This is a genomic window from Bdellovibrio sp. BIS2 (assembly GCF_055398295.1).
In genome coordinates this window covers 2,467,513-2,525,183 of the sequence record NZ_AP035879.1, presented here as the reverse complement: position 1 = coordinate 2,525,183, position 57,671 = coordinate 2,467,513, and the positions used below count along the sequence as shown (strand labels likewise).

Sequence of the window (57,671 nt, the reverse complement as noted above, 5' to 3'; positions counted from 1 at the left end):
CAGGATCTAAGCGGAACTTTGCCAAATCCGAAAGTTGTAAAAATCAACGAGATCCCTGTGGCGAAAGCTCTGGCGATCGATGATCAAAAATTCCTGAAGTATGTGAATGGAACGGGTTGGGTTCCCCACTATGTGAAGCTGTCAGAACTGAAAGACAGCTTGGGAACCGGCTCCGCGTTTAATGTTGCAAGTTGTACTGCCAGCCAAACAATGGGTTGGTCGTCGATCACAGACAAGTTTGAGTGTCAGGACATTCAGCTCAGTCTTGCTGGTACGGGTGTCACGGGAACTCTGCCTGTGGCCAAAGGTGGTACAGGCTTGAGCGCGGCAGGTACGGCTAATCAATTGCTGGGAATGAATGCGGCGGGAAGCGCCCTGGAGTATAAAACCATTCCGACCTGCGGTGCAAATCAGTATGTCACGTTCAATGGAACAAGCTTTTCTTGCGTGAACGATGCTTCATCTGGATCTGCGGGGGGAGATTTGACCGGCACTTATCCGAATCCAACACTGAAGGCGACGGGTACAGCCGGGACTTATACGAAAGTCACAACGGATGCTCAAGGCCGCGTGACCAGTGGATCTGCTTTGGTCATTGGGGATGTTACTACGGCCTTGGGTTACACTCCGGTGAATAAGGCCGGTGACACGGTCACCGGAAATTTGACATTCGATAATACAAAAGGAACTTCTTACAAGGGGACCACTGCGAACACGGCCACTTTGACGGGGCCGAATACCGTGATCGGAACGAGTTATGTTCTGCGTCTGCCCGCAGCTCAAGGCGCAGCCAATCAGGTGATGTCCGTGGATGGTTCCGGCAATTTGGGGTGGATGACTTTGAGTTCTCTTGCAACTTCTGGAACGGTGAACAACAGCAATTGGTCGGGCACTGCCTTGTCTATTGCAAATGGCGGAACTGGTGCGACCACACAAGCGGGTGCTCAAACCGCTTTGGGAATCGGGACGGCGGGAACGAAAAACACCGGCACGGGTTCAGGTGCCGTTCCTTTAATTGGTGTCGCGGGTATCACAGCCAACAGCATGTGTACTTCTGATGGGACCAGCTCATTGGTTTGTAACTCGCCGATACCAGCAGGGTCTCAATGGACGACTTCGGGAAGTAATATCTACTACACCACGGGGAGCGTGGGGGTGGGATTAACAAGTCCACAAAGAAAACTTCACGTCAGTGGTGGAGGAGTTCAACTGACCAATGCCACTGTTGGCGACGGTGTGAACGACGGGTTTTTGCTGGATTATGTCTCAAATGATGTGGTCTTCAGTAATCGAGAGATCGGTGGAAGCTTACGGTTTGGGACTAATGGTTTTTCGAACCAATTTGCGATCAATTCTGCGGGCAATGTCGGCATTGGCACGACGACGCCTCAATCTAAGTTGGATGTGAACGGCATCATTCGCGCGACAGAGATTTGTGATGAGGCCGGGGCAAACTGTAAGGACATCTCCTCGGGTTGGGGTGCTACAGTTCCCAACTTGACTCTTGCTGCGGATAACACATCTGTGGGTTTGTATGCAGATGGCGCTACCAACGGGGTCGCTGTCGGTCATGCTTCTTATGCCCCGACGTCAGGGGTCGCCGTCGGGGATTCTGCGGACGGCAACTTCCAAGGGACCGCAGTGGGTTATTTTGCCAACGGAGCGGCGAGTGGTGTTTCCATCGGATGGAATTCTAACTCTACGTCAGAAGCTGTTGGGGTTGGTGCTCAAGCTCACGCGTCTCGCTATGGGGTGTCGCTGGGTTTCCAGGCCGGTTACAATGCAAATACGGGAGGTTTGACGGCGGGGAATGGGAATGTCTTCCTTGGCTACAAGGCCGGCGTTGATGGAGGCCAGAGATCGAATACGTTTATTATTGCCAATAATTCCATGACAGCCAAAACCCCTTTGATGTTCGGGAAATTTGACACTGGAAACGTTGGTATCGGGACAATCACCCCAAGTGCAAAGCTTGAAGTTGCAGGAGGTTTACGCGTGGCCGACGGAAGCCTGGCTGTTCCTTCAATCTCGTTTTCTGCCAACTCTGATACAGGATTGTATCACTATGGTGGTGAAGGAGTCGGGGTGATTACAGATGGCACTCTTGCTGTCGGCTTCACGCCGTGGAGTGCTTACTATTCTACTCCAATTACTCTACCCAATGGTACGGCTTTGGAGCATGCCATTGGATCAAGCTCTGCTGCGGGACTCTTTTTTCCAAATACAGCGACTCTTGGGGTCACTACGAATGGTGCAGAGCGCCTAAGGGTCGACTCGGTCGGAAATGTTGGTATTGGTGTTACAGGTCCAACTTCGAAGCTGCAAGTTGCTGGTAACATCACTCCAGATATAACGGCATCAAAGAACATCGGATCCAGCACGCTAAGATGGAACAATATCTATCTCTCAAATGCCCCTGATGTGAGTTCCGACGCTCGTTTGAAAAAGAATGTAAAAGACTCTGATCTTGGACTGGATTTTGTTAACTCTCTACGTCCTGTTTCATGGACCTGGATAGATGAAAAACAAGGAGCTACAGAGCATTACGGAGTCATTGCTCAGGAAGCAGAGCTGGCTATTGCCAAAGCTAAGGGTGAGTCCAGTGATGTGATTGTGACCCACAACGAAGACAGCGACAGTTACAGTGTCAGGTACACGGAGCTGATCGCTCCACTTATTAAAGCTGTTCAGGAACTTTATCGCGATCTTATAGACGTTAAGGCTGCCAATGAGATTCAAGCCCGTCAAATTGCCTCGAAAGCGGATATAGAAACGGTAGAGTTTTTGAAAGCTGAGAATGCCGCCAAAGACCTTAAGATCAGAAAGCTGGAACGCATGAACGAGGAAATGAACAAACGCCTTGAAAAGATTGAAATGGCGATTGCGAAGTAGATCCCCTATGAGGAGATCTACTTCAACCCAAACAACTTTTTGGATTTGATCAAATCGCGAGCGCTTGGCGGGACCAGTTGCTCCCACTTGGAATCGCCCGATTCAATCATCTTCATCACATCTGCAGAGTGCAAATAGTCGCCAGTTTCATCGCAGCCGGAAATGTCCACGATCTGCTTGTTTTCAATGAAATGAGCATAGATATGGCGCAGGTGCGGGGACGGGAAGAAGCTTTTCGCCGTCAGACACAGGTTTGGTGTCTTGTGCGGATAAATGTACAGTTTGGTTTTTTGCTCCAACAGTTTACCCAGGCCCTCTAGCAGGCCGCCCTGCAGGTTGCTGTAGTGCTCTTCAGTAAATAGTTTGTTCAGGTGGCTTGCCCCTACAACCAGCGCCATAAAGTGCGGGTTGTAACGACGGATAAAGCGCTTTAGTCCATAGAACAGGAAGAAATTGGAAATCATAACATGCACACCCTGACTGGTCAGGGTTTCTACGCGTTCCAGGAAATCCTTTTCATTGACGTTTCCGTCCGTGATCAGATTGTGCATGGTCAGTTCCATGATCGGCAGAACTTCCAGGGCTTTACCCTCGCTTTTCAGGACGTCGTCCTTCATCTGCTCAAGACCTTTTTTCAGCACATCCATGTGAGTCACGGTCACCGGACGATAGGTTCCACGTTGAATCAATAGCGACTTGCCATAGATGGCGTCAGACACATTCAGGATCTCATTTTTCGGCGAGAACAAGATGGCTTCCGCCAGACCCCGGCGCACGAGTTCCAGATTCATCAGACGCACATCGAAGTGCTTCACGGCAGAACCCGAGAACTTGATAACATCAATGATGATCTGACCGTCTTTCAAGCCTTCCGCCAGCAGGGGAATGAAGTCCTCAGACTTGTCCAGATGATAGAACGCGCAGTTCAGAAGGTTCACCCCCAGGATACCCAGGGCTTCCTGCTGCTGCAGACGATGGCGATCCAGCATGCGCACATGCAGAATGATTTCGTTGGCCGGCCCGCCGGGTTCCGATTGAAAACGCACACCCATCCAGCCATGAGATTGTTTGTTGCTGCCGGAAGAGGCCGTCGCCACGGTGTTAGCCAAAGCAAAGAATCGGGAGGTGGCGCCACGCGGGCCAGTCAGGCGGTCGATCAAAAGACTGTATTCATGATCCAGCATCTTGTACAGACGCGGTTCGCACACGTAGCGGCCGTTGGCCTCTTTGCCATAGATGTCATCGCTGACAACCATGTCATAAGCGGAAATGGTTTTCGCAATAGTCTGGGACGCTTTACCGGCCTGGAAAAAGTGACGGGCCACCTCTTGTCCGGCGCCGATTTCCGCAAACACACCATAACGACTGGTGTCCTGATTGATACGACGGGCTTTGCTCAGGGTGTTTTCAGAAGAATCAGACATTACTTTTTCTCGCCTTCGTTTTTGTCCGCCTTCACCCAGCCGGTGATGGCAAGACTCATGGCTTTTTCAATCGGCATGTCCAGCGGAGTGATGCGATTTCTTGGGATCATCAGGGTGAATCCACCCAAACCATAGCTCATTGGAATATAAACAGCGACGCGGTCCCCGGCATTTTGTTCAATGGCAGGAACATCTTTGAAGCTTTCACGGGTCACAAGGCCCATGGCACGAATCGGGTTTTCACCTTCGCCAATATCGACCAAGACAACTTTTTGCAATCCGCCCGGACCGCCACCTTTTGAAAACAGATTCATCAGGTCGCGCAGGGGGCTGTAGATGGCTTTGATGAAGGGAACTTTGGTCAGCTTTTGTTCGAGTTTCTGAAAGATACCGCCCGCCAGCAGGTTGTTCAGCATCAGACCCAGCAGAAGAATCAGAACAATCGTGATCAGGAAGCCCAATCCTGGGATATAGATGGGCAGAATTTGGCGAAGAGCATCCCCTAGGAAACTGTCTACAATCGCGACGCCAGCGTAAATGATATAGATTGTCAGTGCGATCGGCAAAAATGTAACGAGGCCCTGCAAGAAGATCTTCTGAAGTTGTTTCATAGCTAGATGTCCTGTTCTCTGATGACCTATCGGCATTAAATAGATATCAGCTAAGCCCGCTGTCTTCAAGTTCTGACGCTGTCTCACTGTGAGGCACAGAATAAAAATAATTTGTCTAAATCCTCCTCGACTTCCGGCCGAATAGTAACTGAGTGGAAAAGGAGAACCGGTGACGCCGATTCTAAGAGGTCTTTTTATTTCATTGATTCTGATTGGGTGGAATGCGGGGGCGCAGTCAGCTCCTGAAGTGGTTCCTGGCGAGTATCTGATCAAGTTCAAGGCCTCTTCCGGAGGACCTGGATTGGCGCAGAACAAGCTGCAGGGGAAAGCCAACTTTAAGGCCGCCTTCCCGGGCCTGGGTGTTTTCCAGGTTTCCATGAAGTCTGACATGGACGAAAAGGCCCTGTTTGAGGCTTTAAAAAACGATCCGGACGTTGAGTATATTGAGCCCAACTTTGTTTTGAAGAAGAACGAAATCGAACCCAACGGTCCTGTAGAGCGTCTGTCCTATGAAGACGTCGTGGCCTCAGGCTATGTTTCTTCCAATCCTTCGGTTTATTCCCAGTCCACAGCCGATACTCGGGTTGCGGATTCCTGGGCTCAGCAGTCGCCTTTGGACTCCTCGCACGGCAAGGTGATCGTGGCGGTGGTGGATACGGGGCTGGACAAGGCCCATGACGTATTTAAGCCTTACAGCTCCGGCGGTACCGGAGCCCTGTGGATCAATCAGATTGAAGCCAACGGAACTCCGGGCGTGGATGATGACCAGAACGGTTATGTCGATGACATCAACGGCTGGAACTTTATTTCCAACACCGGAAATTTCTATGACGATGATGACCACGGAACCCACGTGGCGGGGATTGTCGTTGGAGCCGGGCAGAACATCTTTGCCCGTCCTCTGGCTGAATCCAAAATCCAGATCATGCCTTTGAAATTCCTGGGGGCAGGGGGCTCGGGCTCCACGGCCAATGCCATCAAAGCGATCTATTATGCAGTAAACAACGGCGCGCGTGTAATCAACAACTCCTGGGGTGGTTCAAGTTACAGCCGCTCTTTGCACGATGCGATCACTTATGCGTATGACCATCATGTGCTGGTGGTCTCTGCCGCCGGGAACTATGGCAGCAACAATGACTCAGCTCCGATGTATCCGGCCAACTACGATGTTCCAAGCAACATCGCGGTGGCTTCGACGTCCAAGTGGGATGACCGCTCGGGCTTCTCGAACTATGGCAGCTACACGGTTCATATTGGCAGTCCGGGTGAATACATTGAAAGTACCGTTCCAGGGAACGATACGATGAAAATGTCCGGAACCAGTATGGCTGCTCCGTTTGTGGCCGGCATGGCGGCTTTGGCTTTGCGTGAAGCTACAAGTCTTTCCGGTTATCAGATCAAACAACTGGTATTGCAGTCCGCAGATCAGGTGTATTCCCTGAACGGAGTTGTTTCTTCCAGTGCGCGTATTGATGCTTTAAGTCTGCTAAACGGGGCGCAAAGCATGGCATCGACAATGGCCTCCCAGCCTTCGTACAAACCGTCTTATCTGTCAGAACGAAGTGTCGCTTCTGATGGAGCTGCTGGCGGCGGCGGTTGTGGTCTGGTTCGCTCTGTGGTCAGCCAGGGCCCGGGCTCTGGTCAGGGCGGCGCCGGCGGCGGTGCTGCGGGTGTGGTGTTTGGATTGTTGATGGTGCCTTTGATCTTGTGGCAGGTTCTGCGTGCCCGTGATCCGAAAGCGCGCCGCAAACACGAGCGCTTCAAGATGAGTTCTGAAATCCGCGTTCAGGTCGGTGACCGTGAACTGGTGGGTTCTGTGAACACGATTTCCCAGGGTGGTCTGTCCTTCAATACGGATCAGGCTCTGGAAAAAGGCGGTATCGTCACTATGCGTATCCAAAGCCCGGATGGCCACGAAGTCATCGAGGTGCAGGGGCAAGTCGTGTGGTGCGAAGAAAACAAAGCCTACGGGGTGGCATTCGAAAATGCCCGAACCGGAACTCTGGCTATGATTCGAGATTGGACCAGCGGTTTAATCAAGACTTAGTGAGTGGTGAAAAATAAGAAATAAAAAGGGAGTCGAAAGGCTCCCTTTTTTTTTGCTGCGCTGTGGGCCTGAAAAAGAACCAGGAACCTTTTAGAGCAGGATGCCTGACAGGAAGAAGGAGGCGGCGGTGAAGTAAATCACCAAACCTGTGACGTCGACCAGCGTGGCAACGGCCGGGGCGGATGCGGAAGCGGGGTCAAAGCCGACTTTTTTCAGGATGAAGGGAAGCATAGAGCCTGAAATAGTTCCCCACAACACGACGCCCACGACGCTGGCTGCAACCGTCAGACCCACTTGCATGTAGTGGGCGGTGTACAGGGTTTCACGATTCGGCCACAGCATGATTCGAATGAAACCAATTGCCCCCAGCACCAGACCCAGGCAGGCCCCGGTCATGATCTCCCGACCCAGAACACGCCACCAGTCACGCAAACGCACTTCGCGCAGGGCAATCGCACGAATAATCAAAGTGGAAGCCTGAGAACCCGAGTTACCACCCGAGCTGATAATCAAAGGAATGAACATGGAAAGCACCACAGCTTTGGACAGTTCGTCCTCGAAGAACGCCATGGCGGTCGCCGTGAACATTTCCCCCAGGAAGAGGATCATCAGCCAGCCACCGCGCTTTTTTAACATCTCCAGCATCGAGATCTTCAGGTACGGAGCATCCAGGGATTCAACACCCCCGATTTTATGGATATCTTCCGTCGCTTCTTCCTGAATGGCCGTGGCCACGTCATCGAACGTAACGATACCTTTCATGATACCGTTTTCATCGACAACCGGGACGGCCATCAGATCCTGTTGCGAGAAAATGCGACCGATTTGTTCCTGGTCCATTTCAACGGGAACTTTCAGAACATCCGTGTGCATGATCTCGGCAATTTTCTTTTCCGGAGAAGACTGGAACAACTCACGGAAAGAAACCACACCCAGAAGCTTCTGGTCCGAGTCCAAAACGTAAGCGTAATAAATCGTTTCAACGTGGGTTTTCGCCTGAATGCGGATGTAGCTGATGGCTTCATCCACGCTCATGTCAGGGCGCAGACGCACGAAACGGGAACTCATCAAGCCCCCGGCGGCGTCTTCTGCGTAAGCCAGCAGAGCCGTGACTTCACGTTTGGTCTGAGGGTCCAGCAAAGACAGAATGTCCTCGCGGTGATCGCCACCCATTTCCTGGATCAAATCGGCCACGTCATCGGGGGCCAGCAGGCGGATCCAGGATCTTTTTTCAAGATGAGTCGCTTCTTCGATCAGTTCGGCCTGATCGTGGGTCTTAAGACTGAGGAAAAGCTCTTCGGCTTCGGTGCGGGGCAGGTCTTTGAATTTTTCACGGCGTTCAGCCGGACTAAGGGCAGACCAGCTCTCAGACAGACTGAGAACTGTGTCTTGATCCTGGACTTCGATGTTGTTCTGGTTGTTGTTGCTGTCCATGTCGCCCCACCAGTTTAAGAATTATGCTTTGCCCGATGAAATACCCCTTATCATCGGCAGGGGCAACCCTAATTGTTAGACCAGTTCTGTATTTTTAAAGCGAGGCAGCACTTCGGATGTCGGTCCCAAAGCTTTGATCTCGCCATTCTGTAACCATAAGATTCGATCACACTTTGCCAGTGTCGACAGACGGTGGGCAATGATGATCTGGGTGCGATCCGAGAAGAACTCTTCTGTCGCGCGGACCATGATTTCTTCAGACTGCGGATCCACCGAGCTGGTGGCCTCATCCATGATAACAATCGGGGCCTGTTGCAGCAGGCAGCGCGCCATGCACAGAAGCTGACGTTCCCCCAGTGACAGGTTCTTGCCTCGTTCTTCAATGCGCATGTCCAAGCCGCCGGGCTGAGCCAGCACCCAGTCACGCAAGCCCACCTGTGCCAAAACAGAAAGAAGTTTTTCTTCGGTCAGGGTGCCTTCGATGTCCAGGTTAAAGCGCAAAGTTCCCTGGAACAGAATGGGTTCCTGGGAAATAAAGGCCATGGATTTACGATACAGATTCAGGTCGACGCCGTTGGCAGCCGCAGTCAGTTTAGGCTGATGCGTGTTGATGGCGATCTGTCCTTTGTCGATCGGGTACAGATAGAACAGGGCTTGGATCAGACTGGATTTGCCGGACCCGGTGCGTCCCACGATGCCCAGGCGTTCGCCGGCTTTTACGTCAAAATTGACACCTTTCAGGACCCAGGGAAGGTCTTCGCGATAGCGGAACCACACATCCTGCACTTGCACTGAGGCATTGCGTTCTTCGGTCAGGCGGCGGGTGGAAAGATATTTTTCCACGCTCGGGGAATAAGTCGGATGGCCCGTCGCAAAAGTGGCACTGGAAGGCAGCAAGCTGCCTTGTTCGATGTTCATGCGCATGTACTGATCCAGACGCTCAACGCCGATCATGGCTTCTTCAAACTGGGTCAACCATTCAAAGAACATCTGCACGGTGTTTCCGGAAAGCGCGATAAAGGCAAAGGCCACACCCACGGAACCCACCGTCGCCCAGCCTTTTTCGATCATAAAGTAAGCCGACACACCCGTCACCAAAAGCAGCAGGGCGGTCAGGCTGTTCATCTGCAGGGAAAAGCTCAGCAGGCTTTTTGTGGTGTCCATTTTTTGCGTCAGGAAGTGGCTGTCCAGGCGTTCAAACCGTTCACTGAAGGACTGCTGACGGCGGAATGAGCGAATGGTGCTGGCCCCTTGAGTGGTTTCTGCAAAGTGCGCGATGCTGGGCGAGCGGCTGGCCGACAGTTCGCGACGGGCCGTGCGCAGTTTTTCCTGATTCAGTTTGTAAATCAGATAGTTCATCAAGGCGATAAAGACCACGAAGATCAGATACACCGGATTGGCCACGGTGATCAGAATGATCATCATGGTCAGATCAAAGATGATCGAAATAAATTCGGCCAAAGGTCCCCCGAACAGACGGAAGACGTTGCCATAGTCACTGGAGAAACGCGTGATGATTCGTCCGGCCGGAGTGTTGTCAAAGAAACTCATCGGCAGGCGGGATGTGCGCAAAGTCACTTCATCATAGAATGAGGAAATCGCCTGAGCCGACAAGCGCGAAAAACTGACCCGGAAGGTCATCGTTAATATAAAACCTGTCACGGCCATCACACCCAGCAGGGCGATCAACTGGGCAGAGCTGAGGCCCGACAAGATATTCTCTTTGCCAACGATGGAATCGACCCAATAGCCGATCACGTTGGTGTTTGCCAGCAGCAATCCACGTCCAGTGATTCCCAGAATCAGACACAGGACAATGCGCGTGAAGAACGGGCTGTAGGCAAATTTCAGGGTTTCATAAATGCTCTTGTTGTATCCGCCGTCTTTTTTCGTGTCACCGTCGCTCAGGTATTTGGCTTTGATAGGGGCACTAGACATGAGGCACCTCCGCTTTCTTTGCGGATTCTTTTTCAGTGGCTTCTTTGGCGACACTGGTGGTGTATTCGCGGAATTTTTCGTTGCGCGCCAGCAGTTCTTCGTAACTACCGGAATCAATAATCTGACCGTCTTCCATGAACAAAATACGGTCCACGCGGTGAAGCGCACTGAGACGGTGAGTCACCAGCAAACGGGTGCGGTCCGCCCAGGCACCCAGCAAGAGTTGTTCAAATAATTTATGTTCCGTATCGACATCCACCGCGCTCAGGCAGTCATCCAGCAGCATGATCGGGGCTTCGTGATAGTGTACTCGCGCAAGTCCCACACGCTGTTTCTGACCCCCGGAAAGATTCACACCGCGTTCACCGATCTCAGTGTTCAGACCTTTTTCCACGCGCTCGGTGTCCAGATCAAACTGCGCCAGACGCAGGGATTCCTCCACCATCGGATCCCGCTCGGCTTCGATGTCGTACAAGAAGGCCACGTTTTCGCGCAAGGTGGCGTTCATGATAAAGCCTTCCTGTGGGACATAGGCAAAGTGCGAACGAACATCATCAACAGAAATCTTCAGGGCGTTTTTGCCACCCAGATGATAGAAGTCAAAATGAGCCCCGGTTTCTTTTAGCAGCGACAACAGCAGCATGGATTTACCAGCACCCACTTCGCCAACAACGGCGACAAACTCCCCGTGGGCGATATCCAGATCCACATTGCGCAGGATCTTTCTTTGGGCCACAGTCAGATTCAAGCCGCGCACCTGCAGGGCGTACTTGTCGGCCAGCTCTGCCTGACGGCGCTCTTGGGAGTTTTCCGCGGTTTCATTGTTTTGTGTCGAGAAGAATTCTTCCAGACGGCGCAGGGACGTCCAGGAATCAAAGGCAAAAGTAAAGAACCACGGCATTTGACGGAAAGGGCGGGTCAGGAACACCGCCACAATCCAAAGCAGTGCCAAAAGTTCGCCACTGGTCAGGGTGTGCTTTGAATAGAACACCAAAGTTGCCAGGGCCACCACATTCAGGAAGAACGTGATGGAGGTGGAAATGGAGTTCATCATCTGACCGTTGGTGACCATGGAAACACGGTTGCTGGTTTCGATTTCACGTTTGGCGAAGATGTTGCTTTCAAAGTGATGGGTCCAGCTAAGAATGCGGATGGTGCGGATGTTCTGGATCCACTCATTCACCAGGCCAATGCGTTCCGCCGCCAGTTGTTTGAAATTAAAAAAGAACTTGGACTGACGAAATGCCATGAACGTGTTTAAGCAGGAAATCCCCAGCATCATCAGCACCGTGGGCCACAGAGGAATATCAAACAGCAGTGAAATTGCAAATGGCGCCAGAATCAGCGGGAATATCGTGGAAGCACCCGCGGGCAGGGTCTGATCCAAAAACACCGTGGCCCCTTGCACGTCCGTGGCGTACAGGGAAACAATTTCCCCCACCGGGCGGCCGCTCATGGTGTCGACACGCAAGTGCAGGGTTTTGTTGTAAAGACGTTTGGCAAAGACCTTTTGCATGTGCAGGGCCTCGCGAACACTCAGGAAGTTTGTCAGTTGCGAGAAAGCCTGGGCCAGCAAAACACAGAAGAAAGCGCCAATGATGTAAGACAGGGTGTGATCAAACTGGATGAAGTGCAGCTTGCTTTCGACTCCGGTCAACTGGTCGATGAATTCCTTCTGAAAGAAAGGACCCATCAAGCCCAGAACCGCCGCCACCAAAGAACAAATCAGAACCGTGATGCGGGCGTGAATGCGAGTGAAAACTACTTCTGCGAACAATGACTTCATGATGCGTCGTTCCTAAACCAGCCAGTCAGACTGAGCCGGGGTGAATGACTCTTTTCCACCTGATGGGGAAAGAGATCGCTGCGGAAAAGGACCAATGTTCCAAGGCGGGGTTGCACTTGCGCCAGCAGAAGGTTTTCATCTTCGGGGCTGTACAAACTCAGTTCTCCTCCGTCGCCTTTTTGCCAGTGGGCATTGAGGTAGAGGATGAAAGTGATCCGTCTTGCGCCGGAACCGCGGTGGTTGTCGATATGCTTATCATATCCTGCGCCGGGAGGATACAGGGCAAAGTGAGATTCAAATCTTTGGAGACCCAAATAAAAATTCTCATTCAGTTTTTGGCGCAGAACTTCAAGCTGAGCCAGGAACTGCTTTTGCAAATCCGAGCCCGTGTCCTGCTCCAGCCACAGAGTGAAATCACCGCGAATTTCCGCGTTCACCGCCTTGGTGGCAGAGTGACCGATGGAGGCTTTGTTCAAAGCGCCGGCAGCGTGCAGATTTTGACACTCGTGGGCGAGCGCCTGACAAAAATCCTGTGAGAAAACCTCGGTGGCAACGGCCCAGTGATGGTCCGCGAGGTCATCAAACATTCTATCGAGATTTGTGAGATTGATTTGATTCTGCTTCAAAGTGTTGCCATTCTATGCAGGTGAGGGATTGATGGCAAAAAGTTCTTTTACTCGTCGCGAGTTTTTAAAAATCTCGGCCCTGGGGTCTTCGGCTTTGGCATGGGGCGGCTGCGCCAGTGCCGAGCGATTCTTCATGGGGGATTCCCGCGACCTGCGCAGTGAAGTTGTCATTCTGGGGGCCGGAGCGGCCGGCCTGGCTGCAGCTTTTGAACTGAAAAAGAAGAAAATCCCTTTCCGTATCTTTGAGGCCTCCTCACGTGTGGGGGGCCGCGTGCAAAGTGTTCCCGTGTTCGGTGAAGCAGGCCCCGTGGGCGAACTGGGGGCCGAGTTTTTTGACAACTCCCATGTGCAGTTGCTGAGTCTTGCCAAAGAACTGAATCTGCCCGTGCGCGAAATCAAAACTCCGACAGATGTGGAAGCACACCTGTTTTCTTTTGATGGCAAACAGTACCGTGTGAAGGATCTGCTGCCACGACTCAAAACCCTGCAGGCGCCCTTACGCCGCGTGCGCCTGGATCTGTATCGCGACCAGGATGTGGTGCTCAGTTATAAAAACGCCTTTCAGTTTGAGCGCGCCGCTTACTATGACACTTTGTCTTTGAAAGACCTTCTGGAGTCATGGTCCTCGGAAGTGGACCCGGTGCTTCGTCAGTTGATCGAAGTGCAGGCGGTCAGTCGTTTTGGCGTGGATGCGGCAGACCAGTCTTCTTTGCATTTCCTTTCCACCGTGGACGCCGAAGGCAGCTCGCTGCTGGGTGCGCGCACGACCTATCGCATGGAAGGCGGGCTTTCCAATCTGATGCAGACTTTGGCCTCCCGAGTGGCCGGTGTGATTCCGGACTATTCCGTGAAGATGAACATGGCCCTGGTGGAAATGTCCTTTGAGAATGAAACCTTCGAGCTGACTTTCCAGGGACCGCAGGGCAAAGAAACCTTCCGCACGCGCAGTGTGATCTGCACGATTCCGTTCTCAAAACTGCGTGAAGTGAAGGGCTTTATGGATCTGGAAATTTCCAATCTTAAAAAAGAGGCCGTGCGCACCCAAGAGTACGCGACGCATTCCAAAGGACTGATCCCGTTTGCCAGCCCCTTCTGGAAAAATCGCAGTGGCTCAACGCCGGCGAATCTTGGGAACTTCACCGGTGACTTCCTGACCGAGAAAATCTGGGACTCCGGGCGTTCTCAGGCTGGCACGCAAGGTCTTCTGACCTGGCAACGCGGAGGCAGTGCCGGCTTGAAGGCCGGGGCCGCTGCCACCGAAGAAACATTGAAGGACCTGGGTTTGTTCTATGGCGAAGTGCCGACAAAATTCAACGGCCGCGATCAGATGGTGAACTGGAAGCAGCGCAAGTGGTCTTTGGGGTCCATGGCGGTGTTTAAACCAGGTCAGTACATGAAGTATCGCGGGGCTGCCGCCGATCCGGAATTGAACGGACAATTGCTGTTTGCGGGCGAACACACCAGCCTGCGTTTTGCCGGAACCCTGCAAGGGGCGATTGAAACCGGGCAGAGGGCCGCGGCGTCTGTGTCCTTGGGATAAAATAAAAAAAGGCCCTGAGTCAGGGCCTTTTTCTTTTTCTGATTTTACAGTTCAGAACTACTTCACCAGATTGATTTGCAAAGTGCCGGCTTCGCCTTGAGCCGAGATGAAACCATCAACATCGGTTTTGTTGATCGCGTTGATCAAAGAGCTCAGACGGTTGCCGGTGGCGGTCATGCCCTGAGGCACGGAACCATCGGCATTCACCCAGCTGTAGTTGGCTTGCGGGGACACGACAAACACCACGATGTTGTAAGAAGGACGGAAGCCCTCTTTTTCAACCTGCACTGATGGCAAGCTCATGGAATCAGCAGAAATGTAAACGGTGCGCGCCTCTTTCACCTGAGAAATAGAGATTGAGGAATTCTCGGTGGAGATGAACGGGCGGGAGCCGACAGCATAAAGAACCGTCAGGTACTGACCGCGATAGTTGCCCAGTTTGTTGACCTGAAGGGACGGGATCGTTTCAAAGCGTGCAGCTTCTGCACTTCTTTGTGATACCGAACCACTCATAAGGCCCAGACCGATGATCAGAGTCAAAGCATTGATGATAATAAGTTTGAGGGATCTCATTTAGTTTGCTCCTGTTTTCGCGTAATCCAGATACATGATCAGGTGACCATTTGGATCCATCATCACACGATTGATATCCAGTTTAATTCCCAAAATCTGCGGTGGCAGTGGCAGGCCGCCTGGAAGGGCTTCTTCCGTCTTGGCCCAGTTGGCACTGCGTTTTTTCAGCTCGTCCTTCACACCTTCACGGACTTTGCCTTTGAACAGCTTGCCGGCTGTCGATATGTACTTGTCATCCAGGTACATGCTGTCAGTGTCGATGGAGTACATCAGCAACTGCATGCCGGTCTTATCACTCAATTGGCGCAATTTTGCAATGATATCGAAGTCCACCACGATGGTGTTTTTCAAGAACATGCTTCCGGGCTTGATTTCGACGGAAACTCTCAATTTAACGAAGGTTTCCGTAGGCTTAACCGCCACACCGGCTGGAGTTTTTACATAGTCAATCAGTGGCGTCGCGACCAGTTTCAAAACGGAACCATCACTTTGTTTGATCTGTTCGAAGTTTTTGCGCTCGAAAGCCAGTTGCAGAACGCGGTTGATCAGGGCGCGGTCCACGCTCAGACCAATGTCATAGTTTTCCTGGGTCACGGCCGTGAAAGACGGAGCCCCACGGGAAGCGTGCGATTTCACCGGAGCACTCTGAGCGTTGATCGGATCTTCCACATAGGTGGTCAGATCCACATTCAGGGATTTCTTAAGATTCAGGCTTTGCAACTGCAAGCCCCACTTGAAAGCGGGACGGGTGTCGGTCGGTTCCTGACCTGGGGCTGCCATGTCCTGAACCTGTTCTAAAGAACCACCCAGGAATTCTTTGGCTTTCTGATTCAGCATGGCCGGCAATTGCGTGCGGGCAAAGTCACCGATGCTGCCGCGGACTTTTTCAAGAATCATCGGAGCCTGGGACTGGAACAGTCTTTCCAGCTCCTCGTTGTTCACGTAGAATTTCTTGCCGTTCACTTCCACGGCGAACTGCGGAACGATCAGACGGCCGTATTTCAAACCCAGGGGGATGGAATCAAAGTTGTTGGAAATCTCCAAAGCTTCAAATTCAAGTCCGCCCAGGTTGTTCATGCGCAGATAGAATGGCAGACGGATTTTCAGAGGCATTTCCTCATCCGCGGCCTGCAAAGTCACGTCTTCAAAACCGGCTTTACCCAGGAATTCGTTTTGAGTGTCCCACGCCACCACGGATTTGGTAGAGATCGTCAGTTTTTTGACTTCAAGTTCAATCGCCAGGATGGCGCCATCACGCTTACCCAGAGCTTCCATCAGAATTTCATCAGTCACCAGACCAAAACGCGAGAATTTGGCCACGTAACCGGATTCACCGATTTCAATAGTCGGTTGGTGATCATTCATCGAGAAGCCCACCAGCCAGCGGGTCAATAGACCGCGCACCTGCTGGTACATTTTGACCATTTCAGGATTCGCATCCATGAAGTCGTCCATATTGATGGGCTTTTCAGCGGTGTAGCTCATCGCCGGGAAGTAGCCCTCATCCAGTTTCACGCCGACGTTACCCAGGATTTCGCTCAAGCGGTTGTCGAAGTATTTCATCCCGCGTGGGGTGATTTGCACGCGCACAGCATTGGGCATCAGATGCTTGTTTGCAATCTGCGGATTGGCGTCCGTGATAGCATGGGCATTCAGACTCTGCAAAGTCAGCAGAAGTGGGATCAGCATCTTGGATGTATGAAACCGACGTACCATTTTTTCGTCCTCATGGTTAGGGGCCTTTCGGCCTCAGCCAATAGTTGCAAAGCAGATTCCAATTTGAGACGGCCTCAGAAGCAATTAATAGGGGACAGAAGCTTCTGCCGGTGTCCAAAATTGATACAGGCGCCTTTTAGCGGCGCCTTAAGCTTATTTAAGCAGACCCGCGCTTAACGCCAGGGCTTTTTCCATTTTCTGGTCCGCTTCTGCGCGGATTCTTTCTGACAAGCGGGCCTCCAAAAGATCGGCGTTGCCATCGGCCCCAGCCAGTGTTTCCAAAGAAGTCTTCATCGTGCTGTCAGCGGCAAATTCAAAAGAGCCTTCCAGAATGGAAGTCGTTTCACCAGAAGCCATGAAGAGCGCCAGAGAAGGGTGGCGGTCCGCTTGGAAAGTGCTTTCTGCCTGAGTGTAAGAGGCTTCTTTCAATGCCTTTCTGGCTTCGGCATCCCAAAGCTTCAGTTCTTCCATATCCGATTTTTTGCTGTCGACCAGGGCTTGCAGCATCGGCAGCGCCGCCAGGTCTTTGGCTTTGGCGAAACTCAAAGCACGCGTGCGGGCCTCAGCGCAAGAGTCGGAGGTTTTAAGGATCTCTTGCACGGCGGGGATGTGCTCTTGGTGTGACGCTGTCGTCAGGATAAGATCGCGAACCGAGCCTTCCACTTCCTGCAGCAGGTACTGAGCTTTCAGGGGATGCTGGGAGCTGTAAAGGGACTGTTCCTGATGCAGACAGTTTTGGATCTGGGAAACATCAAGGCCCGCCGCCTGGGACAGGGAAGAGCCGAACATCAGACAAAGCACCGCAATCTTAGTCATTTTCATTTTCTTATCCTTTGGAGGGTAAATCTTTGAACGGATTGAAATACTTCAAAGTGGGGACCACCGCGCTTGGCGAGCCATTGCGATCTGGGCTGTTGTGGTTGTGGCGGTGGGCCCAAAATTGTCAAAAATCAGGACGGTAGGGTAAAAACATCTGGGAACACTTTTAATAGGAGGCGCGGCGGGACTTTTTTTGATAGAAGGGGAGCGCTTTTAAAGGAGTGCTCAAATGCTCAAAAAGATTTCTTTGATGATGGTTTCGGCTGCGATGTTGGCTGCCTGTGCGGATCAAAATTCTGGTCAAATTCAGGCGCAAGGTCAGGATGTTATTGGTGGCGACAAAGTTTCTGCCAACGATATCATCGCTCGCTCTACCGTGGGTCTTTACGATGAAAAAGCCGGTGCTTTGTGCTCGGGGACTTTGATTGCTCCCCAGTTGGTTCTGACGGCAGCTCACTGCGTGGATCCAAATTCTGACAAGCTGATTGTTTTCTTCGGTCAGGAAATGAAGGGTCTTGATCCTGCGAAGGTTCGTAAGACTGTAAAAGCTCTTCAGCATAAGGACTACAATCCTGAGCGCGTGGAAGACACGGCCGACGTGGCTTTGGTCAGATTTGAAGGTGCATTGCCTGCGGGTTATGCTCCAGCTCCATTGTATACAGAATTCAACCAGTTGCAGAAAGGTTCCAACGTTGTGGTGGCGGGCTTTGGTTTGAACTGGGCTTGGGGTGTTAAAAAAGGTGCAGGGACTCTGCGCACAACGGAATTGAAAGTGAAACGTTCCCTGTATGGAACAACTGAAATCATGCTGGATCAGTCCATTCGCAAAGGTATTTGCAGTGGTGATTCCGGTGGTCCTGCGTATGTTCAGAAAGACGGCCGTCTGTATTTGATGGGTGTTGCCAGCCGTGGGGACTCTTTGCCAATTCCTTTGACTCCGGACTGCTTCATGATGTCCATCTTCACTCGCGTGGATGCTTACACTCCATGGATCGCGGAAACATCTGCATTGTTGATGTCCATTAAGTAATTCAGATTTGAATAGTTAGAAAAAGAAAAAGCTCCCGAAGGGGAGCTTTTTTTATTTGAAATCCTTGTCATTGACCAGGAACCAGTTTTTGCCCTGGTCCTCTGATTTCAACAACGCCGAGTTCAGCATCGGGGAGGTGTTGATGGCCTCACCACTGGGTGATTTAAAGTAATAAGGCGCATAGGGGCGCATCTGGCTGTATTCCAGATACAGGTTGCCTTTGCGGTCCATTGTCAGCACCTGATAGTAATGGGTGTATTCCTGAGCATTCGGGTATACCAGAATTTTAGGCTCGGACCATTTCCATTTTTTGCCGCTGTTGTCAGGCTCTGCACTCTGATAAGCCAAAGCACCGAAGTACTCAAAATCAAATACGGATTTGTCATGGGCCCACAGGCGGTAAGCCAAGTGCAGGCGGTTCTGGGAATCAATCACCAAAGATGCATAAGTTTGGCTGCCACCCTTAACGCCCGGGATATTGAAATTCGCAGAGTAACCACTGTCCGTGGTGTTCACATATTCTGACGGGCTCCAACTGTCGATAGAATCCGGTTTCAAACTTCTTGTATACGTGAAGTGAGCGCCATGCGCGCCCCCAATGACGTGCAAAGTGCCATCCTGACTGCGCACGATGGCCGGCTGATTGTGACTGTCATTCAGTGGCCAGGTTTTCAGGATCTCGGTTTTTTTGAAGTTGCGCGTTTTCACGTCCACTTCCGCAATCCAGATGGCAGAGTAGGGATTACCGGCTTTGTCAGGCTTGGAGTTCGTCACTCGGCCACGCTCGTTCTTTTCCATTTTGTGATCCAGCGTTGCTTCAAGCCAAGTGATAAAGTACTTGTCTTTGGAACGCAGGATTTTAACGCCACTGCCACTGCGATAGCCGATGGGCTGGGCATTTTCAGACAGCACCACAGGCAGATCCTTGACCAGTTCGCCTTGTTTGAAATGGGTCATCTGGAAAGTCAGTTTGCCGACGGTGCCTTGCCAGTATTCAAAACCGCGTTCATAGCCCGGCGCTTTTCCCGTGGCTTGATAATACAAAAATGCCGGAGGACCGGGCAGGGCTTCCACCGAAGTGGGTCTTTCCAGGTCATACCATTCAGGCAAAGCGCTTTCAGTCAGAAGATTCAAAGCCTTCCAACTGCGACCATAGTCTTTGGAGTAGGCCACGACATAACTTTTCTCAACGCCATCTTTGATTCTTAGGGGCGTGTACATGATGTCGTCCCGGTCAAACACCGCCATCTTGGGGTCCCACAACAGATCCTGGCGGTTGGCTCGGGCCAGTTCATCGACATTGGATTTCGGGTAAAGGTCCTTCAGAAAATCTGATCCCAAACCAAGTTCAGTCCAGCCCCCCCCGTCATAGCGGACAAAACCCGTGGTCAAGGCCGTGGTCTGACTGCGTTCATGCTGACGCAAGTAAGCGCGGTTCTGACTGTCAAAAGCAGGAATGTAAACTGGAAAACCCGGTGTCCAGTGAAAGACGTTTCGTTCGTGCTGGGATTCCTGAAAGTTATAGGCTTCTGCAGCGGTGTTGAAGCTGTTCAAACCGCTTTTAGGCAAAGCTGGAAGTTTAATGGGAGTGAATGTGCGGCTGGTGGAGGCAAAGTCGGCCTGGCCTTCTTTGTCGTTATAGTACGCCGAAACCGCGATAAAGGCGATCAAGAGGAAGAAGACGACCTTCTTCATTAGAACTGCCAGCCCCATCCTGCGCGGATGATGATCTGATTCGCAGATGAGGTGTTGTTATCCGGGAACATGGCATAATCCAGTTGTACCGGAATAAAGCTTTTGCGATCCAGATGATAGTCCAGACCCAAAGAGCCCACGATGGTTTGATTCGTGCTGATTTTGCTGGTGTCCAAAACGTTACTGGATTTGCCAATGGCGAACAGGAAGCCCAGACCGCCGCCAACCCAGGCGTCCATCTTGGTGTTGCGAAGGTAAGAATAGCGCACCAAAGCCTCGACCCCCAGATAGCTGATGTCGACGGTACAATCAGAACCTGAGCAACTGACTGTGGAAGAGCTGCCTTTGGCGCTCAGGGTTTCATAGCCCCCCAGAATGCGCGCGCTGATGTTTCCATCCAGTGGCATCTGATAGAATGCAGAAGCATTGATGCTGCTGCCGCTCAAAGCCACCGAAGAGCTGGAGCTGGGTTTCACCGTCATGTTATTCATGGCGTAACCTGCAGTCACACCCCAGGATGATTTGCTTTTGCCGGGTTTTTCCGGAGCGGCGCTTTTGGCCGTGGAAGCCGCTTTGGTCCCGCCGATCTTGGCAACAGTCAGGTCCGCCGTCATTTGTCCTTTGAGGACTGCCGCAACAGCTTTGCCATTTTTGATTTGTTTTACTTCAAGCAGGGCGCGGGCCTTGCCTTCAGCATTGCGGGCCCCGAGTTTGTCGCCAACCTGAAGGTCTTCGCCTTCCATGTCGATCAGGGCGCGATCACCTTTAACGACGACAGTTTTAAGTGCCCAAGCTGGTGAAACCAAAGATGATATCAATAGTGTTGCAATCAAAAATCTCATAATGACTTTATCGACAAATTGAAACGGAACTAAAGGAAAAGATGTTCCCCAAGGCGGCGGGGACGGGCGGCTAAATGGCGAAAAAGCTTCTGAAAAACATGGGTCCACAGCCTAGGTGTATCGCAATGATGCATTCGCGGAAGCAGGAATCAGCTTTTTCGTTCTTGGGGAACATTTAGTTTTCATCCTTCCGGAGCATAAAAGTGTCTCATGCAGGGATTCATGGATCCTGTCTTCAGATACTTACGCCCTTTCAGAGGGCAAAAGTGTTTCACTGTGAATCATCGTCAATGTCTTCTACAGGGAAATCCGGACAAGTTTTTCTGTCCGGAGCATCACAATTTTTCCCAAATTAGACGATAATGTAATCACTCAAGGGGGAATTGAGTATGAGGGGCTACAAATATCTTGTTGTCGTGGCGTCAGCGTTTTCTATTATAAACGCTCATGCTGCAGAGTCAGACATGCTTAAGGCCAAGAAACTCTACGAGAGAATGACCGGCGTTAAGGTGTCTTCCACCAAGCCCGAACTGAAGAAAGTGGCGGAGTTCATTGCGAACGGGGATACTCGTGGTGCAGCGAACTATATTACCGGCACTTCAGACTTTCTGAATGTTCAGATCAAAAATCTGTCTTTGAAGCTTTCAAATAAAGATGAATCCGTGAAAGTGCCTTTCAACGACTTCTCGGCGTTGATCGTTGGTGTGGTTCGTGATGGCAAGGATTTCCGTGAAATTCTGACGGCTGATTATTATTATGACGTGAAGGGCGTAGCCAACGAGACTGATCAAAGAACCCGCATGTTCAATCAGGCCAACTATACACCGATTGAAACGTCTTATATGAATCTGCAGACATCCCTGGTTCAGCAACCGCGCCAAAAGATGGTGAAGTCCGCGTGGAGCACGCCTTATCTGCAGTCTGAGAAAAACTATGAGATGGTCAGTCTGGATAACAATCCTGAACCAGCCGGTGTGTTTACGACCCGCACCTTTGCGGAAAGAAACCTGAGCGGTGGTACCAACCGTCGTGCCGTTGAGTTTTCTTTGAAACAGTTCCTGTGTGTGTCCATGGCGGAAGCGGCGGATTCTTCGGCTTCTGACCAATACGTGGGCCGCGATGTGGAGCGCTTCCCGGCAGGGGATCACAACAAATATCTGACCAGCTGTAAAAGCTGCCATTCCGTGATGGATGGTATGCGTGGTGCCTTTGCAAAGCTGGATTACACCAATTTCACCACGGGTGGTGCGACCGGCACATATTCCCAGATGAACGGGGACTTCTTCAATCAGCATGGTATCCAGCAGGAATACAACACCTACAGTACGAACTTTATTACCCCGGCAACAAAGGATATTTTGCCTGATCTGGAGATCAGACAGGAGAATTCCACTTGGTACAAGACACGTCTGGCTTATTTGATGAAACGCGGGGACACCGAGGCCGTAGCGCGTGGCAAGTTGGATCCGACGTTGAGCACGATTCGCGATCCGGCGATTGCAAATGCAATGGCGGCAGATTTCAGTGCAAAAAAAGCCGCCTTCCTGGAGGACTTGAAGGCGAACCGTGCGGTTGATGCCTATAAAACTCAATATGTTGCGGGCTGTCTGAACAATTTGGTGAAAGCTAATACCGATGTGGCCGAACAGCGCCGTCTGTTCCTGATCTGCAATCTCGACAACAAAAAAGAAATGTCTGTATTGTACGAACACTATGATGCGTATTTGACTGCGGCGAAGACCGCCGATACGGAAAAAACCCGTCTGTTGGGCAAGCTGGTCAACAGAGGCAAGCCGGCTCCGATCAACCTGGTGACACCTTACCTTGAAGCCCGTGAAGAACTGCGTTTGTTCCCGCGCAACGCTTTTGATTCCAGCACGGGTGTTGCGGCAAAAATGAACAAAGGCAGCTATCCTTATGGTTTTGTTGTCAGCAGCGATAACTTCGTGAACAACGCTGTTTTGGGCAGCAAATCCACGTTCTTTGGCTGGAGAGGCAGCAATGCCGGTGGCGGCCAGGGAGTGAAGGATTTCGGCAAAATGCTTTCTCAAAGCCGTCGTTTCAGTCAGTGTATGGCCAAACGCGTTTACGAGAGCGTGTGCCTGAAAAAACTTGAATCCACCCAGTACACGACGCTGGTTCGCCTGGGGGATCGTTTCGAAGCGGTCAATTATAATCTAAAAAGTCTTTATACTGAAGTCGCCCTGGACCCTGTCTGTGGCGTGGTGAAAGAGGAGTAGGCCATGAATGCGAAAAGAAAAATTGGCGCAGTGATCGGTGTGAGCTTCTCTTTCCTGTTTGTGACGATGGGCTTTCAAAACTGTGCTCAACAGACTGATTTTGCAAGTCTTGAGGAAGTCACTTTGAATGGTGGCAGTGTTGATGGCAGCAATAACAGTGTCAACAACAAGCCCCAGTCGGATATCGATGGGGCGCCGGTGGATGCAAAGCAAACGCTGGAATCCATGATGTCACTTCTGAATCTGAAAAGTTCGGATATCAACATGACGCTCGTGAATTCCGAGATCAATTATCGTCGCAATCTGCTGGTTCCGGCCAATGATCTGACGCTGGTAAATTCACCTAGCATTATTGCCACGACGTCTTTGGCGGGCGTGGTCTGTCAGCAAGCGGTGACCAAAGAGAAAAAAGGCCCTCGCGATATCTTTAAGTACCTGGATTTTGCCAAAGGGCCGGGTACTTACGGTAAAATGGGTGCCATCAACACTTATATTCTGATGATCGACCGCTTCTGGATGCGTAAGCCTTCCAGCGATGAGCTGGTTTACATCACGCAGGCTGTGGATGAGTACTACAGCACGTTGAATTCCACGGCACTGGGGAGTGCTGCGGAAACCGACAAGCTGGCTATCTTTATCTGTTCAGGCATGTTGTCCGTGCCAGAATCTTATTTGCTGTAACGGACGACGGGGATTTGGGGGGAAAATGAAAAACGATAAACTGAAAAAAGTTCTTGATGAAAAGACCGACATTTCCAGCCTGAAACTGTCTCGCCGCGAGTTGCTTGAGACAGGCGTTCTGTCTTTCGCCGCGCGAGTGGCCGTGCCTGGCGCCGTGACTTCCATCCTGACGATGGGCAGTCAGGCGGAGGCTGCTGACAATGCTTCGATGATTCCGTTTGTGACCCTGGGATTGAGCGGTGGCGCTGCTCTTCATGGGAACTTTGTCGTAAAAGACAAAGGCGGCAGTCTGCTGAGTTCTTACAACAAACTGGGCCTGGGTAAGGCCGGCTTCGGCACTGAAAAAGTCATGGGGGCGGATTTTGCCACCAGCTCCCAGTTGCATAAAGGCATCAAGTCCGTCGCTTCTGCAGCAACGCTGGGCAAAGCCCGCCTTGTCGCTCTGTGCACGGACACCGCTAACGACACCAATGGTCAGGCGGCTCTTCGTCCTTTTTATGATCTGTCTGGTCCTTTGGAGCGCGCCGGTCTGATTGGTAAAGTTTTACCGGGTGTGCATCAGGGCGCCAGTGCGGAAAATATTCGCCCGGTGTTTTCCTCTCCGAATTCCACTTTGGAGTTGGCGAGCCTGGATAACATGTTTGGTGCCTTGAACTATTCAAATACTTTGGCGGATTCGAAATTGTTCAATGCAAATCAAAGACGCAGTCTGGCTTCATTTGTTGCCAAGATGACCAAGTCCCAGGTGGCAAAACTGAACTCGAAAAATGACGGCTTGAAAGTGGCTTTGCAGGAAGCCGGTATCAAGTCCGGAGATATCATTGCGGCGGGCGGCGCTTCGGGTGTCGATCCACGCAAAGATGCGATCGTTCAGAATGTTTATAAAATCAATACCTCCACGGCAAGCAACAATGCCACTGCAATTACGGCAGGTGTTGTTTACAATGCCCTGAACGGAAATATCGCGCACGGGCGCATTACTTTGGGCGGTTACGACTATCATGCTCCGGGAGTGCGTACGGCGGCGGATGCGAAAGACTTCGCTGCAGGTGTGCAGATCGGCAATATGCTGGAACTTGCCAGTCAGATGAAAAAGCCTTTGTTTATCATGGTCACAACTGATGGTGCTTGTTCCTCCGAAGTGTCGGACTCGCCAACCAGCATCTGGTCCAGTGACTATTCGTCGTCACTGCAGTTCATTATTGCCTTTGATCCAAGTGGCAAAGTGACTTCCAGTGGTACCCAGATCGGTCATTACCTGAGCGATCAAAGTGTGGATACGTCCACGCTGGTAGGATCCCGTCCGGACTATGTGGCGGCGGCGATTCTGGCGAACTATTTGAATTTGAATTACAAGATGGGGATGTTCAAACAACTGGCGCCGGCCACCTTGCAGGCGGACGACGTAGAAAAAGTTGTTAAACTTCACGTAGCTTAAGGGGAAGCGAATGAAGAAACTTCAATCTTTGAAGGTTCTGGGGGCTGTATCCGGGGGACTGATCCTGGTTGTGGCATTCCAAAACTGTGCTCAGAGTCTGGGCGAAGGTTTTCAGATCGACACGCAGACGGTGAAGCTGGTCAATCAGGGCAGCTCGGGTTTGACGGGTGGATCCACGGAAGAAGAAGGGGATGAAGGTGAGCAGAGCACAGGTGATATCTGTGAAGATCAGCTTTATGCCAAGTTCGGTTCCGGTTATTATACATTCCTGAAAAACAACTGCGCGGGCTGCCACAATGGTGAGCACGAAGCACCGGCCTTTGCCTCCAAGAACTCTTTGATGTCCTATCAGGTGTTCAAGGATAAAGGTTACGTGGCGATTTCAGACAATGCGATCAATCCGGCGCACAATCCCCCTTACACAGGTGCGCACCACAACGGTGCGATTTCAAGCTTGAAGGCGGAATGGCAGGCGGCTCAGACGTCTTATCTTTCCTGTAAAGGTGATGACGGCGTCGATAAATCCGTCATCACGGCCAATAAATCCAATGCAGCCATCGTTAACAGCAAAGGCACCCCTGCCACCTGGACGAAGCTGGAATGGAATTACAGCACGGCAGCAGACCTGCCCGCCAAAGCCACGACGTTCCCATTGAAGATTTCGGTGGAGTTGCAGGTTGCAAAAGTCGGTGGAGTTGAAGTCGGATATGCGGCTCGCAATCCCACGATGTCCATCACAACCGGCACTGCGAAGTATCGTGTGAAGGGTCTGTTCTTCTATGTAAATGACAAGATGCTGGATTCGGCGACTGTATACCGCAGCATTAATGCCGTGGTTTGTCCGGGAACACCGCTGGCGCTGGCGCCAGTAGGGAATGCCCAGCTTCTGGTGCAGAATACAACCAAAACAACAGATAAGTTTGCCCTGCAGTTCACTTCCATTGAAAAAGCCGAGTCCAACGCGACATGTGGAACCGGAAGCAGTGTGGTGGTGCCGGTTGATGAAGCTCCGGCAAACGTGACTTATGCGATGCTCGTGGGTTCGGATACAAAAGTAAATGTGTTTAAAACTCAGTGTCTGAGCTGTCACTCGGGCGCGGGCGCAGACGGCGGGCTGGATCTTAGCAATTATGCGGCTTCCAAGGCGAAGTCCGGTGTGATTATCAAGCGTATTAATGACGCGAACTCACCGATGCCACGTTCGGGTCTGATGTCTTCGCAGATGAAGGCCATCGTGCAGAAATGGGTGGATCTGGGGATGCCAAACTAGTCTCATATTGAGACAGGAAACCAAACACGGAAGCCTTGGGTTCTTCGTGTTTGGTGCCGATAAGAGTTTTGTATGTTTTTGGGGGAGTTCGAATGAAGCTAGGGGTTTTAAAGACCGTTGCGGTCGGCAGTGCGGGGTTGGCGATGATTCTGGCGTTCCAGAATTGCAGCGACTTTGCTTTGCAGGATCAGGTTCTTTATGAACAGGGGATCTTTGATTCCCGCGAAGCCCTGGATCAAAAATCCCTGCCAAAACTTTTGTCTTCCACAGAGCTTTCTTTCTGGTCCAAGCCCGGCAATCCTTCCTATGTCAACAAAGCCCTTTTTATGGCGGATCAACTGTCCTTCGTTGTGGCACTGGATACCAGCATGACGGGGAAAGTTTTTTCAGTGTCTGCGGGAGCCAATCAAGAGGATGCTTATATCAACATCGCTGCGGGTAAGATCCGCGTGGTGCGTGCGGCTCCGGATGCCAGCAATATCGCTTATATGGAAGTAAACCTTCCCAGCAGCGGCAGCAAGATGGTGCTGGCGGCAGGTTTTGGTGTGAAGCCCACCGAGATGACCTTGCAGGTGAACGGCGTGGTGCAGACGGCTGAAATTAAAAAAACCGGAACTCCCGGAGACTTCGCCTTCACCGTGAAAAGTGTGGCGACCGGTGGCACGAACGGTCAGATCTACGAGTATGTTGTGTATGGCGGCTCAGCCACTGACGGTCTGGCGCTGAGCAAGGGCGAACTGAATGTGATGTCCCGCTATGTGGCGACCAATAATCTGATTGAAAATGTGATCTTTGATCCGGCGTTGATCAACGACGGCAAGGAAGTGGTGGAAGAAAATCCAAAATTCCTGGCGGCCAAGGCAGTTATCGATTCCAAATGTCTAAACTGTCACAATAGTTCTTCTTACGGAGACTTCCGCAACCTGACGGAAACCAAAGCGCTTTCGCGCGGCCTGGTGAAAGCCAAGGATCTGGCGGGATCAAAACTTTACTATCGCCTGTCAGGGGCCACAGTGGGGCCGGGAACTCGCAATATGCCGACGTCGGGTTCTATGTCAGCGGCAGAGGTTCAAGCCGTGGCTGACTGGATCAACAGCATTGAATAAGTCATTTAATATGTTTTTAAAACAATCACCAAAAGTAAAAGGGGTAGGGCAAATGAAATTTGTTGCAGCATTGATTGTCACAATGGGTATTTCCACAGCAGCGATGGCGCAAAGTGTGGTTCTGGATGTGGTTTTGAATCCGATGGGGGATTTCAAAGGCAAAACTTCTGACGTCAAAGGTCAGGCCGTGGTGAACGGTGACGAAGTTTCCGCTGAAAACATTGTTGTGAATCTGAAAACCTTGAAAACCGGCGTAGAGCTTCGTGACAAGCACACGCAAAAGCATCTGGAGACAGAAAAGTTCCCAGAGGCGGTTTTACTTTCCGCAAAAGGTAAGGGCGGCAAGGGCACGGGTAAGATCAAAATCCGTGGTATTGAAAAGGACATTTCCGGGGTTTACAAAGTGGAAGGCAAGACTTTGAAAGCGAAATTCAAGTTGAAGCTGAGCGACTTTGGCATCGAGGACATCAACTATATGGGTGTTGGTGTTGAAGACGAAGTGACTCTGGCCGTGACTGTTCCAGTAAAATAAATAAAAAAAGGCCCCTGAAAAGGGGCCTTTGTCTTTCTAGAATCGGTAGTTCACGCCGATTTTCCAAAGGGTGGATCCTTCCGTCAAAGGACCAATCCCGGTATAGAAATCCCACTTCTGAAACATGCGAATGTTCAAGTCGGCAATACCCGTGACGTTCAGGCTGCGGCCCGAGTCAATGGTCTGCGTGCTGGTTTCTTTCGGCCAGTCGATGTTTTTATAAAACAACATTCCGGTCACACCGGCATTGATTCGTCCGGACAGACGGTAAAACACGCGCGGGGAGATCCCGTAAGTGGTGAAGGCCACTTTGTCTGCAAGATAAGGATCCGCATCAGATCCACCGTTGGAACGGCCCGCCCCGATGAAGGCACCAGCGCTCCAGCCCCAGCGATAGTAGGTGATTTCTTTCATGATGGTCACGGTGATGGCATTATAGTTGGCAGGCACCTTGGTGTTGGTGATGCCGTCTTGAACGCGCAGGGTTTCATCCCACTGCAAAGTGGAAAGGCTCAAGCCCCAGTTTTCACGTGCGCGAACCGCTGGTTTTTTGGCGGTGGTTGTTGCCGGCGCAGCTTCCGCCGCCGGAGTTTCTTCGGTCTCGGCCTCTTCCTGGGCCAGAACACTCTGAGTCAGTAAAGAGGCGATTAATACAAGCATCCATTTTTTCATATGCGTCCCTTAGTAGGAAATATGGATCTGCCCCTGCAGAGCCCAGGCATCATCGACACCACCGGTGTCCGAATAGGTTTTTCCATTGGTGGCCATGGCACGGAACTCTGTGCGTGGCAGCGGGAACATCAAAGCCCCCAGACTCCATTTCATCGCCTCCGCCGAGGATTTGTTAATGTCGCCTTTGGTGTGTTCCAGAATCGACAGGAAATTATAACCACGATTGATTTCCACCATGGTTTGCACGATCGCATAGGTTCCCAGCTCGGCTTCAGAATCCGCAATCTTGTCCTTTTTCTGGCGCAGACCAAATTCACCCATGATCGCAGAGCCTTTGGAAAGCCCCATACGCGTGGTCAGGGCCGCCAGATTCCACTGTTGCAGGTCACTTTGGGAAGTCAGCACAGAGGCGCCGACTTTGAACTTTTCATAGACCTGGTATTCACCGGCCACCGAGAATCCTTTTTGTTTTTGCGGATCTTCCTGGGCAGCGTTGCCAAAGAACGCATTCACAGCCACGTCCCAGTCCGGGTAGGTGAAGTGACCAATCACTCCTTGAGACTGGTCAAACTGCCCCAGAGTGATGGCTTTACGGCTGACCGCCGAGTGATCGACGTTGCGGATGCCGTAAGCTTTATCCATCTGACCCACATACAGCCAGAAGTTGTTGCTTTGTTTCCAGCGCAGATAGTATTCACGCATGAACCAGGTGTTGGTTTTCCCGTAATAAGGCTCCACGCCGGTGTAGGAAACGGTTGTGATCAGCGCATAGTTCTGTTTCTTGTCCAGGAAGAAATTCAGATTCACATCATTCTGCATGTTGATGTAGCGCTCGGTGGAAGCCTTGGCACCAGGATCCATCTGCAACCACAGACCACGGTATTTCAGACCCGGGCGCACCCACCATGGCAGCTTCTTTTTGCCCAGAAAGCCGGACATCTCGGCGATTTCCTCTTCTTCCATGGATTTCGGAAAGACCTGGCGGGACGTGATCTCGGTGGCAAACAGGGCACGACCGTAGTCATTCAAAGCGCCGCCTCCCAGACCGTTATAGTGGCAGGTGATGCAGGAGGAATAGCTGTACCCGATAAAATCAGGATAGGCCTTTGCCTGACTGGTCAAAACAAGGGACGCAAGGATGAAAATGACGTGCTGAAAATTTATGTGTCTCACAATGAGAAATTCTAAGGATTGAAGCGAGATAATCAATAAAAATCTATACCCTGACTCGGCTCTAGCCGATAAGTTTACCATGGAAACAAAATCACCAGCTCTAGAACGTCCTCGTGCAGTGGAAATGGCTGCCGCTGTGCTTATGTTCACGCCTGTGCTTGACCTCATCATGATGCAAAGAACCGGAGTTGCGGTGCTGAACTGGGTGGGTTGGGTGTCTGTATTTGGCGCCGGATTGACGCTCATGATCCGTCACAAGCTGTCCTGGGTCCTGGGGATGATCCTTTGTGGAATCTTTGTGATCAGCACGCTGGTCAGCCTGTTTAAGGGGTTTGGCGTGGTGGACCCGGCGATCAGCACCGCACGGGTGCTGGATTGCCTTTTGGTGCTCTTTATCGTGGGCACGGTGTTTTCATTCTTCCGTTATCCTTACCTGGATCGTCGTCAGAACTGGTTTGCCCCGACGGGAGATCGTTTCGTCGTGGTGACCCCGGTTGTTTTGAACGGCAAAGTAAATGGCGAAACCGTGGATCTGTCCTATACCGGAGCTCGCATTTCCGTGCCGGAAGGCGTGGAGTCTTTCAAAAAAGACCAAGTGCTGACCCTGGTGCTGTCAGAGATCAACGATATTCAGTGCAAAGCCAAGGTCATCGATGTGAAGGACAAAGTCCTCAGAATCCATTTTGACGGTCTGTCTTCGTCAGAGAAAGACCTGCTGCGCCAATGGCTGGGCAGTCAAAATCTACAAAAAACATAATTTAAGACCTTTGAGCTTTGCGAACCTGCCGATTTTAGGGCATAAGTGGGCTTTTCGAGCAGGGAATAACGATGGCAAAAACAACAAAGAAAACCACCAAGAAAACCAGCAAAAAAAGTGTAAAGGCAAAACCAGAATCTCAGTTTGCGGATGTCTCTGCATCCGTGAAGCAGATTTTGGAAAATGTCCGCCCAACTCCGATGATCCACAACGGTCTGACCAACGAAGAAAAGATCGAACGTATCACCGAAAAATTCACCGACATCATGAACACCCTGGGCTTGGATCTGGATGACGATTCTTTGCGTGAAACTCCAAAACGCGTTGCCAAAATGTACGTGAACGAAGTTTTCGGAGGATTGGATCCCAAGAAGTTCCCAAAAATGACCGTCATCGAAAACAAGATGAACTACGATCAAATGATCGTGGTGCAAAACATCGGTTGCCTGTCTTTCTGCGAACACCACTTCCTGCCAATCGACGGCTTCGCAACAGTGGCTTACATCCCAAATAAAAAAGTCATCGGTCTGTCCAAGATCAACCGCATTGTGCAGTACTTCTCCCGCCGCCCACAGGTGCAGGAACGTCTGACAAAACAAATCGCCGACTGCCTTCAATACATCTTGGGCACCGAACACATCGCGGTCCACATCAACGCAAAACACTACTGCGTAATGATGAGAGGCATTGAAGACACCTCCAGCACAACCAGCACGAGCGACCTAAGAGGCCACTTCAAGAGCCGCATGGAAACTCGCGAAGAGTTCCTTGAACACTGCCGAACCAAATACTAGCGGCTGGTGAAAAGGGCCCATCTGACTGCGTTGTCGGCGGGCCTTTTCGCTCCGACGTGCAGGGAGCACGCCTGCGCTGCGAGGGACCGCCTCCGCCTGGGCTACGCCTCAAAATGCCCCTGGCATTTTGTGCATCTGAACCCTTTTGACCAGCCTTGGTCTTGGGTGGGGATGGGGAAATAAAAACACGAAAAAAGCAAAAGGGAGTCTTTCGACTCCCTTTTTTTTATGCGCAATTTTGTATTGGCTTGATCAAGTGTGGATTAAGGGACCGGGAGAGCCTCTGGGAGGCCGCCCGGAAGAGGGCCTTCGGTGGCGCAGGATGCGCGAACCGGGGCAGCGCCCCGGCACCGACTGAGCACGGATGCGTGCCCTCTGAAGCGGCGGGCTCCCAGAGGTTCGCCCGGGCCCGTGCGTTTACCCTAGGTCAAAGCCGATTGCAAAAGTTCGCGAGAGTTCTTGGACAAAGACTCCACCGCAACCATGCGTTTGATTTGAGCCAGGGCCTTTTCCTTCATGGCTGGTTCCAGCTTGGAAACGAAGTTGAAGGCCGCGCACAAACGGGCAGCGACTTGCGGGTTCTTTGGATCGATCTCCAGGATCTTGTCGGCATAGAACTCGTAAGCGTTGGTGTTCGGGTCGTTGAAGCGAACAAGGTTCGCACCAAATGCACGAAGCAGGGAATAAACATTGTTCGGGTTCGTGATGTTGAATGCCGGATGTTTCGTCAATGCTTTGACGTCTTCCAAAGTCTGCGGACGGTGAGCGGTGGCCTGAGCCGTGAACCATTTGTTGATCACCACTGAATCGTTCTTCCATACCTCATAGAAGTTCTGCAGAACTTTTTCACGGTGGACAGAATCTGAATCCGCCAGCAAAGACATCGCCGTCATACGGTCGGTCATGTTCTGAGCTTCCCAGTACTGCTTGTTCACGATGTCCATGATTTCCGGTTCGTGCAGTTCTGCCAGATAAGCCAGGGCCTGATTTTTCAAAGAGCGGTGACCAAAGACTTTCGGGTCACGGCTTTTTGGCTCAACGCCATGGAATTTTTTGTAGATATTCAGCAACTGAGTGCGGTTTACGGTTGCAATCTCTTTGCGCAAAGCTGTGCGGGCTTTATAGAAGGCTTCCGCATCCAATACCGCTTCTTCCTGCGCCAGAACAGCGTAACTTGGCAGTTGCAGCATCTTTGCCTTGAAAGCCGGGTCCATCGCCTGATCTTCCAGAATGGAAGTCATGGTGCTGATGAAACGAGGATCCAAAGTCATCGGTTCTTTGGCGCGCGCCTGCTGGATCATCTTTTTGAACAGACGAAGCCCCAGTTTCTGAGCCATTTCACGACGGTTGAAGGAATCCGTGTCTTTTTCCATCAGGAAATAAAGATCGTTTTCGGAAGCTTCCCAGCGAAGGTTCACCGGAGCCGAGAATTCACGCAAAATCGAAAGCACCGGACGCTCTTTCAAGCCTGTGAACACGTAAGTCTCTTTTCGCTCTTTCAGTTCCATCAGGTTTTTGCCGTCAGAGTTCACTGTGATTTTATCGCAGTTCAATGGCAACTCTTTGCCGGATTTGTCCAGAAGGCCCATCATCAATGGAATGTGGAATGGTTCTTTCGTCGGCTGGCCCGGAGTCGGCGGGCAGCTTTGTTCCAAAGTCACATGGAACTCGCCCTTTTCAGCGTCGAATTTTTCCTGAACAGCAACCACCGGAGTGCCGGCCTGGTTGTACCAGCGGCGGAACTGAGTGAAGTCCTTGTTGTTCGGAGTCGCGATCGCAGACGCAAAGTCTTCTGTCGTCACGGCTTGTCCATCGTGGCGTTTAAAGTATTCATCCATACCTTTGCGGAAGCCCTTGCGGCCCACAATCGTTTGCATCATGCGGATCACTTCAGATCCTTTTTCATAGATCGTCATGGTGAAGAAGTTATCAACCGCCATGCAGGACTCGGGACGAACCGGGTGGGCGTTCGGACCCGCGTCTTCTGCGAACTGGCCAGCTCGCAAAGCATCGACGTCCTCGATACGCTGAACTCCACGGTCGGTCATGTCAGCAGAGAATTCCTGATCGCGGAACACGGTCAGACCTTCTTTCAGGGACAACTGGAACCAATCACGCAAAGTCACGCGGTTGCCGGTGTAGTTGTGGAAGTATTCGTGTGCGACAACGGATTCAATGTTGTGGAAGTCCACATCGGTTGCCGAATCAGAATCCGCCAGCACCAGACGGGAGTTGAAAATGTTCAGCCCTTTGTTTTCCATCGCGCCGGCGTTGAAGTCATCAATCGCCACGATCATGTAGTCGTTCAGGTCGTATTCAAGGCCGAAGACCTCTTCGTCCCATTTCATGGATTTGTGCAGGGATTCCATGGCATGCAGACAGCGGTCCTGCTTGCCGTGGGCCGCGTATACTTCCAGATTCACTTTGCGACCGTTCACAGTTGTGAAAGTGTCGCGGATCACGCCCAAGTCACCCGCAACCAATGCAAACAAGTAGCACGGCTTTTTGTGCGGATCCTGCCAGTAAGCTTTGTGACGGCCGTTACCCAGGTCTTCCACTTTGATGCGATCTCCGTTGGACAGCAAAACCGGGTATTTCTTTTTGTCAGCTTCGATCGTCACGGAATAAGAAGTCATCACATCCGGACGGTCAAAGAAGTAAGTGATCTTTCTGAATCCTTGAGCTTCGCACTGGGTGCAGAAGATGCCGTTGGATTTGTAAAGGCCTTCCAGAGAGGTGTTGTTCTGCGGTTGCAGTTCGGTTTCGATTTCCAATGTGAAGCTGTCGGGAACTGACGGAACAATCAGTTCTTCTGCCGTGATCTGGTATTGGTCGGCATTCAATTGCTGGCCGTTGATTTTGATGGAAACCAGTTTCAATTCCTCGCCATTCAGACGCATCTCACCGGGGTGGGTGCGACGAACCTGGGATTTTGCCACGACTCGACAAAAGTCTTCGTTCAGATTGAAGTCGAGGTTAATGGAATCCACCGTGAAGGCAGGGGATTTATAGTCTTTCAGATAAATTTTTTCTTGTTTCATGCGGCCTCGCTTCAGATAATAGACGGATGAGTTTGCTATTCACTTCTATCACAATAAACACCACGCAGCTACAGGGCATGCTGGGTTTTTATCGAATTATCGGCTTTCAATTTACAGCGTCAAAAGTTGATAAAGGGAGTGAAGTTCACAGAGCCGTTCATAATGGCGTCGAATTTTCCCTGTACAATATCCAAAATCCGCAAAGATCTCAAATTCCAAGCCTGCAACTGGGTTTCAAAATTACGGATTTAGAGAAAACCGTGCAGGAACTTGTTAAAGTTCCCGGTGCCATGTGCATTTTAGACCCCACGGACATGCCTGATGGCAAAAAGGCCATTGTGTTGGATCCTGACGGGCATTCCATCGAACTTTGCGAATTATAAAATAGAAAAAAGCCCCGGGAAACCGGGGCTTTTGCTTTCAGGCCTTTGAAAAGGCTTACTGAGGTGTGGTGATGAACTGCGCCGAAGAGGCTTTCACCTGAGCCTCAATCGGCTCCAGGCGTCCTTTCAGGTACTTTTGCAGGAACTCCTCGGTGATGGCGTTAGCCCCCATGTTATTGGCAGCCTTGGCAAAACCATGGCCCTCGTCAGGGAACAGTACATATTCCACCGGGATCTTTTTCGCCACCATGGCGTTATAGATCTGATCCGCTTCCGCTTTTTTCACGCGCGGATCATTGGCCCCCTGAAGGATCAAAAGTGGTTTTTTGATTTTATCCACATGAGTCAGCGGAGAACGCTCTTTCAAAAGCTTTTTGCCAGCCGCTGTCGTCGGATCGCCCACGCGCTTGTAAAGATTCGCGCGGAAGCTTTCCCAGTACGGTGGAACCGTGTTTAGCAAAGTTTCCAGATTGGAAGGGCCCACGATATCTACCGCAGCCGCAAACGTGTCCGGAGTGAAGGTCACACCCGCCAAAGCGGCATAACCACCATAGGAACCACCCATGATGACAATCTGTTTTGGATCGGCATAGTCGTTTTTAACGGCCCAGTTGACGGCGTCAATCAGGTCGTCGTGCATTTTGCGGCCCCATTGTTTGTCGCCCGCGTTCAGGAACTTTTTCCCGAATCCTGTCGAGGCGCGGAAGTTCACACTCAGAACGTTGTAACCACGATCTGCCAGCCATTGATGGTATGGATTGTAGCCATAGTCATCGCGGCCCCAAGGACCACCATGCACCAGTAAAACCATGGATTTGCCAGCAGGCTTGCGGGCCAAGGTCAGGTAAGAAACCAGTTGATAACCATCACGAGACGGGATTTCAACGGCTTCCATGGCGCTCAGGCGGTCGCCGTAAGGGATCATGGATTTGGTGTGATACAGGGGCTGACTTAAAGTTTCAGTTTTGACGTCATAGAAATAAAACGCCACGGGTTTGTCGGTGGAATCTGCAAACAGCACCCACTGATTTCCATCAAGGCTCATGGAAGTCACGTTGACTTCGGTGTTAAGCTTTTTCTCTATGCTTTCAAAGTGCTTCTGGAAGTCCTTGTCGAAGAACTGAATGTCACGTTTTAGGTAGTAAGAGGATGCCCATAATAGCTTTCCGGTCTGGGGATGCATTTGCAAACCCTGAATATCCGAGCGTTCGTCCGAGGCAATCACTTTGCTTTTATCAGACTTGATATCCCATTCGATCAAAGCGGCTTTGTCACGTTTGCGGCTGTCCAGCAGATAAACTTTGCTGCCGTCGTGAGAAACGTCCACCGCGGAAGAAGTCATGCTATCCTCGAAAGGTACGACGGTCTTTTTAACAAACTTTTTGCTGCCGGCATTCCACAGGAAGATGGTTGATGAGCCATCTTTGTTGGACTGGCTGGCGATGATCGGGTGGAAGTTCTTGTCGAACATGATCCCGGCATAGTTGTCAGTGTTGGTGAAAAGATCCGTGGTGGCTTTGGTTGCGAGATTCAGGATCTTGTAATCGAAGTACTTCGGATCGCGTTCGTTGGTCATGATCACGACTTCCTGAGGGCGCAGGTGACTGGTCTCCGCGATTTGGGAAGTCACTTTGCCAGGCTTGGTGATTTCAGTGATTTCGCCGGTAGTGACGTTCAGGGTGTACAGACCGAAATTTTCATCCCCGGCAACATCCTGACTGAAGGTCAGGACTCCCGGTGTGTAAGTCCAATTGTATCGAAAAATGCCACGCTTGGTGTCGTGAGTGACAGGTTTTGCCGTTTCCGGCTTGCCGAATTCCTGAGCCCAGATGTTCAGAACACCTTTGTGGGCGGAAAGATAAGTCACGTATTTTCCGTCAGGGCTGATTTTAATGCCGGTGATGTCCGGATTTCCAAAGAGAACTTCGCGCGGAATGTATTCTGCGTTCACGGCTTCCTTCTTGTTCAGGGTTTGGCAGGCACTCATGGAAAAAACCAGAGCTGCGAATAGTGGCACCTTCAATGCTATTTTCATTAAATGGACTCCTGTTTTGCAGACCTATCGTAGGTCAGGCCAGAAGGGAGTCAAGAGAGATGCTTTGCGCAGAGAAGGAAAATGGGCCCCAAGAGGGAGGGGCCCATGGATTAAGAATGATACATGCGGTCTTCAAAGGCTGCCAGGGCGGCTTTCGCGCCTTCACCCATGGCGATCACGATTTGCTTGTAAGGCGTCGTGGTGACGTCACCGGCAGCGTAAATGCCTTTCGTCGAAGTACGGCCTTTTTCATCGACGATGATTTCGCCGAACTTGGTCAGCTCCACCGTGTCTTTGAGGAACTGGCTGTTCGGTACCAGGCCGATTTGCACAAAGATGCCATCCAGGTCCATCTTCTCTTCTTTATTAAGAGAACGATCCAGATACTGGATCTGCTGAACCTTGGAGCCATCACCGATGACTTTTTCAGTCTTCGCGCTGGTCACGATGGAAACATTCGGCAGGGATTTCAGCTTGTCGACCAGAATCTTGTCGGCTTTCAGCTGATCGTTGTATTCAAACACCACGACTTCGCGAACAATGCCGGCCAGGTCAATCGCGGCTTCCACGCCTGAGTTTCCTCCGCCGATGACGGCAACTTTCTTGCCTTTATAGAAGGGGCCATCACAGTGTGGGCAGTAAGCCACGCCACGGCCCAGATATTCTTTTTCACCTTCAACACCCAGTTCACGCCATTTCGCCCCTGTAGTGACGATGATCGCGTCGGCTGTCAGGTGTTCGCCACTTTCCAGTTCGATGGCTTTGACTTTGCTTTCCGTGTGGATCTTTTTCACGCGGCGGTTTTCAAGAACTTTGACCGGATAGCTGGCAATGTGCTGATTCAACTGGGCTGCCAGTTGAGGGCCTTCGGTGTAAGTCACACCAATCAGGTTTTCAATGCCTTTGGTTTCCTGCACCTGGCCGCCGATTTTTTCCGTGATCATCGCGGTGGAAAGACCTTTACGAACGGTGTAGATCGCCGCAGACGCCCCCGCAGGGCCGCCGCCGATCACCAGCACATCAAAGTGCCCCAGATTCTTGTTCACAGGTTCAGAGGGGGCGGCATTGGCGTCAACGCCGAAAGTGGATTCCAGTTTTGCCACCAGATCCAAAAGCTGGATACGGCCGGAGTGGAACATTTTTGCGTTCGCCACCAGGCTTGGCACACCTTGGATGCCCAGGGACTTGATGTCGTCCTGAACGTAACCGCCGTCAATGATTTCATGACGAAGACTTCCGTGAATCAAAGCAATCTGATTCAGGGCCTGCACCACCTCAGGACAGTTTTCACAGGTCAAAGAGATGTAAGACTGGATTGTGATGTTTTTGTTCAGACGACGAACGCGGTCCGCGATCACGCTGTCCAAAAGCTTGCCTTTGCCATCGGTGTTCAGGATGGCCAGGATCAACGAAGTGAATTCGTGACCGCCGGGAATACCTTTGAACACGATGCCCGTGGGCTTGCCTTTATAGTCAATGCGGAACTGAGGCATCGGAGAAGTGCCAGACGCATTCTGCGTCAGCGTGATTTTATCAGAGGTGCTGGCAACACTTTGAAGCATGTCCAAAAGATCTTTTTGATCTTCGTGAGAGCTGTTCTCATAGACAAGCTCAACCGTATTCTCCAAGGCACCAAAGACTGATCTTAGTTGTTCAAGAAGAGAAGAGTCTAACATTGTGACCTCCGTTCGGGGGAAATTACCTGAAAATTGCAACTGCTGCGTTGGTCGGCGTCGCCGTACAGGAGTACGGCTTCCTTCTCCCGCCTTGCATTTGCAACTTTCAGCTAATTTCTGTTTCGCGGTTGTTGGCTTGTCCCCGCCGGGGCGGGGACTCGCGTTTGGAAAATCTAAAATTTAGATTTTACCAACCAGATCAAGACCTGGTTTCAGAGTGGATTTGCCTGGAGTCCATTTCGCAGGGCAAACTTCGCCTGGGTTTGCAGCGATGTATTGAGCTGCCTGAGTTTTACGGAACAATTCATCAGCGTTACGGCCGATACCGTTGTCCTGAACTTCAGCCAATACGATTTTACCTTCTGGGTTCACCAGGAAAGTACCACGGTAAGCCAAACCTTCTTCTTCAATGTGCACGCCGAATGCGCGAGTCAATTGGAAGGTAGGGTCTGCCAACATTGGGTATTTGATCTTTTTGATTGTCTCAGAAGCATCATGCCATGCTTTGTGAGTGAAGTGAGTGTCAGTGGAAACACCGTAAACTTCCACGCCGATTTTTTGGAATTCAGCGTATTTGTCAGCCATATCACCCAATTCAGTAGGGCATACGAATGTGAAATCCGCAGGGTAGAAGAAGAAGATGGACCATTTGCCTTTAAGGTCGTTCTGAGTCACGGTTTTGAAATCACCGTGGTGGAAAGCTTGAACTTTGAAATCTGGCACTTTCGTGTTGATGATAGTTTGCATTTATTCTCCTTCGAATAAAGTGGTTAGGTTGTGGCCTTAGGGCCTAAATAAAAATTCAGGTCCACCAGCAGGTTTAGTTGTTAGTGGACATCTTTCGTCTTTGAGACTACGGGATCAACCCTTTTTAGTGAAATCGATTATAAATATGCATTGATAGATTTTGTCTATTGCGGCATAATGGGCCCAAGGAGCCCTTATATGAGCCCGAAAGTGAACTTTTCTTTGACGCAGCTGGAATACGTTATGGCTGTCCATAAGCACGGTCATTTTGCCAAGGCGGCCGAGGCCTGCCACGTGACTCAACCCACGCTCAGCATGCAAATACAGAAGCTGGAAGAGGATTTGGGTGTGGTGATCTTTGACCGATCCAAAAAACCCATTTTACTGACACACATGGGTAAAAAACTGATTTCCCAAATTCAGACGGTCCTTTTTGAGTCCAGAAAAATTGAGAGCATTATTCAGCATGAACAAAAAGGCGCTAAACAAGGAAGCTTGTCTATTGGTGTCATTCCGACGGTGGCTCCGTATCTTTTGCCCCGACTTTTGCCTGTGGTGGAAGAAATGTTCCCGGGTGTGGATCTGAATATCAAAGAAATGCAGACGGACCAGATTCTGGAAGCCCTCAACGGTGATGATATCGATGTCGGTGTTTTGGCGACTCCGACTCAGATGCCGAAGATGTTTGAATTCCCGTTGTACTATGAACCCTTCTATGTCCTGTGCGAAAAGAATCACGAGTACGCCCATATGAAGAAAATCAAATACCAGGCTCTGGGTATGGATGACATCTGGTTGCTGGAAGAGGGCCACTGCCTGCGCAATCAGGTGCTGGATATCTGCTCGGTGAAAAAAGGCAAGGGAGGTGGGCGACGCTACAAGTTTGAAAGTGGCAGTTTGGAAACTTTGAAAAACCTTGTCGACCTTTATGGTGGTTACACGCTTTTGCCGCATCTGGCGACGGAACAACTGGGCGCGCGCAGTCAGATTGTGCCATTTGAGCGTCCGATCCCAGCCCGCGAAATCGGTTTGGTGTACCGCCGTGAACACTACAAAAACGAACTGATTGAAGCTTTGGGTGAAGCCATTCTGAAATCAATTCCGGAAGAGCTGCGTAAGATCCGTCCCAAGGATCTGGATGTATTACCCATTGCATAGGGAGGATTTTATGACCACACCCCCATCAAGAAAACCCCTGGAAAGCCGCGAGGACATCAAGGTTCTGGTCGACGGCTTTTACGCAAAGGTTCGCGCCGATGGACATATCGGTCCGATTTTTACGGATGTAGCGAAAGTGGACTGGGATGAACATCTGCCGAAGCTTTACAATTTCTGGAGTGACCTGCTGTTGGGCGAAGACACCTATCGTGGTCGTCCTTTTCCGCCACACACCAAATTGAATTTGGAGCGCGGGCACTTTGAGCAGTGGCTGCGTCTGTTTGTCGAGACCGTTGATGAGCATTTCGTGGGCCTGAAAGCCAATGAAGCCAAAGAGCGCGCCTATCGTATTGCGCGCAATTTTATGATCAATTTGCAGTTACTCAGTCTGGAGTAAAGACCTCCGTCGGGTCTGTCTGTTGTTTTACGGCAGTTCAGCCCGAATATCTGTGTGCCTTCTGCGGCCTCGTTTTATTTTTAAAGACAGCGGGAGGTTCGCCATGAAACTCACTGTCAATTTCACGTCACAAGGCCGCATGCTGGAAGGAACTTTGTTTTTGCCAGAGGATGCTTCCGAGATCTTTGCAGCCTGCCTGTTTGAAGGTTCAATGACCGGAGCCACGGCGCAAGTGACCGAGCGACTGGCTCGGGAGGTCAGTGCCGAAGGTTTTATCACCCTGATCATGGACCACAGTTATTTCAGTGAAGACGAGCAGGCACCACAACCCTGGGAATCTCCCAGCAAGCGCCTGCAGGATATCCGCGCGGCCCTGGATTTTTTGGAAAACCACGCCAGCGTCGATAAAGAGCGTATCATCGGCGTCGGCGTCAGTGTGGGAGCCGAGTATTTGGCGCAAGTCTGTCAGGAAGGTTGCAGTCTCAAAGGGCTGGTGATTGTGGAAAGCGCCATGGATGACAGCCGCAATCTGGCCGTGGATCATCTGGATATTCCAACACAGGTGGTGGATGAAACCCATCTTGATTCGGCAGTGGACGAAATCGTCCTGTGGGCCCGCACCTTGTTTAACGGCGGTCCTGCGCAGGAATCCGCCGGACGACAGGACTGGAGTGTCTCGGACAAATAGCTATTTCAGTTTGATTTCGACAGAATTCACCACTTTGCTGTTCATGTCGCGAATCTGCATGGACACAGTTTTCATTTTCCAGTCAATTTCGGCCAGGCCGAAGTTTTCCTGGTTGTAGGTGGCACCCACATAGTGACTGTCAGCGTCCGGGTATTTGTTCGGACGGTTCAGAGAGCTGGCAGTGATGTCATAAAGAGGGCCATAACCTTTCAAATCTGTTTTCGCGATCGAGGCAATGTGCCGGTCACCGCTGATGACGATCACATTTTTAGCGCGGGTTGATTTGATCAGATCAAAGAATCTTTGCCGCTCTTTCGGAAAATTTCCCCATTTTTCAAACTGCGGATCATTGGCAATCATCTGAATGCTGCTGATGATAAAACGAACCTGCGCGGGGCGCTCTAGCTGGGCTTCCAGCCACTGCCACTGATTTTCACCCAGAATGGTGCCTTCATCCTGAGGGATGTAATTCATCGCTTTGCCTTCAAAACCCGGGCGTTCTTTCAGCGGGCTGCGATAGTAACGGGTGTCGAGCATAATCACCTGAACCATTTGTTTTTTCGGGCCGATGATTTTGCTGTGGTAAACACCCCCTTGCTCCAGCGGCATGCTGTTGCGGGTGTAGGTCCAATAGTTCATGAAATCACGGCGGGCGGCATCTTTGCCGGCCCATTCATGACCGCCATCGCGCTGGCCAAAGTCATGATCATCCCAGGTCGCCATGAAGGGAACTTTTTCGCGAACGGCGCGATATTCGGGAACCAGATCCAGCTTGCGGTATTGTTCGGCGATGGGTTGCTGTCCGGACCAACTGCCGTAGATGTTGTCACCCGTGAACAAGAACAGATCCGGATTGGTTGCAGCGATGGTGTTCCAGATCGGCTGCGGTTCATCCTGGTTCGCGCAGGAGCCAAAGGCCACACGTTCAATTTTGGCAGAATAATCGATGCCCCGAGACGGCAGGGTGGACACATAAGTGGTCGCCAGATGCTGAACGTGGGTGGCTTTGTCCGGGGTCTTGTGGGTGCAGGCAGAAAGCGCCAGTACCAGCAGAATCATTCGCTTCATTCGGTCTCCTTGAAACAGTTCAGGGGTATTTCAATAAACCCCGGCGTTTTTGGCAACCATCTTTTGTCTCAAATTCAGACACGGCACGGGCCTTGTATTGATTCTTTGGTATGACGAATAAAATGAAACTTTACAGCAGAACTCTGGCGATTTTCTTTGTGGGGCTGACTCTTCTGGCAGGTGAACTGTCATTAGCTTCACTTCAGCGCAAAAGTCTCACGGTGAGACAGCCGACAAAGGGCGCCGCTGTACATGGATTGGCATCCAAACAAAAGCTGCTGCTGGGTTTGAACAAAGCCAAAACTTCCGCTGAAGGCCTGGATTTGCAAATCGGCCGCTATCTGGAGATTTCCTCGATGGGTGCGTTTCAGCGCTGGCAGAAGAATATTGATTTCGATGCCGTTAAGGACGAGTACTCGCAGCGCGTGCTGAATCATCTGCAGGCGATGACGGAACTGATGAAGCTTCGTCGTTCCAGTCACGGTCAGTTCAAAAAGCTGTATGAATTTGATTTTCAGAACCTGATCCGAAAAAGTGACTATGTGCTGTCAGTGAATACGACTCGCACAACGCTGGAGCATTCCAGTGAAGATCCGGCCTTTGCCGCGCAAGCCGAGCGAACGCTGGCGGACTATAACGAAGAAAGAATGCGCTACGACTCCAAAATGATCGCACTTAACTAAGGATGGTGAAAAAGGCCCTTCTGACTGCGTTGTCGGGGGACCTCTTTCTCTCCGACGTGCTAGAAGCACGCCTCCGTTTCAGAGAACCCCCTCCGCCTTGCATAAGGACCTTTTTGACCATCCTTTTAAAAGGTACCTGCTTACTTTTGCATAAAAAAAGGGAGCCAGAAGGCTCCCTTTTTCGTTTTAACTTTTGGTTAAAAACTATTTGCGCTCGCTGATAGGAGTCACTTTGCGCTGTTCAGCACCCACGTACTCGGAAAGAGGACGGATGATGCGGTTGTCAGCAGTTTGTTCCATGATGTGAGCAGACCAGCCGGTTGTACGAGCCATTACGAAGATCGGCGTGAAGAAGTCGATCTCGAAGCCCATCATGTAGTAAGCAGGACCCGCTGGGAAATCCAGGTTCGGGTAGATCTTTTTCTTGTCTACCATGACTTTTTCCAAAGCCGTGTACATCTGCATCCATTTTTGTTCGCCAGTCACGTCAGCCATAACTTGAGCGTACTTTTTCATGGTTGGAACGCGGGAATCGCCAGAGCGGTAAACGCGGTGACCGAAGCCCATGACTTTTTTCTTCTGCGCCAAAGCATCCAGCATCCACTGTTCTGCTTTCGCAGGATCAGCGATTTCCTTCATCATGTGCATAACCATTTCATTCGCGCCACCGTGCAAAGGACCTTTCAGGGCACCGATACCTGCAACAGTTGCAGAGTAGATGTCAGACTGAGTGGAAGTCACAACACGCGCTGTGAACGTAGAGGCATTGAAGCTGTGTTCAGCGTAAAGGATCAAAGAAACGTCAAAAGCCTTAACAACTTCTTTTTGTGGAACTTTACCGAAGCACATGTGGAAGAAGTTTTCCGCGATGGACAAATCAGCTTTCGGTGGAATGAAATCCAGACCTTTTTTGAAACGGTAGTCAGCAGCCACCATGGTCGGGATTTTCGCCAGCAACATCATGGCTTTGTCCATGTTTGTCGCAGGAGAAGAATCCCAGATACGTGCATCTTCAGCGCCCAGGAAGGAAACAGCCGTGCGGATGGAATCCATTGGGTGACATTTTTGTGGAAGTGCTTTGATCACGTTCAACAAAGTAGTGGAGATTTCACGGTAGCTGCGCTCTTTTTTGGAGAACTCAGCAAGTTGACCTGCATTTGGCAGCTCGCCATTGTACATCAGGAATGCCACTTCTTCGAAAGAGCAGTTTTCAGCCAGGTCTTGAACCGGGTAACCGCGATAGATCAAAGAGTTGGTGTGAGGGTTTACTTTGGATACAGAAGACGTATCCATAACAACGCCATCAAGACCCTTTTTAACGTTCATTTTCTCTGGTTCTGGAACATAATCTGGATTGATATACTCAGCCATTTTTCCTCCGGCGAAATCCGCGCAGACGACGCCCATTCGAATGATTAGGAATCGGTGCGTTATATTGCTAATGATTAACGACCAAAGCTAGCGCGGCACCTGAAGCCGGTCAAGAGTTCGTGCAGGGACTCTACTTTGCGCAGCGGCGGGATTGACGAACGGGAAAGGCCTCCGCACACTTAGACTATGGAAATATCATTCGCTCTCGTTCCGGCACTTATTCATGTGTACATTTTTGCTCTGGAAAGCCTGCTTTGGGGGCGTAAAAGAACCAATAAGACTTTTGGCGTCACGGAAAGTGAAGCCGCGACCACCAAACTGATGGCCTTTAACCAGGGTTTTTATAACTTGTTTTTGGCGGTGGCGATTTTGCTCGGTTTGCATTTGCGAACAGGGGAGGTCACCCACGCGGCAGGCACCACCCTGGTGATTTATGGTTTGGTGTCCATCATTGCGGCGGGCCTGGTGTTGATCTTGTCGTCACGCCGTTTATGGCGGGCAGCGCTGGTGCAAATCGTACCGGCTGCCATCGCTCTGGGGCCGTTCCTTTTCTAGAACTGCCCTTCACACACGCCCGGTGTTGTCGTCAGCACCGGATTCGGGTTGTTTGAGAAGTAATCCTTGATATCCAAGTCCAGGTACAGACTTCCGCTTTTGCAGTTTTTGTAAAGTGCGCGGTACAAGCTGAGCAAATTGTTTTTGAAGATCTTGTATTCCGCCGCCGTGAACTGCAATGAGTTGCGGAAATAAGTTTCCATGGCCAATTGGGTTTCAGGCGTGCCAAAGACCTGACCGTACAAACGCATCACACCCTTATAAGTCTGAGGGCTGAAGTGTTTTACCACCATGGTCGCATTCAGGAACAGATCCGCATTGTCCTTCCAACTGTCATATGTGGCAGAGGTTTTTTTGACATCTGCAATCAGAGCGTATTTTTTGGCGGTGTTCATGTCAAAGCCACCGTCGTTGTCTTTCAGAAGCATGACCTTCAAAGAAACACCGGTTTGCTTGATGGCGCCTAATACCTCCACTTCAGCCGGGGTCAACGTGTTTGCGGGCTTCGCCAGAAGCTCTTTGTATTTTTTGTCCGAGATACTGTCCAAGGTGCCCTGCGCAGTTTTAAAGAACTGGCGGCGTTTGTAGTGGATGTTGCCGATACGATCAGCCTGATCCAGCAGGAAGTCCATCACCAGCATGTCAGATGAATCCTGCATGCCCAGCATCTTCTGACCGGCTTTACTCAATTCGTTGCTGCCCAGAATTTGTGAAACAGGGCGGGGATCTTTCAGCAGAGGCCAAAAGACACTGCTGTTGCGGAACTGATCGATGCGGGTCTTGTCCGATTTTAAACCGAAGGCCTCAGCATACAGTTCTTCGTTCCCGGGGTTTTCAGACAGGACGCCGAAGACCTGCAGTTTGTCTTCGGTCAGGATGCGTGGTGTCCAGTAAGCTGTGCTGTTCGCAGAAAGCCCGCGGCGTTTGCCGTCTTTGTAGAATGAAGTGGGAACAATGCCCAGGCCGTGAGGTGGCTTCGTGTACACATCCGGCAGTTGGGCGACGTTGCCGTGTTTTGCGCGAACCAAATGGCCGATCTGATCGTACCAGTATTGATTCAAATAGGTGTTGCCCATTTGCAAACCCAGATAGCGTCCGGCCAAAGCATGATCCAAAACTGTGTCCAGGCTCACCGTGCGAAGAACGCTGGGTGGAACGTCCACGGATTTAAACAACTGAGTCAGACGGGAATAACCCAGAATGCTTCCCACAGAAACGCCGGGGGCGGCAAACTTGAATTTCGCCTCTTTGTCTGGATAGCCGGATTTGGCCTTCAGGGCTTTTTTCGCGGAACGGGTCAGAGGGCAGACGGCTTTTTGAAATTGCGCCTCGGTCATTCCTTTGGGGACGGTGTAGAATTCCACCGCGACAGAGGTGCTGTTCACTTTCGGGCACCCATAAAACATCTGTGTCTTGGGATGATCGCAGCGGGTGGGGTACAGATTCATCGCACAAAGAGCGTCTTCGTCTTTGTTGATTTTGTTTTCCAGTCCCGGGAACCTTTGCAGAAGGTAGCACTTTTCCGGGATGGCTTTTCCCGAAACTTCAATGTTGTAGGTTTTTACAGCGTGTTTATCAAATTGAGGATCCAGATAGCTGTAGGCATTTGAACTGATCAGTGCGAAAGATAGAAATGCAGCAAACATGGAAAAGTCTCCGTATTGTGAAGCACGGAGACTAGGACTGCCGAAATCAAAAACCAAGTTACTTTATTGCAAGCAAAATCAGCGCACGTACTTGACGCCGTTTTTTGCATCCAGCGTGAGTGAAGCGGGCAGGGAGCTGAGGCTTTGTTGCGTGCCAGATGAATTGTAATAGCGAATGGTCAGTTGATTCGTTTCAGAAAAGACAAGTTCCACATAGCCCTGCGGAGTGCGTGTGCTGGTGCCCACCAGGTAACGGGGCGAGCTGCCTGCACACGGCATGGAAACCACCTGTAATTTTTTTCCATCAGGATAAGTGTAGTGACCGGAATAGAATCCATGGGAATGACCAAAGATGACCAGATCCACATTGTGGCTCAGTAAGATGGCCTCCAAGGTGTTGCTTCCTGCGGTCCGTCTTTCACCGGCCAGAACACCATTTTCATAAACCGTCGAGCTGTTGGCTTTGCTGCTGACAATCGAATACAGAGGGATGTGACCATAGACCACGCGGGCCCGGGCCCCTTTGGCGCGGGCGGAAGACAGTTGTTCCTTCAACCATGCCAACTGGGCCGTGCGGTTGGAAAGTTTTGAATAATTCGCATCATCCAAAGAAACGAAGAAAACATCTTCCTTGATGAAAGAGTAATAGAACGGAAAGTTGTCATCATCGACGTATTCCACGTTGGGTTTGTTTTTGCCCCAGAAGGAATCATACAAACGGCGTTCCTGCGCATAATAGGCATCGTGATTGCCCGGAGTCGCCAAAAACGGAATGTTTGCATCGCGCATGAAGGACAGAACTTTTTTCGAGAACTGATTCCACATGTTCACATAGGTGCTGTCGGAAAGGCTTTTCTTTTCGCCATCGATATAATCCCCCACGCCCAGAATGGCCGCGGGCTGGCGTGCGATCATGGATTTAACGATCGAGATGGTGGCGCTGGCATAGGTTCCGCTGGTGTCGATGTTCATGTCAGCGAAAGCGTGAATCTTCAGGGATTTGGCGCTGTCTTTGATTTCATCGTCGGGTTCAGGGGATGTCGGCGTTGACGGATCTTCCGTCCCCGGAACTGACTGGGAATTGTCTGTGTCCGGACCCGGAAGGGCTGTGCTTAGGACGTCAGAAGTTGAAGGGGCACACGCAGCAAGAGTTGAAACGAGCAAAAAGGCCGCAAGAATGGTTTTGGAGGCGGTGACTTTTGTTTTCATACAGTATGTATCGTAACAAAGGTCCGATTTATTAAGCCAAATTAATGCGGAATGTGAGGATGTAAAATGGACTCAGGTCTAAGTTCATTTTCTTGCTGGAGCTATAGACAGTTTTTGTGAAATTGCAGAGTGAACTGGAGTGATTGTAATAAACGGGATGAATGGCGTGTTGCTTCGGCAGTGGGGCTGCCGAAGCCTGAACAGTTTATGTTTGTTTAGATTTCGATATTTTTGCAGAGCCACTCTTCCACTTCGGAAAGGCCCAGATTCAGTTCTGTATGTTTGCCGCGAACACTCATCAGCGCTTCGCGAACAGCGTCTCCACGATAGGCTTTGCCACGCAAAGACTCGGTTAGATCTTCAATCACATGCGGATACAGACAGTCGGTGTAGATTTTCAAATCCTTGATCTGTCCGTCCTCCACTTTGAAATGGAAGTCAAAGAAACCCAGTGACAGGTATTCATCCATCTTGTGGCTGAACTCCAGGGTGTTGCCGTACAGCCATTCCCAGGAACTGAGCAGGTCGTACTGCTCTTTGAGTTCCGGAATCAGTTTCAGACTTTCCATGGTCAAAGATTCCACTTCGGCTTTGCCCGCATAGAAGTTTTCAAAGGACTTCACCATCGTGGTCACGATTTGATCGTGATTGATGCCCGGGGAAACTTCGGTCAGATTTGCCACGCGGGCGCGAACGGATTCTTTGCCCTTGGCCTGAAGTTTCTTGGGATTTGGTGTCAGGTAATTTCCCAGGCGGGTCAGGTCGGTATTCAACAGCAAGGTTCCGTGATGGAAAGCGCGGTCCTTTTTTTCACGGTAGGCGCTGCCGCTGAACTTGCGCGGACCATCGGGGAACGGGATCAGCAGATCATTGCGGCCGGAAGCCTCTCCCTGAATGCCGAAAGTCTTCAAGGCATCAAAGATGATCTGCACATTGTTTTCGCGCTTATAGGATTCTTTCGGCGACAGGAAGGTGAAGTTGGTGTTTTGCAGATCATGAAAAACCGCGCCACCGCCCGTCGTGCGACGGGCCAGGTGAACTTTTTCGTCTTTCATTTTTGCGAGGTTGCATTCAGACCAGGGGTTCTGGTTGCGCCCGATCACCACGGTTTCTTCGTTGCGCCACAGGAACAGCACCTGCTGGGAAGGATCCAGATTGTGAAAGATCCATTCTTCCGTGGCCAGATTAAGGTGAGGATTCAAACTGTCTGACAGAAACACTTTAAGCTTTTGCATAGGTCTGAACCTAGTCCGCCATTGAGGATGGGTCAAGAACGAGGCGGCGCAGGAAGGGAAGAGCAAGCCCGTTCTTTCCCCAAATGAGTCTGAACTTTACTTTTTGCCTGTTTTGCGCTTTAATGATCGGGTATTTCAGTTTCTGCGACTGATGTGCCCGGACGATGTGCGACGTACCCGGTCAGGACAAGACGACGCTTTTTTCTAACGAAAGGAGTGTTGGTATGTCTAACACAGTAGCATGGATCATTTTGGCAATCGCAGGTCTTCTTGAAGTCGGTTGGGCTATCGGCCTTAAATACACCGAAGGTTTCACAAAACTCGTTCCTAGTGTTCTGACGCTGGTTGCGCTTGCGGGCAGTATGTTTTTGCTGGCGCGGGCGGCGACCGTGCTTCCCATCGGCACAGCCTACGGTGTGTGGGTGGGAATCGGCGCTTTGGGGGCAGCGATTCTGGGGATTTTCCTGTTCAATGAGGCTGCGACCCCGGCTCGCCTGTTCTTCCTAGCTTTGCTGTTGATTTCCATCATTGGTCTGAAAATGACGGCCGGCGGGCACTAAAGTCCCTCATTCCAACGGGGGAGTATTCTGAAAAAAGATCAAATTTGAGAGGGGATTTGGACTATAGTCCTCTCTCTATTGCCAGTTTTTCATCCGAATCTGTCCAGGTTCGGATAAAGCTGGAGTTGTCGTATGTTCTTCCGTGGATTCAGAAAACTTTCATTCACTCAACAGTTAACGTTGCCTATCGCTCTTGTCGGAACGGTGGTGCTGGGAGGCATTGCCTTCCTTGCGGTGCAGGACTCGTTTAGGGACGCCAAAAAGGCGGCGCACTCGATGTCTGAAGAGATGGGCCGCAAATATGCCCAGCAGATTAAATCGTATCTGGATAAATCGTTTGCTCAGGCCGAAGTGGTCGGGCGCCATTTAGCGATGGAGACTGAAACTCATCAGCAGGATCGCAGGAAAAGCTATCAGTTGTTGCGTGAAGTGCTGAAAAGTGATTCCCAGTATCTGGCGACCTGGTCCGCCTGGGAGCCCAATGCCTATGATGGGAAAGACGCGCAGTTTGCCAACACCGAATATCACGAAAAGACCGGACGGGTGTATCCGTGGTGGGTCCGTCAGGGTGATGAGATTATTTTTAAGACCTTGTTGAATGAAGAAACCCCGGATCTGGGCGACTGGTATTTCCAGCCGATGCAAAGCAAACAAAGCATGCTGGTGGAGCCTTACAAGGACACGGTCAACGGCAAAGAGCTGGTGATGACTTCCGCGGTCTATACGGTTGTGCAGAATGGGACCGCCAAGGGCCTGGTGGGCATTGATATCAGTCTGGATAAAATCAAAGAACTTGTGGCAGAGATCCGTCCTTTTGCTGATTCCCAGTCCTTCCTTGTTTCGGATAAAATGATGGTGGTCGCCGGGCCCCATCAGGACGAGGTGATGCGGGAATATAAAGCCGGAGCGGCTTTGCGGGCCCTGTTGCAAAAGCATGAAATCGGCAGCATCGACATTGATACCGAACGCGGCAAAGAATTTTTCCTGGTGATGCCGGTGTCGATCTATGATCTTTCGCAGAAGTGGACTCTGGTGATCCGCACTCCGGAAAAAACCATTCTGGCTTCCGCGTATGCGTCACTTTGGAGACAACTGGGGTTTTCTCTGGTGGGTCTTCTGATGCTGATGTCTGTGGTGTACTTTGGCGCCAAGCGTTCCGAGAAAAAGATTTCAACGTTGTCCCAGGGGTTGAGCACATCCTCTGCTGGGATCACGGAGGATATTCAGCATTTGAATTCCACCGGTGGCCAACTGGCAGAATCCTCAACCCGGGCGGCCGCTTCAATCGAGGAAACGGTGGCGTCTTTGGAGGAAATCACCTCGATGGTGCGCTTAAACACCGGCAACGCCCAGAATGCGGCAATGTTGTCGGGGGATTCCGCACGTCTGGCGAAGACGGGCGAGGAAAAAATTCTGGAACTGGTGCAGACCATGACCCAGATTGAGTCCTCGTCCCAGAAAATTGAAGAGATTATTTCAATCATCGACGATATTGCCTTCCAGACAAATCTGCTGGCGCTGAATGCTTCCGTGGAAGCCGCCCGCGCCGGCGAACACGGCAAAGGCTTTGCGGTGGTGGCCGAGGCCGTGCGCTCGCTGGCCCAGCGGTCCGCCGTGGCGGCCAAAGATATCACCCAGTTGATTTCCACCAGCGTGGTGCAGGTGAAGCAGGGGACGGTTTTGGTTCGCGCCAACGGGGATGTGTTGAAACAGATGTCCTTAAGTATTGAAAAAGTGGCGACACTGAATTCAGAAATTGCCAGCGCCAGTCAGCAGCAGTCCGCTGGCATTGAGCAGATCAACGTGGCCATCAACCAACTGGATCAGGTTATTCAAAGCAATGCGGCGGAAGCCGGCGAGATCGTGAACACCGCCGCCCACATCAGTGAAAAATCTGAAGTGATGAATTCGACGGTGAAGGTGCTGAGCGCCGCCTAGCTCCCGTGAACCACCATGTTCATCTCGGTCACGACAGTCTTCATCACATGGGCCTGGTTCAGGATTTCCTGAACCGTGGCTGAAATCTCCTCGGCCGAAGCGGCATTGGTCTGTATGGCCTGATCCAGAGAATTCATGGCTTTGCTGATCTGCTGAATACCGGTGGACTGTTCGTCGCTGGCTGAAGAGATCTCACCATTCAGATGGCTGACCTTGCGAACCGAATCCACAATTTCTTTCAGGTTGGTATTGGAGCTTTCTGCCTTGCTGCTGCCGCGCTGAACCTTTTCAATGGAGTCATTGATAAGACTGTTGATGTCTTTGGCGGCGGTCGCGGACTTTTGCGCCAGAGTTCTGACGGCATCAGCCACCACGGCAAAGCCTTTGCCGTGTTCTCCGGCGCGGGCGGCTTCCACCGAGGCATTCAGCGCCAGCAGGTTCGTCTGGAAAGCCAGATCATCGATGACCCCGTTGATTTCGGCGATTTTTTTGGACGAGTCCGTGATTTCATCCATGGCTCCGACCAGGGCGCTCATTTCTGTGTTACCGCGTTCCGCACTTTGATTGGAGTCCGACGACAGGCGAGCGGCTTCCTTGGCATTATCGGCATTCATTTTTACCATGGAAGTCAGTTCTTCAAGACTGGCCACGGTTTCTTCGATGGAGGCTGCGGACTCTGTTGCGGACTGGGCCAGATTCTGGCCGGCGCGGCTGAGCTGGTCGATCGCAGCCGTCACCACGTTTTCAGCCTGATCCAGGCTGGCGGTGAGAGCAGTGAACCGACGGGAGATCCGGCGGGAAATCATAAAGACCGCAACGCCCATCACCAGAAGGCAGATCAGAAACACGATCAACTGGCTCCATAGCAGGGAGTAAGCACTGGCCAATACTGTTTTTACGGGCGTTGAAATCAGCACTCCCCAGAATGTTTTTGAATAGGGAATGGAAACCGGCACCAGCAGATTCAGGATTTCCTCTCCGGACTGGCTGTCCCGGCCGGACTTAAGCAGCAGGCGCCCTTCGCGCAAGGCCTGTTTAAACTCGGCCTCGGCGAATGGCAAAGTGACTGCTTTCCCAACCTGGCTGGGCTCTGGATTAGTGACATAATTGAAGCGGTCTGAAATCAGAAAGCCGACAGATGTTTCATACGGTTTCACGGCCGAGATTTGTTTGTCCAGTTGGGACAGCAGCAGATCCACACCCACAACCCCCATCAGCTTTTCACCCTCATAAAGGGGAGCCGCCGCAGAGGACATCAGCAGATTCTGTCCATTGACTTCGTCATAGTAGGGCTCAGTCAGAATGCGATGACCTGCATTTTTAGGGGCCAGGTAAAATTCGCCGTTGTAGTTGATGTCATTTTCCCAGGTCAGGGATCCGTTTTCACCCGAGCGGTTCCAGTACGGGCCGAACCCGCCGATCTTTTCATAACCCGGCTGTCCCAGATAATGAGCATCCTGTCCGTCGAATGCGTTGGGCTCGAAGGTGGCCCACAAACCAAAGACAGACGGGGCCTGCTCAAGCATGGTCTTTAAAACGGCGTTGACCTCTGCGCGCTGTTTGGAGTGTTGTTTGCGCATGGTGCCCAGGTAGGCTTCCACTTGTTGCGCCACCATAAGGCTTGTATCCAAATCCGCTTTGAAGGCGTTGGCAAAGGCTTCAGCTGATTTTGTGACCTTGAACTCGGCATCGGCTTGCGCGGTTTTAAAACTGCGTGATGCTGAAAAGTAGGTTAAAAGTCCCAGAGCGATGAAAGTGATTGTTAGAATGGGCAGGGCAATTTTGGTCTGTAAAGAGAACTCTTTCTTCATTGATCTATCTTAGAAGAGAATGTGAGCTCTGACGCCTTGGAAAAGACAATTAAGACTCTGGTCGAAGTTTGCGTCTTGGTTTTTGCAGACATGATGTCCGCAAATTAAGGCTAATGCCAAGTTTATTGCAATTTATGAGGGCTTTTAGATTTTGCGTGCCCGAGCAGGCAAAAAAAAGGGAGGCTTGTGGCCTCCCTTGCGGATTATTTCAAAGTGAAGTTAAAGATGCTGGTGTCGAAAGAGTTGTACTCGTCATAACGGGAAAGTGCATACAAGTCTTTGCGAGTCTGCATCTTGTCCAAAAGACCCTCTTGAGTGCCTTTGGCTTTGATTTCGTTCAAGCCCGCCACCGTCGCACCCATCGCCAGACGGAACGTCGTCACCGGATAGATCACGATGTTGTAACCAAGATTGGAAAGCTCTTCGTAAGTGTACAGGCGACCTTTGCCGAATTCTGTCATGTTCGCCAAAAGGGGAACGTTCACCGCCTTACGGAACGTTTCAAATTCTTTTTCGTTTTCCAAAGCCTCGGTAAAGATGCAATCCGCACCCGCATCAATATAAGCTTTCGCACGGTCGATGGCTTTATCCAAACCTTCAACAGCACGCGCATCTGTACGAGCGATCAAAAGGAAGTTTTCATCCATCTTTTTGCCACGAGCTGCCGCCGCCACCTTACGGGCCGCTTCATCACGAGTCACAAGACCTTTGCCATCCAGGTGACCACAACGCTTCGGATTGATCTGATCCTCGATGTGGCAACCCGCCAGACCCATCTCGATCATTTCCTGAACCGTGCGAGTCGCAGACATTGGTTCACCAAAACCCGTGTCGATATCAATAATAGTCGGAAGTTTTGTCGTGCGGGCAATCTGACGACCACGCTGAGCGACCTCAGTCAAAGAAGTCAAACCGATGTCCGGGTAACCCAAATCATTGGAAAGCACAGACCCAGAAATATAAACCCCATCAAATCCCGCTTTTTCAATCGCCATAGAAACCAGCGGAGACCAAGACCCCGGCATCTGCAAAAGCTTGCCAGACTTCAAAGCATCTCTAAAGTTCTTACGTTTCTGCGCAGGAGTAATTTCAGGAAACAACATACAAGCCTCTTCTTTCCTAGCGACCGCCTTGGGACAGGGGAAGGGCTCCTTGAACCTTTCGCCTTCAGACAGTCCTCGCGGACGCCATCCCTTCGGGATGAGCTGCTGCGGAACTCGGCGAACGGCTCAAGGAGCCCTTCCCCTGTCCCAAGGCAGCCCCTGGGTCGATTTCTTTATTTACGTTTTCTTCATTCAGCGCCAAGCACGACGTTTCATGCTTGTCTCTCAATGCCCGGCATCGCTTGTTAACGTTGGCAGTAACCGGTTCAGCAGTTTTTATCTTATCACACGCGATTCCAAGTTAACCTCAAGATAGACGCTGAAGGGATCTTCTTGATTTGCAAAAAGCGTGGAGGGTGAAGTGCAGGGTTGGACCTTGAAGGGACCTCTGCGGGGCCTGGACGGCCCCCAGCCGGAGCGTAGCGGAGGCTGGAGCAGCGAGGCAGGAGGCCGTGTCCCGGAAAGGCCCGGCCCTGCGCTTCGCACTCCATGCGTTCCCGCGACGACTAGAAGATACCTTTAGTGTCTCTCTTGTTGTTCACAAGCTTTTCGATTGGGATCTGAACGTTCAACTGCTGAACTTGTTCTGCAGTCAGGTTTTCCAGATTTTCAACCAAGCCGATGAAACGATCGCGTTCTGCTTTGGTGATGATACCTTCAGTCAGAATGTCGAACTTGCGGATGTAGTCAGCACGTTTGAACGGACGAGCGCCCGCCGGGTGAGCATCAGCTACGCCAAGCTCATCAACGATTTTGGAACCGTCTTTCATTGTGATTTCTACGCGGCCACCGAAGCGTTTTTTATCTGGATCTGTCTCGTGGTACCAAGCAGTCCATTGTTTGTCTTCAACGGTGGAGATTTTGTGCCACAAAGCCACAGTGTCAGCACGTTTCGCACGCTCTGGAGCGTAGGAATTAACGTGGTGCCAAGTGCCGTCCTGCAACGCCACAGCGAAGATGTACATGATAGAGTGATCCAGAGTCTCGCGGGATGCATTTGGATCCATTTTTTGTGGATCGTTTGCACCAGTACCAATCACGTAGTGAGTGTGGTGGGACGTGTGGATCACGATGGACTGGATGTCGTCGAAGTTTTTGATCATTGGCTTCATTTTGCGAGCCAAATCGATCAACGCCTGGGACTGATACTCTGCAGAGTGCTCTTTAGTGTAGGTCTCAAGGATCGCGCGTTTTTCTTCGCCCACTTCTGGAAGTGGAACTTCGTATTTACCGTCTTTGCCATCAAGCATGTAAGCGATAACAGAGTCTTCACCTTCATAGATCGGAGATGGAGCGCCTTCGCCACGCATAACACGGTCCACCGCTTCTACAGCCAGTTTACCAGCGTGTGCCGGAGCATAGGCTTTCCAGGAAGAGATTTCACCTTTACGGGACTGACGAGTCGTGAAGGACACGTGAACCGCTTGTTGAACTGCTTGGAAGACAGTTTCTGTCGGCAAAGACAAAAGTGTACCGATACCTGCAGCCGTTGCTGGGCACAAGTGAGCGATATGATCTTTTTTGTGTTTGTGAAGGCAGATGGCTTTAACCAGGTCCACGTGAACTTCGTAACCAGTCACGATACCTTTTAGAAGCTCTTTACCGTTTTTACCCATTTGCTGAGCCACTGCCAAAATAGCAGGGATGTTGTCAGCCGGGTGAGAATAGTCAGCGGCAAGATAAGTGTCATGGTAGTCCAACTCACGAACTGCAGTTCCGTTGGCCCAAGTCGCCCATTCACAGTCAAATTTCTGGTCGTTCGGCATACCGAAGACAGTTGCACCACCGTTGCGCGGGTGAGCAATCGCCATAGCACGAGCAGAAGCCACCGGACGGCGGTTGGCAGCTGCGATAGCTACGGAAGCATTGTCGATGATACGGTTGATAACCATGTCAGTGACGTCAGCTTTGATAGGGGCGTTGTCAGTTGCGATTTCTGCAATTTTCCAAGCCAGTTGGTCTTTGCGATCCAACTTTTCTTTAGATGGGTACACACGAACTGTATGTTTCTTCATGAATGGGTCCTTTCTGGATTAAGAAAATGAAACAGCCCAAGCTATCTTGGGCTCCAGAAAGGGTCAAGAATGACCACGGGGAACGGGCGGTTCGCTCAATGCGTCGAAAGGGCGGTCCAGCCGGCTTTATTATGGAAGTCGGCCTGCGGTCCGGGATGGAACAGGGACCAGTAACTTAAGGTGCCGTCGACGAACTCGATCACGGCCGTCAGTCCCAGGCAGGTGAACTCCAAGGGCTTGCGGCTGTCGATTTCAATCTGAAAACGCGCCTCGGCGTCCTCAGAGTTTCGTGGTTGCAGGCGAACACGGGTGTCGGCCGCCGGGGCCATGTCTTTGCGATAGCTGCTAAAGGAATAAGCATTCCAGTGGCCGTTCGGCGCACAGTTGATCTCCAGATACGCAGATTCTGGTGTCGCACCATTTCCCAAAAACACCTCCAGGCAGGTGTGTTTCCAAAGTCCGTCTTCACGGCGCTCTGAACTGGAGGACTCGGGCCACTTGATGGCGTCGGTCGCGCCACTGATCTTAAATTCCACCAGCAGGCGGCTGTCGGAAAGCGGGGTGACCGCGCCTTGCACCTGCAAGGTGTTGGTCAGAGGTGTTTTGGTGAATGGAGTCAAAGATCTCATTTGCGTTTCTCCCAGCCCAGGACGGCGGTGAAAAGGACTTTTTCATCTCCCACACGCAGGCCCTTGTAGGCGCTTTCACCGTGGGTC

General features: G+C 51.2%; 47 protein-coding genes and 1 riboswitch (2 of these 48 only partly in view). Of the genes, 20 read left to right on the top strand and 27 right to left on the bottom strand.

Annotated features, from left to right (window positions below; all coding sequences use genetic code 11):
• A protein-coding gene (locus ACZ520_RS12080) for a tail fiber domain-containing protein (RefSeq protein ID WP_464125732.1) crosses the window boundary here: on the top strand, positions 1–2,892 show its 3' portion. It extends 1,272 nt beyond the left edge of the window; the window shows 2,892 of its 4,164 coding nt (coding positions 1,273–4,164); the start codon falls outside the window, past its left edge; the stop codon is at positions 2,890–2,892.
• A 17-nt stretch (positions 2,893–2,909) separates the two neighbouring features.
• On the opposite strand, the gene ACZ520_RS12075 is transcribed toward ACZ520_RS12080, so the two are convergent.
• Entirely contained in the window at positions 2,910–4,316 is a 1,407-nt protein-coding gene (locus ACZ520_RS12075; RefSeq protein WP_088564799.1) for a hypothetical protein, read from the bottom strand.
• Complete coding sequence (locus ACZ520_RS12070) at positions 4,316–4,927, bottom strand: DUF502 domain-containing protein (RefSeq protein ID WP_088564800.1); 612 nt, start codon at positions 4,925–4,927, stop codon at positions 4,316–4,318. The genes ACZ520_RS12075 and ACZ520_RS12070 overlap by 1 nt, the downstream gene beginning before the upstream one ends.
• Before the next feature lie 169 nt (positions 4,928–5,096).
• On the opposite strand from ACZ520_RS12070, the gene ACZ520_RS12065 reads away from it, so the two are divergent.
• Positions 5,097–6,974 (top strand): S8 family serine peptidase, encoded by a 1,878-nt coding sequence (locus ACZ520_RS12065; protein ID WP_464125729.1) that lies wholly within the window; start codon positions 5,097–5,099, stop codon positions 6,972–6,974.
• Positions 6,975–7,064: 90 nt separating this feature from the next.
• Here the strand turns inward: ACZ520_RS12065 and mgtE are convergent, their stop codons facing one another.
• The 4 genes from mgtE to ACZ520_RS12045 form a co-directional block, all read right to left on the bottom strand.
• The gene (gene mgtE / locus ACZ520_RS12060; RefSeq protein WP_088564802.1) at positions 7,065–8,408 is read right to left on the bottom strand and encodes a magnesium transporter; all 1,344 of its coding nucleotides are present in this window, start codon (positions 8,406–8,408) and stop codon (positions 7,065–7,067) included.
• Between the two features lie 75 nt (positions 8,409–8,483).
• The gene (locus ACZ520_RS12055; protein WP_464125726.1) at positions 8,484–10,346 is read right to left on the bottom strand and encodes an ABC transporter ATP-binding protein; all 1,863 of its coding nucleotides are present in this window, start codon (positions 10,344–10,346) and stop codon (positions 8,484–8,486) included.
• Positions 10,339–12,132 (bottom strand): ABC transporter ATP-binding protein, encoded by a 1,794-nt coding sequence (locus tag ACZ520_RS12050; RefSeq protein WP_088564804.1) that lies wholly within the window; start codon positions 12,130–12,132, stop codon positions 10,339–10,341. Before ACZ520_RS12050 ends, ACZ520_RS12055 begins: the two co-directional genes overlap by 8 nt.
• Entirely contained in the window at positions 12,129–12,758 is a 630-nt protein-coding gene (locus ACZ520_RS12045) for a 2OG-Fe(II) oxygenase (RefSeq protein ID WP_464125724.1), read from the bottom strand. Before ACZ520_RS12045 ends, ACZ520_RS12050 begins: the two co-directional genes overlap by 4 nt.
• Before the next feature lie 31 nt (positions 12,759–12,789).
• On the opposite strand from ACZ520_RS12045, the gene ACZ520_RS12040 reads away from it, so the two are divergent.
• Positions 12,790–14,298 carry a flavin monoamine oxidase family protein gene (locus ACZ520_RS12040; protein WP_232469230.1) on the top strand — a complete coding sequence of 503 codons (1,509 nt, stop codon included), beginning with the start codon at positions 12,790–12,792 and terminating at the stop codon, positions 14,296–14,298.
• A gap of 57 nt (positions 14,299–14,355) precedes the next feature.
• On the opposite strand, the gene ACZ520_RS12035 is transcribed toward ACZ520_RS12040, so the two are convergent.
• The 3 genes from ACZ520_RS12035 to ACZ520_RS12025 all read right to left on the bottom strand — a co-directional run bounded on the left by ACZ520_RS12035 (position 14,356) and on the right by ACZ520_RS12025 (position 17,409).
• Complete coding sequence (locus tag ACZ520_RS12035) at positions 14,356–14,871, bottom strand: hypothetical protein (RefSeq protein WP_088564807.1); 516 nt, start codon at positions 14,869–14,871, stop codon at positions 14,356–14,358.
• Positions 14,872–16,587 carry a DUF2785 domain-containing protein gene (locus ACZ520_RS12030; RefSeq protein ID WP_088564808.1) on the bottom strand — a complete coding sequence of 572 codons (1,716 nt, stop codon included), beginning with the start codon at positions 16,585–16,587 and terminating at the stop codon, positions 14,872–14,874.
• Positions 16,588–16,740: 153 nt separating this feature from the next.
• On the bottom strand, positions 16,741–17,409 hold the full coding sequence (locus ACZ520_RS12025) for a hypothetical protein (RefSeq protein ID WP_464125721.1): 669 nt from the start codon (positions 17,407–17,409) through the stop codon (positions 16,741–16,743).
• 226 nt (positions 17,410–17,635) lie between these two features.
• On the opposite strand from ACZ520_RS12025, the gene ACZ520_RS12020 reads away from it, so the two are divergent.
• Positions 17,636–18,436, top strand: coding sequence for a S1 family peptidase (locus tag ACZ520_RS12020; protein ID WP_464125719.1), 801 nt, complete (start codon positions 17,636–17,638; stop codon positions 18,434–18,436).
• Positions 18,437–18,487: 51 nt separating this feature from the next.
• Here ACZ520_RS12020 and ACZ520_RS12015 read toward each other — a convergent pair whose 3' ends face one another.
• Both ACZ520_RS12015 and ACZ520_RS12010 read right to left on the bottom strand, forming a co-directional pair.
• On the bottom strand, positions 18,488–20,131 hold the full coding sequence (locus ACZ520_RS12015) for a BNR-4 repeat-containing protein (protein ID WP_464125716.1): 1,644 nt from the start codon (positions 20,129–20,131) through the stop codon (positions 18,488–18,490).
• Positions 20,131–20,973, bottom strand: a complete 843-nt coding sequence (locus ACZ520_RS12010) for a hypothetical protein (protein WP_232469231.1) — start codon at positions 20,971–20,973, stop codon at positions 20,131–20,133. The genes ACZ520_RS12015 and ACZ520_RS12010 overlap by 1 nt, the downstream gene beginning before the upstream one ends.
• Positions 20,974–21,467: 494 nt before the next feature.
• Here ACZ520_RS12010 and ACZ520_RS12005 point away from each other — a divergent pair, with 494 nt between their 5' ends.
• The 6 genes from ACZ520_RS12005 (at position 21,468) to ACZ520_RS11980 (ending at position 28,240) form a co-directional block, all read left to right on the top strand.
• The gene (locus tag ACZ520_RS12005; protein WP_464125713.1) at positions 21,468–23,213 is read left to right on the top strand and encodes a hypothetical protein; all 1,746 of its coding nucleotides are present in this window, start codon (positions 21,468–21,470) and stop codon (positions 23,211–23,213) included.
• A 3-nt stretch (positions 23,214–23,216) separates the two neighbouring features.
• Positions 23,217–23,894 (top strand): hypothetical protein, encoded by a 678-nt coding sequence (locus ACZ520_RS12000; protein ID WP_088564812.1) that lies wholly within the window; start codon positions 23,217–23,219, stop codon positions 23,892–23,894.
• Between the two features lie 25 nt (positions 23,895–23,919).
• A complete protein-coding gene (locus tag ACZ520_RS11995; protein ID WP_088564813.1) occupies positions 23,920–25,332 on the top strand; it encodes a hypothetical protein in 1,413 nt (470 codons plus the stop codon).
• Between the two features lie 10 nt (positions 25,333–25,342).
• Positions 25,343–26,602 carry a hypothetical protein gene (locus tag ACZ520_RS11990; RefSeq protein WP_464125709.1) on the top strand — a complete coding sequence of 420 codons (1,260 nt, stop codon included), beginning with the start codon at positions 25,343–25,345 and terminating at the stop codon, positions 26,600–26,602.
• Positions 26,603–26,694: 92 nt separating this feature from the next.
• On the top strand, positions 26,695–27,708 hold the full coding sequence (locus ACZ520_RS11985; RefSeq protein ID WP_374030617.1) for a hypothetical protein: 1,014 nt from the start codon (positions 26,695–26,697) through the stop codon (positions 27,706–27,708).
• Between the two features lie 52 nt (positions 27,709–27,760).
• Positions 27,761–28,240, top strand: coding sequence for a YceI family protein (locus tag ACZ520_RS11980; RefSeq protein ID WP_088564816.1), 480 nt, complete (start codon positions 27,761–27,763; stop codon positions 28,238–28,240).
• Between the two features lie 36 nt (positions 28,241–28,276).
• Here ACZ520_RS11980 and ACZ520_RS11975 read toward each other — a convergent pair whose 3' ends face one another.
• Complete coding sequence (locus tag ACZ520_RS11975) at positions 28,277–28,912, bottom strand: hypothetical protein (RefSeq protein WP_088564817.1); 636 nt, start codon at positions 28,910–28,912, stop codon at positions 28,277–28,279.
• 9 nt (positions 28,913–28,921) lie between these two features.
• Positions 28,922–30,085, bottom strand: a complete 1,164-nt coding sequence (locus ACZ520_RS11970) for a hypothetical protein (protein WP_232469233.1) — start codon at positions 30,083–30,085, stop codon at positions 28,922–28,924.
• A 79-nt stretch (positions 30,086–30,164) separates the two neighbouring features.
• On the opposite strand from ACZ520_RS11970, the gene ACZ520_RS11965 reads away from it, so the two are divergent.
• Positions 30,165–30,842, top strand: coding sequence for a PilZ domain-containing protein (locus ACZ520_RS11965; protein WP_088564819.1), 678 nt, complete (start codon positions 30,165–30,167; stop codon positions 30,840–30,842).
• 65 nt (positions 30,843–30,907) lie between these two features.
• Positions 30,908–31,636 (top strand): GTP cyclohydrolase I FolE, encoded by a 729-nt coding sequence (gene folE, locus ACZ520_RS11960; protein WP_464128416.1) that lies wholly within the window; start codon positions 30,908–30,910, stop codon positions 31,634–31,636.
• A gap of 422 nt (positions 31,637–32,058) precedes the next feature.
• Here the strand turns inward: folE and pepN are convergent, their stop codons facing one another.
• Positions 32,059–34,677, bottom strand: coding sequence for an aminopeptidase N (pepN, locus tag ACZ520_RS11955; RefSeq protein ID WP_374030614.1), 2,619 nt, complete (start codon positions 34,675–34,677; stop codon positions 32,059–32,061).
• Positions 34,678–34,703: 26 nt separating this feature from the next.
• On the opposite strand from pepN, the gene ACZ520_RS11950 reads away from it, so the two are divergent.
• The gene (locus ACZ520_RS11950; protein ID WP_041577782.1) at positions 34,704–35,060 is read left to right on the top strand and encodes a VOC family protein; all 357 of its coding nucleotides are present in this window, start codon (positions 34,704–34,706) and stop codon (positions 35,058–35,060) included.
• Positions 35,061–35,115: 55 nt separating this feature from the next.
• Here the strand turns inward: ACZ520_RS11950 and ACZ520_RS11945 are convergent, their stop codons facing one another.
• The 3 genes from ACZ520_RS11945 to ahpC form a co-directional block, all read right to left on the bottom strand.
• Entirely contained in the window at positions 35,116–37,095 is a 1,980-nt protein-coding gene (locus ACZ520_RS11945) for an alpha/beta fold hydrolase (RefSeq protein ID WP_464125703.1), read from the bottom strand.
• Positions 37,096–37,205: 110 nt separating this feature from the next.
• Positions 37,206–38,771 carry an alkyl hydroperoxide reductase subunit F gene (gene ahpF, locus ACZ520_RS11940; protein WP_464125701.1) on the bottom strand — a complete coding sequence of 522 codons (1,566 nt, stop codon included), beginning with the start codon at positions 38,769–38,771 and terminating at the stop codon, positions 37,206–37,208.
• 180 nt (positions 38,772–38,951) lie between these two features.
• A complete protein-coding gene (gene ahpC, locus ACZ520_RS11935) occupies positions 38,952–39,518 on the bottom strand; it encodes an alkyl hydroperoxide reductase subunit C (RefSeq protein ID WP_011164920.1) in 567 nt (188 codons plus the stop codon).
• A 198-nt stretch (positions 39,519–39,716) separates the two neighbouring features.
• Between ahpC and ACZ520_RS11930 the strand changes: the two genes are divergently transcribed.
• The 3 genes from ACZ520_RS11930 to ACZ520_RS11920 all read left to right on the top strand — a co-directional run bounded on the left by ACZ520_RS11930 (position 39,717) and on the right by ACZ520_RS11920 (position 41,761).
• Positions 39,717–40,676: a hydrogen peroxide-inducible genes activator gene (locus tag ACZ520_RS11930; RefSeq protein WP_464125699.1), complete on the top strand. Its 960-nt coding sequence runs from the start codon at positions 39,717–39,719 to the stop codon at positions 40,674–40,676.
• A gap of 10 nt (positions 40,677–40,686) precedes the next feature.
• Complete coding sequence (locus tag ACZ520_RS11925) at positions 40,687–41,073, top strand: group III truncated hemoglobin (protein ID WP_464125697.1); 387 nt, start codon at positions 40,687–40,689, stop codon at positions 41,071–41,073.
• A gap of 103 nt (positions 41,074–41,176) precedes the next feature.
• The gene (locus tag ACZ520_RS11920) at positions 41,177–41,761 is read left to right on the top strand and encodes an alpha/beta hydrolase (RefSeq protein ID WP_088564832.1); all 585 of its coding nucleotides are present in this window, start codon (positions 41,177–41,179) and stop codon (positions 41,759–41,761) included.
• On the opposite strand, the gene ACZ520_RS11915 is transcribed toward ACZ520_RS11920, so the two are convergent.
• Complete coding sequence (locus ACZ520_RS11915; RefSeq protein ID WP_464125695.1) at positions 41,762–42,829, bottom strand: alkaline phosphatase D family protein; 1,068 nt, start codon at positions 42,827–42,829, stop codon at positions 41,762–41,764.
• Positions 42,830–42,939: 110 nt separating this feature from the next.
• Here ACZ520_RS11915 and ACZ520_RS11910 point away from each other — a divergent pair, with 110 nt between their 5' ends.
• Positions 42,940–43,512 (top strand): hypothetical protein, encoded by a 573-nt coding sequence (locus tag ACZ520_RS11910; protein ID WP_088564834.1) that lies wholly within the window; start codon positions 42,940–42,942, stop codon positions 43,510–43,512.
• Positions 43,513–43,716: 204 nt separating this feature from the next.
• On the opposite strand, the gene ACZ520_RS11905 is transcribed toward ACZ520_RS11910, so the two are convergent.
• The gene (locus ACZ520_RS11905) at positions 43,717–44,883 is read right to left on the bottom strand and encodes a bifunctional 2-methylcitrate synthase/citrate synthase (protein ID WP_088564835.1); all 1,167 of its coding nucleotides are present in this window, start codon (positions 44,881–44,883) and stop codon (positions 43,717–43,719) included.
• 186 nt (positions 44,884–45,069) lie between these two features.
• Here ACZ520_RS11905 and ACZ520_RS11900 point away from each other — a divergent pair, with 186 nt between their 5' ends.
• Positions 45,070–45,438 carry a DUF1304 domain-containing protein gene (locus ACZ520_RS11900; RefSeq protein WP_088564836.1) on the top strand — a complete coding sequence of 123 codons (369 nt, stop codon included), beginning with the start codon at positions 45,070–45,072 and terminating at the stop codon, positions 45,436–45,438.
• Here ACZ520_RS11900 and ACZ520_RS11895 read toward each other — a convergent pair.
• From ACZ520_RS11895 to ACZ520_RS11885, 3 genes are all read right to left on the bottom strand, one after another.
• The gene (locus tag ACZ520_RS11895; RefSeq protein ID WP_464125691.1) at positions 45,435–47,084 is read right to left on the bottom strand and encodes a hypothetical protein; all 1,650 of its coding nucleotides are present in this window, start codon (positions 47,082–47,084) and stop codon (positions 45,435–45,437) included. The two genes, ACZ520_RS11900 and ACZ520_RS11895, sit on opposite strands and share 4 nt — an antisense overlap.
• Before the next feature lie 78 nt (positions 47,085–47,162).
• Positions 47,163–48,293 (bottom strand): metallophosphoesterase family protein, encoded by a 1,131-nt coding sequence (locus ACZ520_RS11890; RefSeq protein ID WP_374030605.1) that lies wholly within the window; start codon positions 48,291–48,293, stop codon positions 47,163–47,165.
• Positions 48,294–48,508: 215 nt separating this feature from the next.
• Positions 48,509–49,528, bottom strand: a complete 1,020-nt coding sequence (locus ACZ520_RS11885; protein ID WP_416480384.1) for a lipoate--protein ligase — start codon at positions 49,526–49,528, stop codon at positions 48,509–48,511.
• A gap of 139 nt (positions 49,529–49,667) precedes the next feature.
• Positions 49,668–49,729: riboswitch (guanidine-III (ykkC-III) riboswitch) on the top strand.
• A gap of 23 nt (positions 49,730–49,752) precedes the next feature.
• Between ACZ520_RS11885 and sugE the strand changes: the two genes are divergently transcribed.
• A complete protein-coding gene (sugE, locus tag ACZ520_RS11880; RefSeq protein ID WP_088564842.1) occupies positions 49,753–50,088 on the top strand; it encodes a quaternary ammonium compound efflux SMR transporter SugE in 336 nt (111 codons plus the stop codon).
• 132 nt (positions 50,089–50,220) lie between these two features.
• Positions 50,221–52,026 (top strand): methyl-accepting chemotaxis protein, encoded by a 1,806-nt coding sequence (locus ACZ520_RS11875; RefSeq protein ID WP_464125689.1) that lies wholly within the window; start codon positions 50,221–50,223, stop codon positions 52,024–52,026.
• Here the strand turns inward: ACZ520_RS11875 and ACZ520_RS11870 are convergent.
• The 5 genes from ACZ520_RS11870 to ACZ520_RS11850 form a co-directional block, all read right to left on the bottom strand.
• Positions 52,023–53,837 carry a methyl-accepting chemotaxis protein gene (locus ACZ520_RS11870; RefSeq protein ID WP_464125686.1) on the bottom strand — a complete coding sequence of 605 codons (1,815 nt, stop codon included), beginning with the start codon at positions 53,835–53,837 and terminating at the stop codon, positions 52,023–52,025. The genes ACZ520_RS11875 and ACZ520_RS11870 overlap by 4 nt on opposite strands.
• A 203-nt stretch (positions 53,838–54,040) precedes the next feature.
• Positions 54,041–54,940, bottom strand: a complete 900-nt coding sequence (gene prpB, locus ACZ520_RS11865) for a methylisocitrate lyase (protein ID WP_038449736.1) — start codon at positions 54,938–54,940, stop codon at positions 54,041–54,043.
• Between the two features lie 506 nt (positions 54,941–55,446).
• Positions 55,447–56,955 (bottom strand): MmgE/PrpD family protein, encoded by a 1,509-nt coding sequence (locus tag ACZ520_RS11860; protein ID WP_464125683.1) that lies wholly within the window; start codon positions 56,953–56,955, stop codon positions 55,447–55,449.
• Positions 56,956–57,050: 95 nt separating this feature from the next.
• Positions 57,051–57,584, bottom strand: a complete 534-nt coding sequence (locus ACZ520_RS11855) for a DOMON-like domain-containing protein (RefSeq protein ID WP_088564846.1) — start codon at positions 57,582–57,584, stop codon at positions 57,051–57,053.
• Positions 57,581–57,671 carry the 3' portion of an acyl-[acyl-carrier-protein] thioesterase gene (locus tag ACZ520_RS11850; RefSeq protein ID WP_088564847.1) on the bottom strand. 683 nt of this gene lie beyond the right edge of the window, so only the last 91 of its 774 coding nucleotides appear in the window; its start codon lies off the right edge, out of view; it ends in the stop codon at positions 57,581–57,583. The genes ACZ520_RS11855 and ACZ520_RS11850 overlap by 4 nt, the downstream gene beginning before the upstream one ends.

What these genes read in the sequence shown, in the direction of transcription:
- ACZ520_RS12030 (WP_088564808.1), bottom strand. Translation starts at nt 16,587, where the DNA reads ATGGTACGTCGGTTTCATACATCCAAGATGCTGATCCCACTTCTGCTG.
- ACZ520_RS11890 (WP_374030605.1), bottom strand. Translation starts at nt 48,293, where the DNA reads ATGAAAACAAAAGTCACCGCCTCCAAAACCATTCTTGCGGCCTTTTTG.
- ACZ520_RS11985 (WP_374030617.1), top strand. Translation starts at nt 26,695, where the DNA reads ATGAAGCTAGGGGTTTTAAAGACCGTTGCGGTCGGCAGTGCGGGGTTG.
- ACZ520_RS11900 (WP_088564836.1), top strand. Translation starts at nt 45,070, where the DNA reads ATGGAAATATCATTCGCTCTCGTTCCGGCACTTATTCATGTGTACATT.
- ACZ520_RS11945 (WP_464125703.1), bottom strand. Translation starts at nt 37,095, where the DNA reads ATGAAAATAGCATTGAAGGTGCCACTATTCGCAGCTCTGGTTTTTTCC.
- ACZ520_RS11885 (WP_416480384.1), bottom strand. Translation starts at nt 49,528, where the DNA reads ATGCAAAAGCTTAAAGTGTTTCTGTCAGACAGTTTGAATCCTCACCTT.
- ACZ520_RS12000 (WP_088564812.1), top strand. Translation starts at nt 23,217, where the DNA reads ATGAATGCGAAAAGAAAAATTGGCGCAGTGATCGGTGTGAGCTTCTCT.
- ACZ520_RS12075 (WP_088564799.1), bottom strand. Translation starts at nt 4,316, where the DNA reads ATGTCTGATTCTTCTGAAAACACCCTGAGCAAAGCCCGTCGTATCAAT.
- ACZ520_RS12010 (WP_232469231.1), bottom strand. Translation starts at nt 20,973, where the DNA reads ATGAGATTTTTGATTGCAACACTATTGATATCATCTTTGGTTTCACCA.
- ACZ520_RS11930 (WP_464125699.1), top strand. Translation starts at nt 39,717, where the DNA reads ATGAGCCCGAAAGTGAACTTTTCTTTGACGCAGCTGGAATACGTTATG.
- ACZ520_RS12005 (WP_464125713.1), top strand. Translation starts at nt 21,468, where the DNA reads ATGACCGGCGTTAAGGTGTCTTCCACCAAGCCCGAACTGAAGAAAGTG.
- ACZ520_RS11925 (WP_464125697.1), top strand. Translation starts at nt 40,687, where the DNA reads ATGACCACACCCCCATCAAGAAAACCCCTGGAAAGCCGCGAGGACATC.
- ACZ520_RS11975 (WP_088564817.1), bottom strand. Translation starts at nt 28,912, where the DNA reads ATGAAAAAATGGATGCTTGTATTAATCGCCTCTTTACTGACTCAGAGT.
- ACZ520_RS12015 (WP_464125716.1), bottom strand. Translation starts at nt 20,131, where the DNA reads ATGAAGAAGGTCGTCTTCTTCCTCTTGATCGCCTTTATCGCGGTTTCG.
- pepN (WP_374030614.1), bottom strand. Translation starts at nt 34,677, where the DNA reads ATGAAACAAGAAAAAATTTATCTGAAAGACTATAAATCCCCTGCCTTC.
- ahpC (WP_011164920.1), bottom strand. Translation starts at nt 39,518, where the DNA reads ATGCAAACTATCATCAACACGAAAGTGCCAGATTTCAAAGTTCAAGCT.
- ACZ520_RS11980 (WP_088564816.1), top strand. Translation starts at nt 27,761, where the DNA reads ATGAAATTTGTTGCAGCATTGATTGTCACAATGGGTATTTCCACAGCA.
- ACZ520_RS11910 (WP_088564834.1), top strand. Translation starts at nt 42,940, where the DNA reads ATGACGAATAAAATGAAACTTTACAGCAGAACTCTGGCGATTTTCTTT.
- ACZ520_RS11965 (WP_088564819.1), top strand. Translation starts at nt 30,165, where the DNA reads ATGGAAACAAAATCACCAGCTCTAGAACGTCCTCGTGCAGTGGAAATG.
- ACZ520_RS11870 (WP_464125686.1), bottom strand. Translation starts at nt 53,837, where the DNA reads ATGAAGAAAGAGTTCTCTTTACAGACCAAAATTGCCCTGCCCATTCTA.
- sugE (WP_088564842.1), top strand. Translation starts at nt 49,753, where the DNA reads ATGTCTAACACAGTAGCATGGATCATTTTGGCAATCGCAGGTCTTCTT.
- ACZ520_RS11950 (WP_041577782.1), top strand. Translation starts at nt 34,704, where the DNA reads ATGAGTTTGCTATTCACTTCTATCACAATAAACACCACGCAGCTACAG.
- mgtE (WP_088564802.1), bottom strand. Translation starts at nt 8,408, where the DNA reads ATGGACAGCAACAACAACCAGAACAACATCGAAGTCCAGGATCAAGAC.
- ACZ520_RS11990 (WP_464125709.1), top strand. Translation starts at nt 25,343, where the DNA reads ATGAAGAAACTTCAATCTTTGAAGGTTCTGGGGGCTGTATCCGGGGGA.
- ACZ520_RS12070 (WP_088564800.1), bottom strand. Translation starts at nt 4,927, where the DNA reads ATGAAACAACTTCAGAAGATCTTCTTGCAGGGCCTCGTTACATTTTTG.
- ACZ520_RS11860 (WP_464125683.1), bottom strand. Translation starts at nt 56,955, where the DNA reads ATGAAGAAACATACAGTTCGTGTGTACCCATCTAAAGAAAAGTTGGAT.
- prpB (WP_038449736.1), bottom strand. Translation starts at nt 54,940, where the DNA reads ATGTTGTTTCCTGAAATTACTCCTGCGCAGAAACGTAAGAACTTTAGA.
- ACZ520_RS12050 (WP_088564804.1), bottom strand. Translation starts at nt 12,132, where the DNA reads ATGAAGTCATTGTTCGCAGAAGTAGTTTTCACTCGCATTCACGCCCGC.
- ACZ520_RS12020 (WP_464125719.1), top strand. Translation starts at nt 17,636, where the DNA reads ATGCTCAAAAAGATTTCTTTGATGATGGTTTCGGCTGCGATGTTGGCT.
- ACZ520_RS12035 (WP_088564807.1), bottom strand. Translation starts at nt 14,871, where the DNA reads ATGAGATCCCTCAAACTTATTATCATCAATGCTTTGACTCTGATCATC.
- ACZ520_RS11855 (WP_088564846.1), bottom strand. Translation starts at nt 57,584, where the DNA reads ATGAGATCTTTGACTCCATTCACCAAAACACCTCTGACCAACACCTTG.
- ahpF (WP_464125701.1), bottom strand. Translation starts at nt 38,771, where the DNA reads ATGTTAGACTCTTCTCTTCTTGAACAACTAAGATCAGTCTTTGGTGCC.
- ACZ520_RS11895 (WP_464125691.1), bottom strand. Translation starts at nt 47,084, where the DNA reads ATGTTTGCTGCATTTCTATCTTTCGCACTGATCAGTTCAAATGCCTAC.
- ACZ520_RS11905 (WP_088564835.1), bottom strand. Translation starts at nt 44,883, where the DNA reads ATGGCTGAGTATATCAATCCAGATTATGTTCCAGAACCAGAGAAAATG.
- ACZ520_RS12025 (WP_464125721.1), bottom strand. Translation starts at nt 17,409, where the DNA reads ATGAAAATGACTAAGATTGCGGTGCTTTGTCTGATGTTCGGCTCTTCC.
- ACZ520_RS11875 (WP_464125689.1), top strand. Translation starts at nt 50,221, where the DNA reads ATGTTCTTCCGTGGATTCAGAAAACTTTCATTCACTCAACAGTTAACG.
- ACZ520_RS11920 (WP_088564832.1), top strand. Translation starts at nt 41,177, where the DNA reads ATGAAACTCACTGTCAATTTCACGTCACAAGGCCGCATGCTGGAAGGA.
- ACZ520_RS12040 (WP_232469230.1), top strand. Translation starts at nt 12,790, where the DNA reads ATGGCAAAAAGTTCTTTTACTCGTCGCGAGTTTTTAAAAATCTCGGCC.
- ACZ520_RS11915 (WP_464125695.1), bottom strand. Translation starts at nt 42,829, where the DNA reads ATGAAGCGAATGATTCTGCTGGTACTGGCGCTTTCTGCCTGCACCCAC.
- ACZ520_RS12055 (WP_464125726.1), bottom strand. Translation starts at nt 10,346, where the DNA reads ATGTCTAGTGCCCCTATCAAAGCCAAATACCTGAGCGACGGTGACACG.
- ACZ520_RS11995 (WP_088564813.1), top strand. Translation starts at nt 23,920, where the DNA reads ATGAAAAACGATAAACTGAAAAAAGTTCTTGATGAAAAGACCGACATT.